Source organism: Sulfitobacter sp. 1A15106 (assembly GCF_043556995.1).
Taxonomy (GTDB): domain Bacteria; phylum Pseudomonadota; class Alphaproteobacteria; order Rhodobacterales; family Rhodobacteraceae; genus Sulfitobacter; species Sulfitobacter faviae.
Genome location: NZ_JBIFFM010000011.1, coordinates 1 through 55,380 on the forward strand (window position 1 = coordinate 1; position 55,380 = coordinate 55,380).

General features: G+C 63.5%; 53 protein-coding genes, 1 tRNA gene and 1 riboswitch (1 of these 55 only partly in view). Of the genes, 25 read left to right on the forward strand and 29 right to left on the reverse strand.

Annotation, left to right across the window (positions count from 1 at the left end; translation table 11 throughout):
* The first annotated feature begins 284 nt into the window (after positions 1-284).
* Positions 285-361 (forward strand) — tRNA-Met (locus tag ACGYKA_RS16090).
* A gap of 214 nt (positions 362-575) precedes the next feature.
* On the opposite strand, the gene ACGYKA_RS16095 is transcribed toward ACGYKA_RS16090, so the two are convergent.
* From ACGYKA_RS16095 to ACGYKA_RS16115, 5 genes are all read right to left on the reverse strand, one after another.
* On the reverse strand, positions 576-1,628 hold the full coding sequence (locus tag ACGYKA_RS16095) for a FecCD family ABC transporter permease (protein ID WP_394413867.1): 1,053 nt from the start codon (positions 1,626-1,628) through the stop codon (positions 576-578).
* A 6-nt stretch (positions 1,629-1,634) separates the two neighbouring features.
* On the reverse strand, positions 1,635-2,570 hold the full coding sequence (locus ACGYKA_RS16100) for an ABC transporter substrate-binding protein (protein ID WP_394413864.1): 936 nt from the start codon (positions 2,568-2,570) through the stop codon (positions 1,635-1,637).
* Positions 2,571-2,584: 14 nt separating this feature from the next.
* Positions 2,585-3,367 (reverse strand): ABC transporter ATP-binding protein, encoded by a 783-nt coding sequence (locus tag ACGYKA_RS16105; protein WP_394413861.1) that lies wholly within the window; start codon positions 3,365-3,367, stop codon positions 2,585-2,587.
* Positions 3,364-3,771 carry a DUF1636 family protein gene (locus ACGYKA_RS16110; RefSeq protein WP_394418343.1) on the reverse strand — a complete coding sequence of 136 codons (408 nt, stop codon included), beginning with the start codon at positions 3,769-3,771 and terminating at the stop codon, positions 3,364-3,366. The genes ACGYKA_RS16105 and ACGYKA_RS16110 overlap by 4 nt, the downstream gene beginning before the upstream one ends.
* Before the next feature lie 119 nt (positions 3,772-3,890).
* Positions 3,891-4,106, reverse strand: a riboswitch (cobalamin riboswitch).
* A 25-nt stretch (positions 4,107-4,131) separates the two neighbouring features.
* Positions 4,132-5,211: a CobW family GTP-binding protein gene (locus tag ACGYKA_RS16115; protein ID WP_394413856.1), complete on the reverse strand. Its 1,080-nt coding sequence runs from the start codon at positions 5,209-5,211 to the stop codon at positions 4,132-4,134.
* A 355-nt stretch (positions 5,212-5,566) separates the two neighbouring features.
* Between ACGYKA_RS16115 and urtA the strand changes: the two genes are divergently transcribed.
* From urtA to aspS, 6 genes are all read left to right on the forward strand, one after another.
* Complete coding sequence (gene urtA / locus ACGYKA_RS16120; protein WP_394413853.1) at positions 5,567-6,853, forward strand: urea ABC transporter substrate-binding protein; 1,287 nt, start codon at positions 5,567-5,569, stop codon at positions 6,851-6,853.
* Between the two features lie 76 nt (positions 6,854-6,929).
* Complete coding sequence (gene urtB / locus ACGYKA_RS16125) at positions 6,930-8,858, forward strand: urea ABC transporter permease subunit UrtB (RefSeq protein ID WP_394413850.1); 1,929 nt, start codon at positions 6,930-6,932, stop codon at positions 8,856-8,858.
* Between the two features lie 3 nt (positions 8,859-8,861).
* Positions 8,862-10,043 (forward strand): urea ABC transporter permease subunit UrtC, encoded by a 1,182-nt coding sequence (urtC, locus tag ACGYKA_RS16130; protein WP_394413848.1) that lies wholly within the window; start codon positions 8,862-8,864, stop codon positions 10,041-10,043.
* Positions 10,040-10,795 carry an urea ABC transporter ATP-binding protein UrtD gene (urtD, locus tag ACGYKA_RS16135; RefSeq protein WP_394413845.1) on the forward strand — a complete coding sequence of 252 codons (756 nt, stop codon included), beginning with the start codon at positions 10,040-10,042 and terminating at the stop codon, positions 10,793-10,795. The genes urtC and urtD overlap by 4 nt, the downstream gene beginning before the upstream one ends.
* Positions 10,782-11,477, forward strand: a complete 696-nt coding sequence (urtE, locus tag ACGYKA_RS16140) for an urea ABC transporter ATP-binding subunit UrtE (RefSeq protein ID WP_271692372.1) — start codon at positions 10,782-10,784, stop codon at positions 11,475-11,477. The genes urtD and urtE overlap by 14 nt, the downstream gene beginning before the upstream one ends.
* A gap of 158 nt (positions 11,478-11,635) precedes the next feature.
* A complete protein-coding gene (gene aspS / locus ACGYKA_RS16145; RefSeq protein ID WP_271692371.1) occupies positions 11,636-13,411 on the forward strand; it encodes an aspartate--tRNA ligase in 1,776 nt (591 codons plus the stop codon).
* Positions 13,412-13,440: 29 nt separating this feature from the next.
* Here the strand turns inward: aspS and ACGYKA_RS16150 are convergent, their stop codons facing one another.
* From ACGYKA_RS16150 to ACGYKA_RS16165, 4 genes are all read right to left on the reverse strand, one after another.
* Positions 13,441-14,172 carry a BglII/BstYI family type II restriction endonuclease gene (locus ACGYKA_RS16150; protein ID WP_348540731.1) on the reverse strand — a complete coding sequence of 244 codons (732 nt, stop codon included), beginning with the start codon at positions 14,170-14,172 and terminating at the stop codon, positions 13,441-13,443.
* On the reverse strand, positions 14,156-14,788 hold the full coding sequence (locus ACGYKA_RS16155; RefSeq protein ID WP_067261508.1) for an MT-A70 family methyltransferase: 633 nt from the start codon (positions 14,786-14,788) through the stop codon (positions 14,156-14,158). Before ACGYKA_RS16155 ends, ACGYKA_RS16150 begins: the two co-directional genes overlap by 17 nt.
* Before the next feature lie 112 nt (positions 14,789-14,900).
* Positions 14,901-15,377, reverse strand: coding sequence for a hemerythrin domain-containing protein (locus ACGYKA_RS16160; RefSeq protein ID WP_067261510.1), 477 nt, complete (start codon positions 15,375-15,377; stop codon positions 14,901-14,903).
* Positions 15,378-15,435: 58 nt separating this feature from the next.
* The gene (locus ACGYKA_RS16165; RefSeq protein ID WP_394418339.1) at positions 15,436-15,609 is read right to left on the reverse strand and encodes a hypothetical protein; all 174 of its coding nucleotides are present in this window, start codon (positions 15,607-15,609) and stop codon (positions 15,436-15,438) included.
* A gap of 149 nt (positions 15,610-15,758) precedes the next feature.
* Between ACGYKA_RS16165 and ACGYKA_RS16170 the strand changes: the two genes are divergently transcribed.
* A complete protein-coding gene (locus ACGYKA_RS16170) occupies positions 15,759-16,481 on the forward strand; it encodes a GNAT family N-acetyltransferase (RefSeq protein WP_394413839.1) in 723 nt (240 codons plus the stop codon).
* A 9-nt stretch (positions 16,482-16,490) separates the two neighbouring features.
* Here the strand turns inward: ACGYKA_RS16170 and ACGYKA_RS16175 are convergent, their stop codons facing one another.
* Positions 16,491-17,210: a response regulator gene (locus ACGYKA_RS16175; protein WP_394413876.1), complete on the reverse strand. Its 720-nt coding sequence runs from the start codon at positions 17,208-17,210 to the stop codon at positions 16,491-16,493.
* Positions 17,211-17,336: 126 nt separating this feature from the next.
* Between ACGYKA_RS16175 and mce the strand changes: the two genes are divergently transcribed.
* Positions 17,337-17,741, forward strand: a complete 405-nt coding sequence (gene mce / locus ACGYKA_RS16180) for a methylmalonyl-CoA epimerase (RefSeq protein ID WP_067261515.1) — start codon at positions 17,337-17,339, stop codon at positions 17,739-17,741.
* Between the two features lie 2 nt (positions 17,742-17,743).
* Positions 17,744-18,037 carry a DUF1467 family protein gene (locus ACGYKA_RS16185; protein ID WP_067261517.1) on the forward strand — a complete coding sequence of 98 codons (294 nt, stop codon included), beginning with the start codon at positions 17,744-17,746 and terminating at the stop codon, positions 18,035-18,037.
* Here the strand turns inward: ACGYKA_RS16185 and ACGYKA_RS16190 are convergent.
* From ACGYKA_RS16190 to trpS, 4 genes are all read right to left on the reverse strand, one after another.
* On the reverse strand, positions 17,970-18,704 hold the full coding sequence (locus ACGYKA_RS16190) for an EI24 domain-containing protein (RefSeq protein WP_394413836.1): 735 nt from the start codon (positions 18,702-18,704) through the stop codon (positions 17,970-17,972). The two genes, ACGYKA_RS16185 and ACGYKA_RS16190, sit on opposite strands and share 68 nt — an antisense overlap.
* On the reverse strand, positions 18,695-19,267 hold the full coding sequence (locus tag ACGYKA_RS16195; RefSeq protein ID WP_394413833.1) for a nitroreductase family protein: 573 nt from the start codon (positions 19,265-19,267) through the stop codon (positions 18,695-18,697). Before ACGYKA_RS16195 ends, ACGYKA_RS16190 begins: the two co-directional genes overlap by 10 nt.
* A gap of 9 nt (positions 19,268-19,276) precedes the next feature.
* Positions 19,277-20,383, reverse strand: coding sequence for a class II histone deacetylase (locus tag ACGYKA_RS16200; protein ID WP_394413830.1), 1,107 nt, complete (start codon positions 20,381-20,383; stop codon positions 19,277-19,279).
* Between the two features lie 208 nt (positions 20,384-20,591).
* The gene (gene trpS / locus ACGYKA_RS16205) at positions 20,592-21,608 is read right to left on the reverse strand and encodes a tryptophan--tRNA ligase (protein WP_394413827.1); all 1,017 of its coding nucleotides are present in this window, start codon (positions 21,606-21,608) and stop codon (positions 20,592-20,594) included.
* A 75-nt stretch (positions 21,609-21,683) separates the two neighbouring features.
* On the opposite strand from trpS, the gene ACGYKA_RS16210 reads away from it, so the two are divergent.
* Positions 21,684-22,370 (forward strand): rhomboid family intramembrane serine protease, encoded by a 687-nt coding sequence (locus tag ACGYKA_RS16210; RefSeq protein ID WP_209217008.1) that lies wholly within the window; start codon positions 21,684-21,686, stop codon positions 22,368-22,370.
* Here the strand turns inward: ACGYKA_RS16210 and murJ are convergent.
* The 4 genes from murJ to ACGYKA_RS16230 form a co-directional block, all read right to left on the reverse strand.
* The gene (murJ, locus tag ACGYKA_RS16215) at positions 22,367-23,908 is read right to left on the reverse strand and encodes a murein biosynthesis integral membrane protein MurJ (protein ID WP_394413824.1); all 1,542 of its coding nucleotides are present in this window, start codon (positions 23,906-23,908) and stop codon (positions 22,367-22,369) included. The genes ACGYKA_RS16210 and murJ overlap by 4 nt on opposite strands.
* 109 nt (positions 23,909-24,017) lie before the next feature.
* Positions 24,018-24,569: a CHAP domain-containing protein gene (locus ACGYKA_RS16220; protein ID WP_271688937.1), complete on the reverse strand. Its 552-nt coding sequence runs from the start codon at positions 24,567-24,569 to the stop codon at positions 24,018-24,020.
* A gap of 124 nt (positions 24,570-24,693) precedes the next feature.
* Positions 24,694-27,474 (reverse strand): [protein-PII] uridylyltransferase, encoded by a 2,781-nt coding sequence (locus ACGYKA_RS16225; protein WP_394413821.1) that lies wholly within the window; start codon positions 27,472-27,474, stop codon positions 24,694-24,696.
* A 1-nt stretch (position 27,475) separates the two neighbouring features.
* A complete protein-coding gene (locus ACGYKA_RS16230; protein ID WP_394413818.1) occupies positions 27,476-28,657 on the reverse strand; it encodes a penicillin-binding protein activator in 1,182 nt (393 codons plus the stop codon).
* An 87-nt stretch (positions 28,658-28,744) separates the two neighbouring features.
* Here ACGYKA_RS16230 and rsmI point away from each other — a divergent pair, with 87 nt between their 5' ends.
* From rsmI to ACGYKA_RS16250, 4 genes are all read left to right on the forward strand, one after another.
* Positions 28,745-29,602, forward strand: coding sequence for a 16S rRNA (cytidine(1402)-2'-O)-methyltransferase (gene rsmI, locus ACGYKA_RS16235; RefSeq protein WP_394413815.1), 858 nt, complete (start codon positions 28,745-28,747; stop codon positions 29,600-29,602).
* Positions 29,603-29,624: 22 nt separating this feature from the next.
* The gene (locus tag ACGYKA_RS16240) at positions 29,625-30,023 is read left to right on the forward strand and encodes a YraN family protein (protein WP_394418344.1); all 399 of its coding nucleotides are present in this window, start codon (positions 29,625-29,627) and stop codon (positions 30,021-30,023) included.
* A gap of 105 nt (positions 30,024-30,128) precedes the next feature.
* On the forward strand, positions 30,129-31,064 hold the full coding sequence (gene gshB, locus ACGYKA_RS16245; RefSeq protein ID WP_394413809.1) for a glutathione synthase: 936 nt from the start codon (positions 30,129-30,131) through the stop codon (positions 31,062-31,064).
* The gene (locus ACGYKA_RS16250) at positions 31,061-31,978 is read left to right on the forward strand and encodes an alpha/beta hydrolase (protein ID WP_394413806.1); all 918 of its coding nucleotides are present in this window, start codon (positions 31,061-31,063) and stop codon (positions 31,976-31,978) included. The genes gshB and ACGYKA_RS16250 overlap by 4 nt, the downstream gene beginning before the upstream one ends.
* On the opposite strand, the gene ACGYKA_RS16255 is transcribed toward ACGYKA_RS16250, so the two are convergent.
* The 3 genes from ACGYKA_RS16255 to cobU form a co-directional block, all read right to left on the reverse strand.
* The gene (locus ACGYKA_RS16255) at positions 31,941-33,458 is read right to left on the reverse strand and encodes a YifB family Mg chelatase-like AAA ATPase (RefSeq protein ID WP_394413803.1); all 1,518 of its coding nucleotides are present in this window, start codon (positions 33,456-33,458) and stop codon (positions 31,941-31,943) included. The two genes, ACGYKA_RS16250 and ACGYKA_RS16255, sit on opposite strands and share 38 nt — an antisense overlap.
* Positions 33,459-33,530: 72 nt before the next feature.
* A complete protein-coding gene (locus ACGYKA_RS16260) occupies positions 33,531-34,112 on the reverse strand; it encodes a histidine phosphatase family protein (protein ID WP_271688944.1) in 582 nt (193 codons plus the stop codon).
* Positions 34,109-34,630 (reverse strand): bifunctional adenosylcobinamide kinase/adenosylcobinamide-phosphate guanylyltransferase, encoded by a 522-nt coding sequence (gene cobU / locus ACGYKA_RS16265; protein ID WP_271688945.1) that lies wholly within the window; start codon positions 34,628-34,630, stop codon positions 34,109-34,111. The genes ACGYKA_RS16260 and cobU overlap by 4 nt, the downstream gene beginning before the upstream one ends.
* A gap of 98 nt (positions 34,631-34,728) precedes the next feature.
* On the opposite strand from cobU, the gene ACGYKA_RS16270 reads away from it, so the two are divergent.
* The 5 genes from ACGYKA_RS16270 to ACGYKA_RS16290 all read left to right on the forward strand — a co-directional run bounded on the left by ACGYKA_RS16270 (position 34,729) and on the right by ACGYKA_RS16290 (position 40,442).
* Positions 34,729-35,607: an RNA polymerase factor sigma-32 gene (locus ACGYKA_RS16270; RefSeq protein WP_394413800.1), complete on the forward strand. Its 879-nt coding sequence runs from the start codon at positions 34,729-34,731 to the stop codon at positions 35,605-35,607.
* An 81-nt stretch (positions 35,608-35,688) separates the two neighbouring features.
* Positions 35,689-36,882, forward strand: a complete 1,194-nt coding sequence (gene coaBC, locus ACGYKA_RS16275; protein ID WP_271688946.1) for a bifunctional phosphopantothenoylcysteine decarboxylase/phosphopantothenate--cysteine ligase CoaBC — start codon at positions 35,689-35,691, stop codon at positions 36,880-36,882.
* A gap of 9 nt (positions 36,883-36,891) precedes the next feature.
* Complete coding sequence (gene dut, locus ACGYKA_RS16280) at positions 36,892-37,344, forward strand: dUTP diphosphatase (RefSeq protein ID WP_271688947.1); 453 nt, start codon at positions 36,892-36,894, stop codon at positions 37,342-37,344.
* The gene (locus tag ACGYKA_RS16285) at positions 37,344-38,381 is read left to right on the forward strand and encodes a HesA/MoeB/ThiF family protein (RefSeq protein ID WP_394413797.1); all 1,038 of its coding nucleotides are present in this window, start codon (positions 37,344-37,346) and stop codon (positions 38,379-38,381) included. Before dut ends, ACGYKA_RS16285 begins: the two co-directional genes overlap by 1 nt.
* 48 nt (positions 38,382-38,429) lie before the next feature.
* Positions 38,430-40,442, forward strand: coding sequence for a M3 family metallopeptidase (locus tag ACGYKA_RS16290; RefSeq protein WP_394413794.1), 2,013 nt, complete (start codon positions 38,430-38,432; stop codon positions 40,440-40,442).
* A gap of 19 nt (positions 40,443-40,461) precedes the next feature.
* Here the strand turns inward: ACGYKA_RS16290 and ACGYKA_RS16295 are convergent, their stop codons facing one another.
* The 6 genes from ACGYKA_RS16295 to ACGYKA_RS16320 all read right to left on the reverse strand — a co-directional run bounded on the left by ACGYKA_RS16295 (position 40,462) and on the right by ACGYKA_RS16320 (position 47,061).
* Complete coding sequence (locus tag ACGYKA_RS16295; protein WP_394413791.1) at positions 40,462-41,400, reverse strand: 2-hydroxyacid dehydrogenase; 939 nt, start codon at positions 41,398-41,400, stop codon at positions 40,462-40,464.
* 3 nt (positions 41,401-41,403) lie between these two features.
* Complete coding sequence (gene rodA, locus ACGYKA_RS16300; RefSeq protein WP_394413788.1) at positions 41,404-42,543, reverse strand: rod shape-determining protein RodA; 1,140 nt, start codon at positions 42,541-42,543, stop codon at positions 41,404-41,406.
* Positions 42,540-44,489: a penicillin-binding protein 2 gene (gene mrdA / locus ACGYKA_RS16305; protein ID WP_067265293.1), complete on the reverse strand. Its 1,950-nt coding sequence runs from the start codon at positions 44,487-44,489 to the stop codon at positions 42,540-42,542. Before mrdA ends, rodA begins: the two co-directional genes overlap by 4 nt.
* 15 nt (positions 44,490-44,504) lie before the next feature.
* On the reverse strand, positions 44,505-45,044 hold the full coding sequence (locus tag ACGYKA_RS16310; protein ID WP_067265291.1) for a rod shape-determining protein MreD: 540 nt from the start codon (positions 45,042-45,044) through the stop codon (positions 44,505-44,507).
* On the reverse strand, positions 45,041-45,943 hold the full coding sequence (gene mreC / locus ACGYKA_RS16315) for a rod shape-determining protein MreC (RefSeq protein WP_394413785.1): 903 nt from the start codon (positions 45,941-45,943) through the stop codon (positions 45,041-45,043). The genes ACGYKA_RS16310 and mreC overlap by 4 nt, the downstream gene beginning before the upstream one ends.
* Before the next feature lie 71 nt (positions 45,944-46,014).
* Complete coding sequence (locus tag ACGYKA_RS16320) at positions 46,015-47,061, reverse strand: rod shape-determining protein (protein ID WP_040700660.1); 1,047 nt, start codon at positions 47,059-47,061, stop codon at positions 46,015-46,017.
* A gap of 189 nt (positions 47,062-47,250) precedes the next feature.
* On the opposite strand from ACGYKA_RS16320, the gene ACGYKA_RS16325 reads away from it, so the two are divergent.
* Positions 47,251-47,832 carry a VOC family protein gene (locus ACGYKA_RS16325; protein ID WP_394413782.1) on the forward strand — a complete coding sequence of 194 codons (582 nt, stop codon included), beginning with the start codon at positions 47,251-47,253 and terminating at the stop codon, positions 47,830-47,832.
* Positions 47,833-48,054: 222 nt separating this feature from the next.
* Here ACGYKA_RS16325 and ACGYKA_RS16330 read toward each other — a convergent pair whose 3' ends face one another.
* A complete protein-coding gene (locus tag ACGYKA_RS16330) occupies positions 48,055-49,623 on the reverse strand; it encodes a 2-isopropylmalate synthase (RefSeq protein ID WP_394413779.1) in 1,569 nt (522 codons plus the stop codon).
* A gap of 296 nt (positions 49,624-49,919) precedes the next feature.
* Here ACGYKA_RS16330 and ACGYKA_RS16335 point away from each other — a divergent pair, with 296 nt between their 5' ends.
* Positions 49,920-50,588 carry an SDR family NAD(P)-dependent oxidoreductase gene (locus tag ACGYKA_RS16335; RefSeq protein ID WP_394413776.1) on the forward strand — a complete coding sequence of 223 codons (669 nt, stop codon included), beginning with the start codon at positions 49,920-49,922 and terminating at the stop codon, positions 50,586-50,588.
* Positions 50,582-52,111: a cryptochrome/photolyase family protein gene (locus ACGYKA_RS16340; protein ID WP_394413773.1), complete on the forward strand. Its 1,530-nt coding sequence runs from the start codon at positions 50,582-50,584 to the stop codon at positions 52,109-52,111. Before ACGYKA_RS16335 ends, ACGYKA_RS16340 begins: the two co-directional genes overlap by 7 nt.
* On the opposite strand, the gene ACGYKA_RS16345 is transcribed toward ACGYKA_RS16340, so the two are convergent.
* Positions 52,108-53,538 (reverse strand): nitrilase-related carbon-nitrogen hydrolase, encoded by a 1,431-nt coding sequence (locus tag ACGYKA_RS16345; protein ID WP_394413770.1) that lies wholly within the window; start codon positions 53,536-53,538, stop codon positions 52,108-52,110. The genes ACGYKA_RS16340 and ACGYKA_RS16345 overlap by 4 nt on opposite strands.
* A gap of 205 nt (positions 53,539-53,743) precedes the next feature.
* On the opposite strand from ACGYKA_RS16345, the gene ACGYKA_RS16350 reads away from it, so the two are divergent.
* Both ACGYKA_RS16350 and gltX read left to right on the forward strand, forming a co-directional pair.
* A complete protein-coding gene (locus tag ACGYKA_RS16350; RefSeq protein ID WP_394413767.1) occupies positions 53,744-55,288 on the forward strand; it encodes an MORN repeat-containing protein in 1,545 nt (514 codons plus the stop codon).
* A gap of 65 nt (positions 55,289-55,353) precedes the next feature.
* Positions 55,354-55,380 carry the beginning of a glutamate--tRNA ligase gene (gltX, locus tag ACGYKA_RS16355; protein WP_394413764.1) on the forward strand. The gene runs 1,311 nt beyond the window's last position, so the window shows 27 of its 1,338 coding nt (coding positions 1-27); the start codon lies at positions 55,354-55,356; the stop codon falls past the right edge of the window.

Sequence of the window (55,380 nt, forward strand, 5' to 3'; positions counted from 1 at the left end):
GCCGTAGCGCCGATGGTACTGCGTCTTAAGACGTGGGAGAGTAGGTCATCGCCAAACCTAATAAGTTCCTAGACTACTGTATCTCTCGACGATGATCAGTATAACAAAACCGCCGCAGCTCAATGCTGCGGCGGTTTTGCGTTGGAGGGGGAGCTTTCCAGCGGCCATCGAACTTTGGCGGCGCGAACGGTAAGCGCGCCAGAGAAAATCTCAAGAAAAATTACCTTTTTCTGTTCGAATGCGCTTGCAGCTCCCGCACTATAAGTCTAAACGAAGGGCATTGGCGCGGGATGGAGCAGCCCGGTAGCTCGTCAGGCTCATAACCTGAAGGTCGTAGGTTCAAATCCTACTCCCGCAACCAATATTAGCGCAGTATCGCTTTCAGAAAGACCCGCCCTCGCCGGCGGGTCTTTCTGCATTTGGGGGGATGTCCCCTTGCTCTACCGCTGTTCAAATTCGTGTTCCGCCAGCTTTGCGAAGAAGACTATTTGCGTCGGTAGAAGGGAAGAGAGTTTAGCACAGGGGCGGGTCAGCGGTTCAGCGCCCGGTTGGAGCGTCTCTCATAGTAATGCGCCTCACCGCATCTGCCGCCGCAACAACCAAACGAAAAACACGCCGCCGATCAGTCCCGTAACGATGCCGATGGGCATATCGTCGGGGGCCATGATGGTTCTGGCCACGATGTCCGCCCATAAGAGGAACACGGCGCCGCATAGGGCTGAGATAGGGAGCAGGCGGCGGTAGTCGCCCCCGACCATGAGGCGCACGATATGGGGGATCATCAGGCCGACGAAGCCGATCACCCCTGAGAAAGCGACCATGACCCCCGTGATCAGGGCGCCGATGACGAAGATCGTGAGCCGGAAACGCGCCACGGGGATGCCGAGGGTGGTGGCGGTTTCATCGCCGACGGTCATGGCGTTCAAGTGGCCTGACCTGAGCCAGAGATAGGCGCCGCAGCCCAGCAGGATCACGGCGGGGTAGATAAGCCGATCCCATCCCGCCAAGCCGAGGCCGCCGAGCATCCAGAACACCACCGTATGTGTGGCCCGCGGATCGCCAAGGAAGATCAGCACATTGGCGGCGGACATCACGATGAAGGACACGGCGACGCCGGCCAAGACCAGCCGGTCGGCGCTGGTGGCGGCCGCGAATTGCGTGACGGCAAGAACGATCAGTATCGCCCCGAGCGACCCGAGGAAGGCGAACAGGGGGACGGTCAGCCCTCCGAGGAACAGCCCCGTGTGCAGCAGGGCCAGAATGGCGCCGAATGCGCCGCCTGCCGAGATGCCAAGCAAATGTGGGTCCGCCAGAGGGTTGCGGGTGACGGCCTGAAGGCTGGCGCCGACGATCGCCAATCCCGCTCCGACGAGACAGGCGAGGATGGCCCTTGGCAGGCGGATGCTCCAGACGATTGCCTCCCGCCCGGCGGACCAGTCCACGGCCACGGCGCCGGGGGCGGCCTTGTTGGCCAAGATGCCCCAGACGGTTTCGACGGGGACCACGACGGCCCCCACGCTCACCGCAATCGACAGCGATGCCAGAAGGATCGCGATGCCGAACAGACAAGTGATCCACACCCCCCTCGTGGGTTTCCAAGGCGCTATCGATCGCGGTTTAAACGTCATGAATGCTCACTGCCCCCGAAACGCGGTGGCGAGGGTTTTGACCGCTTCAATGTTGCGCGGGCCGGGCGTGGCCTCGACATATTCCAGCACGACGAAACGGTCGTTCCGCACGGCGTCGATGTCCGCGAAGGCGGGGTTCTCCATTATGAAAGAGCGCTTTTGAGCGGCGGTGACTTCGCCGTAGTTGACGATCACGATGACTTCGGGATCGCGCGCGACCACGGCCTCCCACCCGACGGTGGCCCAGCTTTTCTCAAGGTCGTTCATGATGTTCGTGCCGCCTGCGGCCTCGATCAAGGCGTTTGGCATGGCATAGGCCCCGGCGGTGAAGGGCACATCTTCGCCGCTGTCATAGACAAAGACCCGGGGGGCGGCCTCAAGCGGCGGCAGCGCCGTGAGGAATGCGTCGAGTTCAGCTTGGTAGCCTTCGATCAAACTTTCCGCGCGATCCGAGACGTCGAAGATCGTGCCGAGATTGCGCATGTCGTTATACATATCCTCCATCGAGGATGGGGCTTTTTGACCGATATGGATGCAGCTTTCGGTGAGTTCATAGACTTGAATGCCGAAGGGGGCGAGCGTTTCTGGCGTCACCTCGCCGCCGACCTTCATGCCGTAGTTCCAACCGGCAAAGAAGAAGTCTGCATCCGCCCCGATCAGCACCTCCCGCGAGGGGTATTTCGACGACAGTTCCGGCAGCGCTGCGACACCTGCGGTCATCTCTTGGTCCAGTTTGTTCCAGCCCGAGATGCCGGTATAGCCCACCATGCGGTCTGCGAGGCCGAGCACCAGCATCATCTCAAGCAGGTTCACGTCATTGGCGACCGCGGCTTGGGGTGGGTGATCGAAGGTGACTTCGCGGTCGCAGCTTTGCACGGTGGTCTGGGCGAAGGCCGATCCGGCGATCATCAGGGCGGCGAGGGTGGTGAGAGTAAGTTTCATAAGAGTTTTCCGTTTCAATCTGGAAGGGCAAAAGAGAAATGCGCCGCGCCGCTGGGGGTGAGCCGCTCGCGCTGCGCGTCGACGCGAAATGTTCTTGAGACGAGATCATCGGTCAGAACCGTATTTGGCGGGCCGAAGCCCTGCGGATAGCCGTCTTTCAGCACCAGCACCTCGTCACAGATGCCATCGGCCATATTGAGATCATGAAGCGAGACGACGATGGTCATGTTCAATCCGCGGATCAGGGACACGATTTCAAGCTGGTGGCGTATATCGAGGTGGTTGGTCGGCTCATCCAGGACCAAGACCTGCGGCTCCTGCGCCAAGGCGCGGGCGACCATGACGCGCTGCCTTTCCCCGCCCGAAAGGGTGCCGACATCGCGGTGGGCGAGGGGGTGCAGGCTGAGCCGGTCCAAGACGCGGTCGATGATCTGCTCGTCCTTGCGGCTGGATGACGAAAACGCCGCGCGATGAGGCGTGCGGCCAAGGCGGACGATCTCCGAGACCGTCAGCCCAAAGGACGGCGTCTGTTCTTGCAAGACGGCGGCGATGCGCCGCGCGGCGGCACGGGCGGAGAGGGACCAGATATCCTGCCCGCCTACATGGATCGACCCCGTCTGGGGCGGTTGAAAACGGTAGAGCAGACGCAAGAGGGTGGATTTGCCCGCGCCATTCGGCCCCAACACGCCCAAAACGCCACCCGCAGCGACGTTAAAGGACGTAGGATGCAGAACCGGCTGGCCCGATTTTCCCGGCGCCCAGCTCACATCCTTTACCGCAAGATCGGCAGCCCTCATGAGACGCGCAGGTGGCTGGGTTTCAGCTCGATCATGGCCGCAGGCACCCGCGCAAGGGTGGATTTGCGCAGTTTGCCGGGGCGGTCCAGCGAAGAGCACCAGCCGTCATTCAGTGTGGCATAGTGCTGGGCGAAGGCCACAAGGTCGTCGATGTCTTCGTCAGGGTCGATGTCGCCAAAGAGGTAGGTCGCCTTTGCGCTGGCGTGATAGGCCACCGTGCAGGGGCGATCGCAGCCCGCCATACAGGCCACGCCCGCGATCTCGAAACCCTCAGGGATCGCCGCGCCGGCTGCCGCGATTGCGGCGCTCAGCTTCTGGATCAGGTCAAAGCCCGGGCGGCAATCCGTGCCTTTGTGTTTGCATGAGGTGCAAACCGTAATCCTGTGGTTTTGATGCGTATCCATGTCGCCCTCCGCGAACGCGCGGGGGATCGAGCAGCCATGTTCTACAGCAGGGGAGTTTCCCTGTCGCCATCATGTTCTCCTAACCAGACACCCCGTCTGGGTTGAGTTGCAATTACGGCCCTCTCGGCGCCGGTGATGGCAGGTCTCCTGACTCACGGATCGACGCTCGCCCGAACCTTCCCAAGCCTTAAGCTCAGTGGTTTTTGCCGGGGTCACTCACCGCTCACAGTTGCGGGGGCAGTTACGGTTTCGGCGCGCGCTGCTTGCCTTACCGTATTCCCTTTTCATCCCAGACGCCGCTGCGGCGGCTGGAAACCATCGCCATAATCTGTGGCCGAAGAGCCATGCCGGGTCAAGCTGCTATCCCGCCTGTCGCTCCGGGCCATCGCGCCGGGCGCGCAGCATATCGAGGCTCCGGTTCAGTTCGGGGTTGGTCATGTCGCGGGCGATGACGACGATGCGGGACTGCTGATCGTCCTTTGGCCAGTCGCGCAGGGGGACGGGCGGATCGAAAAGATGCTGCACGCCGTGAAAGACAAAGGGGGTGGGGACGTCTTCCAGATGCACAATGCCTTTAACCCGCAAAAGATCGGACCCGCGCAGCCTGACCAGCGTGTCGAGCCAAAGGTCGAAAGCCTCGGCCGGGATCGGTGCGTCTAGAACGATGGAGGCCGACCCGATCCGTGCATCATGTTGGTGGGTTTGCATCATGGGCGCGGATGCCGAGGGCGAGGCGAAGCCCGAGAGGTTGTCAAGCGGATCGGACTTTTCGACGGGCGTGAGCCATTCCATAACGTTGCTCGCATCAACCGCCCGCCGCATACCGCTGAGCCCCCAGAGCGATGCAACCGGGATAAGCCCGCGTTCGGCCTTGATGATGCGCGCCGTTTGATTGAGGTCGCGCAGCCTGCCTTCAAAGGCGGCAAGCGCTTGCTGGGTCACCAAGTCGGATTTGCTGAGCACCAGCAGATCGGCCATCGCCACCTGCGAGACGGCTTCGAACTGCTGATCCAGCGTGTCCGGCCCATTCGCGGCATCGACGACCGTCACAACCCCGTCCACGCGGAATTTGCGGGCCAGATAGGGATCGGCCAAAAAGGTCTGGAGAATGGGGCCGGGATCGGCCAGCCCCGTTGTCTCGATCACGACGCGGTCGAATTGCACGCGCCACGTCTGCCTGCGGCGCTTGAGGTCTTGCAGCGTCCGCGACAGATCCCCCCTGATCGAGCAACACAGACAGCCCGATTGCATGAGAATGACCTCTTCGTCGGCGGTTTCGATCAGGTCGTGGTCAAGCCCGGCCTGACCGAATTCATTCACGACGACTGCGATTTTGGGGGCCTCTTCGCTTGCGACGATGTGATTGAGCAGCGTGGTTTTCCCTGCGCCGAGGAAGCCGGTCAGCAGGGTGACGGGGATACGTTTGTCGGTGGCGGGCATGGTTTGCGGGCTCTGCTATGGATTGTGTCGGTAACGTTATAACATCACAATATGGGGCGCAACCCGTAAGCCAATGCCCCGCCTTTGCCAAATCCATGCGCTCAGCGCCCAAAATTTGGCAGGTCCACCTCAAATTGCCCAATCAAAGGGCGTTGTTGCTGCGCTGCAGAAAGCGACCTTGGGTTAGGGCTTGTTGCAACGCGCCCTGAAATTGAGGCTGCAGGGGCCTCGCTATGGGGCGGCGCCAAGGGAGTTGTCCGGCAAGGGGGGCATCCGCGCGCGATAACAATAAACGCTGTGTGGAAGAGGCATCATCGCGTCTTTGCTCTTCCGCACACCAAACGGGGATACCGTCATGAAATTTTCCACCAAACGCACAGTCACGGCGACCGCTGCCCTTCTGCTCGCAGGATCAGCCGCCGCTGCGGCCTGCGACGATCCGATCAAGGTTGGCGTGCTGCACTCCCTCTCGGGGACGATGGCCATTTCTGAGACGACATTGAAAGACACGATGGAGCTTTTGATTGCGCAGCAGAACGCCGCGGGCGGCTTGCTGGGATGTGAGATCGAAGCGGTCGTCGTCGACCCGGCTTCCGACTGGCCGCTGTTCGCCGAAAAGGCGCGAGAGCTTCTCACCGTCTCCGAGGTGGATGTCATCTTTGGCTCTTGGACCTCGGTCTCGCGCAAATCCGCACTGCCCGTTCTGGAAGAGCTGAACGGCCTGATGTTCTACCCGGTCCAGTATGAGGGCGAGGAAAGCTCGCGCAATGTGTTCTACACCGGTGCGGCCCCGAACCAGCAGGCGATTCCGGCCACCGATTATTTCCTTGAGGAACTGGGCGTCGAGAAATTTGCGCTGCTGGGCACTGACTATGTGTATCCCAGAACCACCAACAACATTCTTGAGCAATATCTGCTGGATAAGGGCATCCCCGAAGAGAACATCTTCGTCAACTACACGCCTTTCGGCCATTCTGACTGGTCCACGATCGTATCGGATGTGGTCGAATTGGGCGCGGATGGCTCGCAGGTGGGCGTGATCTCAACCATCAATGGCGATGCGAATATCGGCTTTTATAAAGAACTGGCCGCGGCGGGCATCTCTGCCGATGACATTCCGGTCGTCGCCTTCTCGGTCGGAGAAGAAGAGCTTTCGGGCCTCGATACCGCTGACCTCGTGGGGCACCTCGCGGCTTGGAACTACTTCCAATCGGCTGAATCTGAGCAGAATGACGAATGGGTCGCTGCCTGGAAAGAGGCGATGGGCGAAGACCGGGTGACCAATGACCCGATGGAGGCGCATTACATCGGTTTCAACATGTGGGTGAACGCGGTCACCGAAGCAGGCACCACGGATGTGGATGCTGTGCGTGCGGCGATGTATGGGCAGGAATTCCCGAACCTCACCGGCGGGACGGCTGTCATGCTGCCCAATCACCACCTCGCCAAGCCTGTGTTGATCGGTGAAATCACCGAAGACGGCCAATTCGACATCATCAGCCAGACCGAAGAAGTGCCGGGCGATGCATGGACGGATTTCCTGCCTGAATCGGCGGTTCTGGTCTCCGATTGGAAAGACCTCGAATGCGGCATGTACAACAAAGAGACCGGGACCTGCGTTCAGTTGACTTCGAACTACTGAACCCAAGCGCCGGGCGCGTCCTCAGCCGTGCCCGGCATCCGTTTTGACCATTCCCTCACCGAAAGCCCCATACCTCATGGTTCGAATGCTGCTCAGCTTGATGTGCTTGCTGGCCTCTGTCGGTTTTGCACCCGCTCAGGACCTCCAGTCCCTTTTGCAGACCCACGAAGCAGAGGTGGTCAAACCCTCGCGTAAATCGGTCGGTGTCCTATTGGACGATCTGGTGGCCTCGGACTTGCCGCAGGTGCCAGTCTTTCTGGAGCAATGGGCCGAGCGGAACGTCTGGCAAGAAGATACCTCGGGCCTGTTCTACTTTGGGGCCGAGGCGGATGATACACTCGCGCTGCGCGACATAGATACGGGCGAGGAGGCCACCGCGCCCTCGGATGGGTTCAGCCAACTGCGCCCCAATGGTGGCGTGCGGCGGGTCATCGGCACGGCCTTGGTGCAGTTTCAACTGTCCGATCCCGATCCTGCGCGCCGCCGCGCCGCGCTTGAAAGCATTGCACGCCGCAGCGATGCCAGCCAGCTTGGCCCGCTCCTGGCCTCCCTCGACGGGGAGGATGACCCCGCCCTGCGCGCCCGCAAGGAGCAATTGGCCAATTTCCTGACCGCGCGCTTTGGGCAGGCGGTTGATGAGCGCATCCGCGCGATTGAAAGCCTGTCCTCCGACACCTCACTCGAAGCGCGGGCGGTGCTGAGCCAGATCCTTTCGGCCAAGACCGGCGTGGCCGAACAGCAGCCCGAGGGGAACATCGCCCGCATTCTTGATCCCACGGCAGCACCCTCGGCAAGCTATGAGGCGCTGGTGGAGGCAGGGCTCGCCCCAGCAACCGTGCCACAAGGCGAGATACGGGCGGCGCTGGAAGCCAATATCGTCGATGGCCGGGTGGGCGGCGTTCCTCTGGCGCAGTTGGACGACCCGGCGCGGCGTTTGGATGCCTATCGCGCGCTTGCCGAGGCGGGCCGCGTGCCGCCTCTGGTGACGCAGGATGATATCGACACCGCTTTGCAGAACGCTGTCTTTTATGAGCGTTACGCAGAGGATGACGCCGCGATCACCGACGCGGCCCGCGCCACGCTCGACGCGGTCGAAACGCGGGTCGGCTGGGCGCAGACGTTGGATTTGACACTCGACGGTCTTTCGCTGGCTTCGATCTATTTCCTCGCCGCGATTGGGCTCGCGATCACCTTTGGGCAGATGGGGGTCATCAACATGGCCCATGGCGAGTTTATCATGATGGGCGCCTATACGGGCTATGTGGTGCAGATCGTCATCCCCGATTACACTGTATCGCTTCTGATCGCGCTGCCGCTGGCATTCGCCGTCACCTTTGGCGCGGGCGTCGCGATGGAGCGGCTGGTGATCCGGCATCTCTATCACCGTCCGCTTGAGACCCTTTTGGCGACCTTCGGCATCTCGATCGCTTTGCAGCAGATTGCCAAGAACATCTTTGGCACGCAGGCCCGCCCGCTGACATCGCCCGAATGGCTGCGCGGGGCGCTGGTGATTTCGGATGTGGTTCAGATCAGTTTCATCCGCATCGCCATTTTCGTGCTGGCGCTGATCTTTCTGTTCTTGCTGCTGTATATCCTCAAGCGCACGCGCCTTGGCTTGGAGGTGCGCGCGGTGACGCAAAACCCCGGCATGGCGGCCTCGATGGGGATCAACCCGGATCGCATCAACATGATGACCTTCGGACTGGGCTCCGGCATCGCCGGGGTCGCGGGCGTCGGCATCGGGCTTTATGCGCAGGTCACCTCTGAGATGGGCACGAATTACATCGTGCAAAGCTTCATGACTGTCGTGGTGGGCGGTGTCGGATCGGTCTTCGGCACGCTGGCGGGCGCGGGGCTGATCGGCTTCCTGCAAAAGGGGATTGAGTGGTTGAACCCCTCCAATACGCTGGCGGCCCAGACCTATATGATCCTTTTCATCATCCTGTTCATTCAATTCCGGCCCAAGGGCATTGTCGCCCCCAAAGGCCGGGCAGCGGCGGATTGAGCCATGACCCAGACGCACAGCCAACGCAGTTCCTTCATCGGGCGCAATCCTTCGGTTCTCTACTTCCTCGCCGCGCTGGGCCTGTTCACGGCCCTTGTCACGGTGATGTCCGAAGCGGTGGGCACCGGGCTTGTCTCGACCTCTTTCGTCAAGACACTGGGCAAGACCCTTTGCCTGTGCCTTGTGGCCATCGCGATGGATGTGGTCTGGGGGTATTGCGGTATCCTCAGCCTTGGGCATTTCGCCTTTTTCGGGATCGGGGGCTACGCCATCGGGATGTGGCTCATGTATGCACGCACCGAGATCATTGTGGCCGACAGCCTCGCCGGTCAGACAATCCCGCCCACGCCGCAGGAGATATCGGACGCCATCGGAAACCAGATTTTCGGGGTTGTCGGCTCATCCGACTTTCCGCTGATCTGGGCCTTTGCGGACAGCCTGTGGATTCAATTGGCCTTCGTCGTGCTGATCCCCGGCGCGCTGGCGCTGGTCTTTGGCTGGCTTGCCTTCCGCAGCCGCGTCAATGGGGTCTACCTGTCGATCCTAACCCAAGCCATGACGCTGGCGCTGGCGCTTTACCTCTTCCAGAACGACAGCGGGCTGCGGGGCAACAACGGCCTGTCGGGGCTGCAAAACATCCCCGGTTTCGCCGACAGCGGGCAAGACGTGGTCTCAATCGTCTTCTTCCTCGCCTCCGCCTTGGCCCTCGCATTGGGCTACCTGTTCTTCGCTTGGACCACCGACAGCAAGCTGGGCAATATCATTCAAGCCATCCGCGACGATGAATCGCGCGTTCGTTTCCTCGGCTATCATGTTGAGAGCTATAAGCTCTTCGTCTTTACCATCACTGCCATTGTCGCAGGCATCGCGGGCGCGCTCTATTACCCGCAGGCGGGCATCATCAACCCGGCTGAGATCGCGCCCATCGCCTCGATCTATCTGGCGGTCTGGGTCGCCATTGGCGGGCGAGGGCGGCTTTACGGGGCGGTCATCGGGGCGGCGGTGGTCTCGCTCCTGTCCAGTTGGTTCACGGGGGGCGGCGCGCCCAGCATAGATCTGGGGGTCTATACGATCCATTGGGTCGACTGGTGGCTGGTGCTGCTTGGCCTGAGCTTTGTACTTATCACGCTGTTTGCGCCCAAGGGCATCGGCGGCCTCTTTGACAAACTGGTGCGCAAGTCATGACTTCTCTTTTGGAAATGTCCGGAATTTCGAAATCCTTTGACGGATTTCAGGCGATCAAGAACCTCAGCCTCCAGATCGGGGAGCCGGAATTGCGGGCCGTCATTGGCCCCAATGGGGCGGGCAAAACCACCTTCATGGATATCATCACCGGCAAGACGAAGCCGGATGAGGGCTATATTCGTTTCGGCGAAGACAGCCGCTCGCTCATCGGTCTGTCGGAAAGCCAGATCGCCATGCTGGGGATCGGGCGCAAGTTTCAAAAGCCGACGGTTTTTGAGGCGCAAACCGTGCGCGAAAACCTCGCCATGGCGTTGAAGAACCCGCGCGGCACCTTCTCGGTCCTGTTCCACCGCAAGACCTCGGAAGGGGCGGCGCGGCTTGAACAGATCGCCGATGAGATCAACCTGACCGCCCATCTCTCCCGCCCCGCCGGAGAGCTCAGCCACGGGCAGAAACAGTGGTTGGAGATCGGGATGCTGCTTGCGCAATCGCCGCGCCTGCTGCTGGTGGATGAGCCCGCCGCGGGCATGACCGCGCATGAGCGCGAGCACACCACCGACATCCTGAGAAAGGCGGCCGAGACTCGCGCTGTTATCGTGGTGGAGCATGATATGGAGTTCGTGCGGCGGCTGAACTGCAAGGTGACCGTGCTGCACGAAGGATCGGTGCTCGCCGAAGGGTCACTGGATCATGTGACCAACAATCAAACCGTTATTGACGTTTATTTGGGGCGCACCGATGCTGGAGATTGAGAACCTGAGCCTGAAATACGGGCAATCCCAGATCCTCCATGACATCACCTTGAACGCGCCCGTGGGGCAGGTGACCTGCGTGACCGGCACGAATGGGGTCGGCAAGACCAGCCTGCTCAAAGCCATCGCCGGGCGGCATCCTTTCTCAGACGGGGCGATCAGGCTTAATGGCGTGGAATTGCAACCGGGGCGTGCGGCACTCTCGGCCAAGGCGGGCGTCGGATATGTGCCGCAGGGGCGTGAGATTTTTCCGCTGATGACCGTGCAAGAGAACCTTGAGACGGGCTTTGCCTGCCTGCCCAAGTCCGAGCGCAGGATCCCGGATGATATCTTTGATCTGTTCCCCGTGCTCGCTGAGATGAAGACCCGGCGCGGGGGGGACCTGTCTGGCGGTCAACAACAGCAGCTTTCCATTGCCCGCGCGCTCATCGCGCGGCCCAGCGTGCTGCTGTTGGACGAACCCACCGAGGGGATTCAGCCCAATATTATCCAGATGATTGGCCGCACCATCCGGCTTCTGCGCGATCGGGGGGAGTTGGCCATCGTGCTGGTCGAGCAGAACTTCGATTTTGCCTATAACAACGCGGATCATTTCCACGTCATGCAGCGCGGCCAGATCACCCAATCGATCCCAAAGGCAGAAGCGAAAAGAGAGCAGCTTTTGGATGCGCTTGCACTCTAGCTGACCCCTCAAAGCGGGATCGCGCAGGACTCCGGCTGGGGGTCTAGGCGCGGAAACCTCCTATTATTGTGGGGGCGCGTGGCAGCAAAGTCTTGACTTCCCGACCGTCAAACGGTGTACCTGCGCGAAACCAGAAATAGCCCTAGGAAGGGACCATCATGCACGCCTATCGCAGCCATACCTGTGCCGATCTGAGCCTTGAGAACAAGGGTGACAATGTGCGCCTGTCCGGCTGGGTGCACCGGGTGCGGGACCACGGCGGTGTGCTGTTTCTGGACCTGCGCGACCATTATGGCATCACGCAGGTGATCTGCGACCCCGACAGCCCGGCCTTCGCCGAGATGGAAAAGGTCCGCGCGGAGTGGTGTGTGCGCATCGACGGCACCGTGAAGGCGCGCGACGAGAGCCTTGTGAACCCCAAGTTGCCCACGGGTGAGATCGAAGTCTACGCGCGCGATATTGAAATCTTGGGTTCTGCCGCTGAACTGCCGCTTCAGGTCTTCGGCGATCAGGAATACCCCGAGGAGACACGTCTGCGCTATCGCTACCTCGACCTGCGCCGGGAGAAGATGCAAAAGAACATGGCGCTGCGCTCTGACGTGGTGGCCTCGATCCGCAAGCGCATGTGGGATCAGAACTTCCGCGAGTTCCAGACGCCGATCATCACCGCCTCCTCCCCCGAGGGCGCGCGCGACTTCCTCGTGCCGTCGCGTCTGCATCCGGGCAAGTTCTACGCCCTGCCGCAGGCGCCGCAGCAGTTCAAACAGCTGCTCATGGTCTCGGGCTTTGACAAATACTTCCAGATCGCGCCCTGCTTCCGCGACGAAGACCCGCGCGCCGACCGCTCGCCCACCGATTTTTACCAGCTCGACATGGAGATGTCCTTTGTCACGCAGCAGGACGTCTTCGACACGATCCAGCCGGTGATCGCAGGCATCTTCGAAGAGTTCGGCGGCGGCAAGAAGGTCGACGAGACTTGGGAGCAGATTTCCTATAAGGATGCCGCGCTGTGGTATGGCTCCGACAAGCCCGACCTGCGCAATCCGATCAAGATGCAGGTGGTGAGCGAGCACTTCCGCGATTCCGGCTTCGCGATCTTTGCCAAGCTGCTTGAGCAAGAGGGCACCGAAATCCGCGCCATTCCCGCGCCCACAGGCGGCAGCCGAAAGTTCTGCGACCGCATGAACGCCTTCGCGCAGAAAGAAGGGTTGCCCGGCATGGGCTATATCTTCTGGCGCGATCAGGGCAACGGAATGGAGGCGGCAGGCCCGCTGGCCAAGAACATCGGGCCCGAGCGCACCGAAGCGATCCGCCAGCAGTTGGGTCTGGGCGTCGGCGATGCGGCCTTCTTCCTCGGCGGCAAGCCGAAGAGCTTCGAGGCCGTCGCAGGCCGCGCGCGTAACGTCATCGGCGAGGAGCTGAACCTCACCGACAAGGAGCGTTTCGCCTTTGCATGGATCGTGGATTTTCCGATTTACGAGCGCGACGAAGAGACCGGCAAGATCGACTTCGAGCACAACCCCTTCTCCATGCCCCAAGGCGGGATGGAAGCGCTGGAGGGCGATCCGCTCAAGGTGCTGGGCTATCAATATGACCTCGCCTGCAACGGCTACGAACTGGTTTCGGGCGCGATCCGGAACCACAAACCCGAGATCATGTTCAAAGCCTTTGAGATCGCGGGCTACGGCGAAGACGAGGTGCGCAAGCGCTTTGGCGGCATGGTCAACGCCTTCCAATACGGCGCGCCGCCCCACGGTGGCTGTGCTGCGGGCATCGACCGTATCGTCATGCTGCTGGCCGAAGAGCAGAACATCCGCGAAGTCATCCTCTTCCCGATGAACCAACGCGCCGAAGACCTGATGATGAACGCCCCCTCCGAGCCCAGCAGCGATCAGCTGATGGAGCTGGGTCTGCGGGTCATCCCGCAGGAGTGACCCTGTCTGAATGAAACGTCGCCCCCGGCTTAACCGGGGGTGATATTGCCCGGTAGGATGCCCAGCACCAGAACCGGGCAGCCGCCACTACGACCGGCGGCGATGCGGCTGATCAGCTTGTGGGTGCCGGTGGTGCTGGCCCCGAATTTCGCGCTGACGGTCTTGTCGGTCTCATTGCCGAATTTGTCCAAGCAATTGCCGAGCGATTTGAAAAAGTCGTTCGACAGTTCGCGCGTGACAATGACGCCCACGTCGATCACCCCCGCTTCGAAAAAGCTGCGAAAGGCGTAAAGGTCGCGGTCATAGGTCTGGTCCTTGCTGTTCCACTCATAGTCGAACGCTACCCGGCCACGCCAGAAATCGACCATATGATTGTGGATGAAGTCTTCGCGGATGATGCGGTCGACTTCGGGCGCGCTGTCGCCCTTGCCCGCGGTGAGTTGCACCAGCAGGTCGGCCTTGATGCGCACCTCTTCGTGGAAATTCTCGGCTGCCGCATATTGCGCGAAACGGGTGGTGGCCGACATCCGGTTGCCGCCCGGCGCGCGGATTTCATTGCGGCTGATGGTGAATTGGCGCAGCACCCGGATGATCGCGGCCAATTCCTCGGGCGCGCGTTGTTGCAGCACGGCGGCGGCGCTGCGGTAGCTGGTGACGGAATAGCGGTCGCGCAGATCGACGGGCAGCAGGTCTTCGACAAGCCTTTCGTCGTCGAAAACCGCGTCGTCGATGCGCCGCGCCAGATTACTCAGCCGCGACACTGGAATTGTAGCTGTAGGTCTTCCAATCGGGCTTGTAATCCGCCTCGGCCTGATTGCCCCAAACGGTCCAACCCTCGCGCACGCCACGCCCGAAGAGTTCGAGGTAGGGGCCCCAAGAGCAGCTTTCGATCAGGTCATATTGCTCATCCGGCTTGCGCGAATGCTCGCGCTTGCGGGTTTGCAGCATGTTCACCTGCCGCCTCCCGGCGTCGAGCGTGCGCACATTCTTACCACGCACGCCGAACAGCAAAATCTCGGTCACATTGCGGAAGTAAAACCCCACGCCACGCCCATCACTGCCGCCATCCTTTCGGATTTTGTGCCAAATGATGTTGGATTTATACTCAAACCCCCAAGCCTTGAGCACCTGCAACCCTTCGGGCAGGAGCGCATTTGGCACCCACATGTAGCAATGCGCGCGGTCTTCGAGGTGATCGGCCACGGGCAGGGCGCAGATATCCTCAACCGTCATCGTGGGATAACGGGCCAAGCGCTTATGCTCGGGCGCGACCTTTCCGGTGCGGTTGGTAAAGCGCCACGGCGGGTCCGCCATGACGCATCCAAACCGGTCTTTGCCCAGAAAGTCGCGTAGGTCTTGTGATGGATTATCGCTCATATCCAATATATTGCGTTCCCTCGGGCTTTCTTGCAACCGCAACCTGCCCGGCGGGGCTGGATATCCACAAGAACGTTAAGGGAACACATTTAGCAGGGAAGAGCGGCTTGGGTCAATCCTCAAGGCTGTCTTCGCGCTTTTCCTCGATGAGTTTGGCTTCCTTTTCCTTACGCTTCAGGAACTTGTCGCCGAAGGCGTCGTTCTGTTCCTCACCGATGACCTTCTTGGCGCGGGTGAAAAGCTCGTCTTCTTCCTCGTCCATGTGATGTTCGTAATCATGCTTGAGTTGCTTGAAACGAGTCAGCCAAGCCGAGGATGACATGTCGGTTTCGCGCAGTTCCTCCATGATATCGTCAAGCTGCTGGTGTTCATGCACCGAATGGCGCGCGTGATCTTGGCCCCATGTCTCCGACATCAGCGTGGAATAAAAGGTCTCCTCCTCTGCAGCGGCGTGGGATTTCACGTCATGGTAAAAACGGTCCCAAGCTTTGCGGCGCTCGGCGCTGTCGCCTTCGGTGTCGGCAATGGTGTTCAACAGGGCGCGGTGTTCATCATGATCTTCTTTGATCGCGTCATAGATGGAGGGCATGGGAAAATCCTTTGGTGTTACCTGTGGCTAACGCCGCAGCCACCGGCAGGTTCCCGCCTTAGAAGACCGTGCCCTGCGCCGCTTGGCTGGCAACCTCTTGAAACAGCCGGCCGGCCTGCGCGTGAAATGCGGCCAAGGCGACGACCACCAGCCCAAGCGCATTCGCGCCCATAACGATCCAGTCGACCGGCTTTGCGGCTGTCGCGCTGTCTTTGGCGTGCTGCTGGCTCATCTCACCCTCCCGGGCCTTTGCGGTTGCGACGATGCTGAAGGCTGATTGTGGCATCAATGTGTAGCTTGGAGGCCGAGACTGGGGTCTGATGCGATTATTTCAAGTTTATTCAGCTTGGCGGCTCGAAAACGCCGGTGCATAACTTTTCCATGAACAGTAAATCTGACCCGCGCCCCGTTGGGCCCCTTGTTGAGAATTGGTCCGAGCCGCCGCGCCCGGCGGGTGAGGTGCTCACCGGCCGTCATGTAGTGTTGGAACCGCTGTCGGCCGAGAAACACGCGGCGCTGCTCTATCCCGCCTATCTGGGGGAGGATCACGTTTGGGATTATCTCCCCAACGGGCCATTCTCGTCGGCGGCGCAGTACCACCGTTGGGTGCGCGACAATGCGGGAAAGGCCGATCCCTATTTCATGGCGGTGAAAGACCGCGCGCGGGACCAATGGCTGGGCGTGGCGAGCTTCCTGCGGATCAAGCCCGAGGCGGGCAGCATCGAAGTGGGCCATATCAACTTGAGCCCCGCGCTTCAGCGCACCCCGGCAGCGACCGAGGCGATATTCCTGATGATGCAATGGGCCTTCGAGACGGGCTATCGCAGGTTCGAGTGGAAATGCGACGCGCTCAACCGTCCGTCGCGCCGCGCGGCGCAGCGTCTGGGGCTGAGTTATGAGGGCGTCTTTCGGCAGGCGACCATCGTCAAAGGGCGCAACCGCGACACGGCTTGGTTCGCCGCGATCGACGCGGAATGGCCCGCGCTGAAAGAGGCGTTCGAGGTTTGGCTTGCCCCCGGTAACTTCGACGGGCAGGGGCAGCAGAAAGAGCGGCTTGGCGATCTGACCCGCCTTGTCCGGGTGGCCGGGGATCCGACGCTTTAACCCGTCAGGCTAGATCGCCAGCTTTTCGGCAAGGCGGTGCTGGATCATCCCGGTGATGGCTGCGGTCTCTGGCCCCGCGGGTTGGCCCAGGGCGCGTTTATGGGCCAAGGCGCGGGCGGCTTCTTCCAAACGTTGATCATTGGCCGAACGGGCCACCCCGCACAAGAATTGCGCGACGTAATCCAGCGTGTGATTGTCGGGCGCGTCCCCCAGCACGTCAGCGATATGGGCGATGTCATCTTGGAAACCGATCCGGTCGGGGGTGACATTATCATCCGGCAGGATGCGTGGCCCCCGGGGGCGGCGGTCGTCGGACAGTGCGGCGAGGATGGCTTGCTGAAAGGAGGACAGCGAGGTGATCGGCTTGGACAGGAACCCATCCACCCCCGCCGCGCGGGCGTCAGGCTCCATATGGCTGTCGCCGGAAATGGCGATGATCGCCTCGACCCGCGGTGTGCTTTGCATAAGTTCGGCAATCAGGTCCAACCCGCTGCCATCGGGCAGGCCAAGGTCGACCAGCGCCACGCTGGGGCGGTAGACCTGCAAATGCCGCCGGGCCGAGCGCAGGCAGTCTGCCCGTCTGATCCGCGCGCCCGAGCGCAGGCAGAGCAGGCGCATCGCCTCACAGGCGAAACGGCTGTCTTCCACCACCAGAACGGTAAGGCCCAGCAATGGCCGCTCCGCCGTGGGGGTGAGGGTCGGTCTTTCAAAGGGGTCGGTATCGTCCATCATCGCCTCCAACAACAACTGCAGCGCCATCGTTACGCCGCGTTGGCTAATGACGCGTTAACGTGACGCATTGTTGTTTACCGGGGCGGCGGGCATAAAGCTGGCAAATCACGAGGAGCATTCAGGATGATCGGACGTCTTAACCATGTGGCCATCGCGGTGCCGGATCTCGAAGCGGCGGCGGATCAGTATCGCCACGCGCTTGGTGCCAAGGTCGGCGCGCCGCAGGCCGAACCGGATCACGGGGTGACCGTGATCTTTATCGAACTGCCGAACACCAAGATCGAATTGCTGCACCCCTTGGGCGAAGACAGCCCGATCAACGGCTTTCTGGAAAAGAACCCCGCAGGCGGCATCCACCACATCTGCTATGAGGTCGAGGACATCCTCGCCGCGCGGGACCACCTGAAATCCACCGGCGCGCGGGTCTTGGGCTCAGGCGAGCCGAAGATCGGGGCGCATGGCAAGCCGGTATTGTTCCTGCACCCCAAGGATTTCAACGGCGCGCTCGTCGAGCTTGAGGAGGTCTGATCATGGGGATCGTTTCGGGGCTCGTCCTCTTTGCCGTCATCTGGTCGATGACATTCCTGATCGCCCTGCCGATCCGGGTGCAAACCCAAGGCGACGCGGGCGAGGTGGTGCCGGGCACCCATGCAGGCGCGCCCGAGCAGCATCATCTGGGCCGCAAGGCGCTGTGGACCACGCTGGTTGCCGCGATCATCTGGGCGATCAGCGCGACGATCATCCTGTCGGGCTGGATCAGCGTGGCGGATATCGAAGGCTGGCTGCATCCGAATGCGGCACCAACGCATGGTACAGGTGGGTAAAGGTCGCCGCGCCTAGGATCGGGATCAGCAGGTTCAGCAGCGGCACCGAAAGCGGCACCGCCATCAGCACCCCGGCCATCCAGATCGTGCCCGCATGGCGGCGGCGCAGACGCTTGGTCTCGTCTCGCCCGTGGCGGCGCAGCGCGGCAAGGGTGAAATACTCCCGCCCCAGCAGAAACCCGTTCAGCCCCCAGAAAATGAATAGCGCCGCTGGGGCGAAGAGCAGGTAAAGCACCAGCGCCAGCAGGTTCGCCCCCACCAGCACGCCCATGAAATTGACCGTATCGCGGATGGCGTCGCCCATGCTGACTTGGTTCGCGGGGGGCAGATGGGGGTAGTGCACCTCTTCCACCGCATCGGCCACCTCATCGAGAAACATCGAGGTGATCGCCGAGGCCACGGGCACCATCAAAAAGACCGAGAGCACCATGAGCAGGATCAGCGCGCTCCAGCTCAGCAGATCGTCGAGCCAGTTGACCTCGCCCAGCACGGGCAGCCATGCGTCCTCGGGGGTCACCCAGTCCACCAGATAGGCAAAGCCCGCCGTGGCCGCGATCAACAGCGCCAGCGACAGGCCTACGCCCAGTAGTACCACCTTGCGAAAGCGCGCATCGCCCAATTGGCCAAGCGCGCGGGTGAATGACCTGAGGATCGCGCTTACAGCCATGTGGTGATCCCGTCGATGTCCGGGCGCGGACGCTCCGGCGGGGCGGTGGTTTCGGTGCCGATGTGAATGATGCCCGCGATGCGCTCATGCGGGGCGAGGGCCAAGCCCTCTTCCATAAAGCCCCGGTCATGGGCGGGCCAACCGCTCAGCCAATTGGCGCCCCAGCCTGCGGCGAGGGCGGCATTCAGAAGCGCAAGGCAAACCGCCCCGGCGGAATAGGTCTGCTCCAGCGGCGGGATCTTGGGAGAGGGTTTTTGCACCTCGATCACCGCCACGGCGAGGTTGCCCTGATCGAACTGCCCGCGCCCTTTGGTGATGTCCTCGGCCCCAAGGCCAAGCGCCGCGCCGCGTGTCTCGACCACCTCGGCCAAACGCGCCATCGCGGCACGGTCGATGACCACGAAACGCCAAGGCTCCAACTTGCCATGATCCGGCGTGCGCGCAGCGGCGGTCAGAAGCGGGCGCAGGGCCTCGGCATCGGGCACCGGCAGGCCCAGCGTCTTGGCCGGGCGCGAGCGGCGGTTTTGCAAAAAGGCGAGGGCGGAAGGATCAGCTACGGGCATCGGGGTCTCTTACAGGTCCAGTTGCTGCGCCATATCGTCAATCGACTGGCGGAGGAAGGTATCAAAGGCGGGCGAGGGTTGGCGCGCATTCAGCGACCGCGCCATCGGGTCCGGCGCGTCAATCTCGCTGCCGCTCAGTGCGGCGATCGTGGCATGGCCGCAGAAGGGGACATAGGCCTCCGAATAGCCGCCCTCATGCAACAGCACCAGCTTGCCGTCGCAAAGCCGCTCGGCGGTGCTGCGGATGCGTTTGGTCATCTCGGCAAAGGTTTCGGCGGTGGCCTGCATTCGCCCCAGCGGGTCGATGATCGCCGCGTCATAGCCGCAGGCGACGATGATCATGTCGGGGGCGAAAGCCTCGATCGCTGGGATCACCACGCGGTCCATCGCATGAAGATAGGCGGTATGGCCCGAGCCTGCGTGCATCGGCAGGTTGATGTTATAGCCTTCGCCCGTCCCGCGTCCGCGCTCCGTCAGGCCGCCGGTGTCGATGGGGTAATTCCCCTCTTGGTGGAGCGAGATGGTCAGCACGTCATCGCGGTCATAATAGATCGCCTCAGTCCCATTGCCGTGGTGCACGTCCCAATCCAGTACGACGACGCGCTTTGCCAGCCCCTTGGCCTGCGCGGCCTCAATGGCGATGGCGATATTGGCGAGAAGGCAGAAACCGTTGGGCAGGTCCGGCATGCAGTGGTGCCCCGGCGGGCGGCTGAGGGCATAGGCATTCTGAAGCTCGCCCCGCGCCACGGCATCGACGGCGGCGATGGACAGCCCGGCAGAGAGCGCGGCCAGTTCATAGCCGCCACGGGCGAAGGGCACCGCATGGCCCAGCTCACCACCCCCCGCATCCGAGAGGCGTTTGAAGTCATCAAGATAGGTTTCGAGATGCACCCGCGCCAAGGCCTCACGGCTGGCGGGGGCAGCGCTGCGGGTGTCGAGTTCGGCGAAGAGCCCGGTCACCTCCATCAGGTTCTTCATCCGGCGCTTGGTCTCGGGGTTTTCCGGCAGGCCCCCGGCGGCGAGGGGCTGCACCAGCCCGCCCACCGGCATGGTAAAGACGTAGTTGCCCCCTGCGTGCCAAAAGCAGCGTTCGTCCCAGAAAAAACCTGTGGTCATCTTGTGCTCCCCTTCATCCTTGCCTGGAAGGTGGCGTAGGGCGGCGGGATTGTCCATGGCGCGGGGGGCTCACGCGGGCGGTGGCGCGTGAGGTGGGTGCGGGATTTGGTATTTGGGAAAGGATGAAGGGGAAGGGGGCGCTTTGGGTGGAAAGCGGGGGGCTTGGGGTGGCCCTAGCGCCTTTGGGGGGCGCTAGGGTTTTTGGTGGTTAGCCGACCATGCCGACGATCTCATAGGTGCGTTTGAGGATCGGGGCGGTGATCTCGCGCGCTTGTTCCGCGCCGCGGGCGAGGATGCGGTCGATCTCGGCCGGGTCGGCCATCAGGCGCTGCATTTCGGCGGTGATCGGGCCCATTCTGGAGACGGCCAGTTCCGCCAGCGCAGGCTTGAAGGTGCCGAATTGCTGGCCGCCGACTTCCGCCAGCACCTGATCGACGGATTGGTCGCTGAGGGCGGCGTAGATGTTCACGAGGTTGCGCGCCTCGGGGCGGTCCTTCAGGCCCTCAGCTTCGGACGGGAGGGCGTCGGGGTCGGTTTTCGCCTTGCGGAACTTCTTGGCGATCGTGTCGGCATCGTCGGTCAGGTTGATGCGGCTCGCGGGCGAGGGGTCGGACTTTGACATCTTCTTGGACCCGTCGCGTAGGGACATGACGCGGGTGGCCGCGCCTTCGATCACCGGTTCGGTGAGCGGGAAGAAGTCGACGCCGTAGTCGTGGTTGAACTTCGCGGCGATGTCGCGGGTGAGCTCAAGGTGCTGTTTCTGGTCCTCGCCCACCGGCACATGGGTGGCGTGGTAAATCAGGATGTCGGCGGCCATCAGCGCGGGATAGGCAAAGAGGCCCAGCGAGGCGGCCTCGGCGTTCTTGCCGGCCTTGTCCTTCCACTGGGTCATGCGGCCCATCCAGCCCATGCGCGCGACGCAGTTGAAGACCCAAGCCAGTTGCGCGTGCTCAGGCACTTGGCTTTGGTTAATCAGGATGGATTTTTCAGGGTCGATGCCCGAGGCGATGAAGCCGGCGCAGAGCTCGCGGGTGCTTTTCTTCAGGTCCGTCGGGTCTTGCCAGACCGTGATCGCGTGCAGGTCCACCATGCAGTAGATCGATTGCACGCCTTTTTCCTGCGCATCGGCGAAACGTTTCAGCGCGCCCAGATAGTTGCCCAGATGCAGGTCGCCCGAGGGCTGAATGCCGGAAAACACGCGCGGGGTGAATTGGGTCTCTGACATCTGGAGGCACCTCTGGGCTGGAAAGTCTTGCGCGGCAGGCTTACTTCTGGCCGCGAACCCCGTCAAGGAGCGCCCATGCAAGACCCAGACCTCCAGCCCCCCGTGAACCCGCTGCCGCCCGCGGTTGTCATTCTGTTTCTGGCCATTGCCGGGGTCGAGGTGGTGCTCTCTTTGGCCGAGGCCGGGCTGGTGGGCGGCCCCGCTGCCGTAGGCTGGCGGCTGGCGCTGGTGCGCGACTTCGGCTTCTCGGGGCTGATTTTTGACGCGATGATTGGCGCAGGCCAGTACCCGATCGAACATATCTGGCGGGTGGTGACTTACCCCTTCATCCATCTGGGCTTTACCCATGCGATCTTTGCCGTGGTGCTGCTTTTGGCCTTGGGCAAGATGGTGGCCGAGGCGATGGGGCAATTGGCGTTTGTGGTGATCTTCGTGCTGTCGGGGATCGGCGGGGCGCTGGTTTACGGGGCGCTGTTGAACGATCCGGTTTGGCTCGCCGGGGCCTATCCCAATGTTTACGGATTGATCGGTGGATATAGTTTCGTGATGTGGCGGCGGTTGCTGGGCTCGGGCGGGCCGCAGTATCAGGCCTTTACGCTGATCGCGCTTCTGATGGGGTTGCAGCTGTTCTGGGGAATCTTTTTCGAGACTGGTTTCCTCTGGGTGGCGGAACTGGCCGGGTTCATCTGTGGTTTCGGGCTGAGCTTTCTGGTCGCGCCCGGGGAATGGGCGCGACTGCGGGCGCGGTTGCAGCAGCGTTAACCGCGCCGCATTGCCGATTTGAACTCCGACAGGCGGAATGCGCCGATCAGCTGGCCGACACCGAAGTAGCTGAGTGCCGCGATGATAAGCAACAGCACTAATGCCAGCCCGCGCCACCACGGCAGGCCAAGCATCGGTTGCAGCGCAGCATTGCCCAGCCAGAGCGCGCCGCCCATGGCGACAGAGGCGATGAGGATGCGCCAGATGCGTTTGTGAAACCGCGCGTCGAATTTAACGGCGTCGCCAAAGCGCCGTGCGCCGATGGCGAGGCAGGCAAACATCGCCCAGCCCGCGAGCGTCGTGGCGACCGCCGGGGCGATCCAGCCGATGAAGGGGGCAAGGCCGATGGCGAGCGCTGCGTTCACCACCATGGCGATCACAGCGAAATGGAAGGGGCGGCGGGTGTCTTCGCGCGCGAAATAGACCGGTTGCAGGATTTTTTGCAGCACGAAGGAAGGCAGGCCGAGGCCGTAAACCATTACCGCCGTGGCAATCGCGGCGGTGTCATCGACGCCCGAGGCGCCGCGTTCGAACAGCACGGTGACCAGCGCGAAGGGGATCACGATCAGCGCGACCGACGAGGGGATCGTCAGCGCCAGCGAAATCTCGGCGGCGCGGCTGAGCGCGGTTTGCGCGCCTGCGTCGTCTCCGGCCCGCAGGCGGCGCGACAGGTCGGGCAGCAGCACGATGCCCACGGCGATGCCCACCACGCCCAAGGGAAGTTGATAGAGCCGGTCGGCGGCAAAGAGCCATGAGACGGCCTTGTCATATTGGCTGGCCACCAATTGCCCGACCACAAGGTTGATCTGCATCACGCCCGAGGCCAGCGCGGCGGGCAGGGCGATGACGATCATCGCGCGCATGTCGGGGGTCCAGCGCGGGCGGGAGGGGCGCAGCGGGAAACCCGCTTGGGCCGCGGCGCGCCATGTCAGCGCCAGCTGTGCCACACCGGCGACGGGGATCGACCAGATCAGCCAAAGCGCCACTTCGCCCCCGGTGAGGGCGGCAAAGGTCATGGCGGCGATGACGAAGATGTTCAAGAGCACCGGTGCTGCGGCGGCCACGGCAAAGCGCCCAGTGGCGTTGAGGATGCCCGAGAACAGCGCCGACAGCGACATGCAGAGGATATAGGGAAAAGCGATGCGGCCAAAGGCGACCGTCATGTCAAAGCGCGGGTCTCCGACGAAACCTTCGGCGGTCAGCCAGACCAAGCCGGGCATGAAGATCATGCCCAAAGCGGTCAGCGCCAGCACCACCAGCGACAAGCCGTTGAAGGCATCGCGGGCGAATGTCCCGGCGCCTTCCTCGCCCTCCAGCTTTTTGGCGAACATCGGCACGAAGGCCGCGTTGAACGCGCCCTCGGCAAAGAAGCGGCGGAACATATTGGGTAGGCGAAAGGCGGCGACGAAAGCGTCCATGACAGGGCCGGGCCCGATGAGCGACAGCAGCAGCACTTCGCGCAGGAAGCCAAGCACGCGGCTCAGCAGGGTCCAGACCCCGACAGTGAAAAAGCCGGACATAAGACGGATAGGTTTCATCGGAGGAGCCTTAAATTGCGCTGCGGTGATCCCTAGCGCGGGCGGTCACCCGGTGCAATCGCGGTGAGCGGCAGGAAATGCCCCGCCACCCGCTGGGGCAAGGCGGCGCTTATCCCCCCGTGGGGTAGATGAACCCATTGATCGGATAGGTGCTGCCAAAGGCGCCCGGCTGGCTTTCCAAGCGCACGGCGGACCAGTCGTTGTCGTCGGAGACGTCGATCACCGCCATTTTCAGCGAAACCTCGTTGCGCTTCCAATTGGCGTGATCCACCCGGATTTCGCGGGGTGAGACGATGTCGGAAACCACAGCGATATGGCCCATCGGCATGGAGCGGGTGGCGCTGAAGGCCATCACAGCACCGACGACAGGGGCATCGCCGCGCGGGTAAAGCCCCTTGGCCTTGCCCCACCATGTCTCCGCATTGCCGCGAATCTGGATGCCGCTGACATTGCGGGCGAAGGGCACGCACCAAACGCGCTGGCCCTTGGCGCGCATGTCTTTGGCGGTCTGGACGGCCATGAAATGCCGCTGGGGATCGATGCCGCCGAAATCATAGGTCTGCGGGAGGTCAGGCGCTTTGGCGCAGGCTGCCGTGAGAAGAAGTGTGGCGCAAAGGGCCATCAGGCCCCGGTTCGGCAGTGCGGCGCGTGTCACGCTCATATGTCCCTCATTAATGGAATCCCGTCTCAGCGGCGGGTTGCAGGGATTTTGAGGATCTGTTGCGCAAAGCAAAGCGACCAAAGAGCGGGTGGCGAAAACCCGCCGATGAGGCGGAGGCGGGGGGTTAGCCCTCCGCCCGCTGGACCCCTGCGGCAATCGCTTCGCGCAGGCGTTTCTCCAAGGTGCGCTGCTTGGCCTCGGTATAGTATTTCAGGCCGAACATATCCTTGACGTAGAAGGTATCGACCACCTGTTCGCCATAGGTCGCGATCACCGCATTGGCGATATAGACGTTGGAGGCCGCCAAGGTGCGCGTCAGATCATAGAGCAGACCGGGCCGGTCCCGGGTGTCGACCTCGATGATCGTGTAGATTTCCGAGCCTTCGTTGTCGAAGGTGATATGCGTGGGCACCTTGAAGGCGCGTTCGCGTTTCTTGACCTTGTCGCGGGATTTCAGCGCGTCGCGGGCAACGATCTCGCCGCGCAGGGTCTTGAGGATCATCTCGCGCAGCCGCGGCAGGCGGCTGGCCTCATAGGGTTGATCCTCGCTGTCCTGAATCCAGAAAGCGTCAGTTACGAAACCATCCTTCGTGGTGTAGCTGCGCGCATCCACCACATTGGCGCCGACCAGCGCCAGCGCGCCTGCAAGCCGGGCAAAGATGCCGGGGTGATCGGCCATGACGAAACAGGCCCGCGTCGCACCGCGGTCTTCGTCGGGGTGCAGATCAATGCGAATATCATCATTGCCGATGTCGCGCAGCAGTTCCGCAAAGGCGACATGGGCGGTGACATGCAGACCCTGCCAATAGGGCGGATAGTGGCGGGCCGTCTCGCGTTGCAGGTGTTTGCGCGGCCAATCGGAGAGCGCGGCGCGCAGGGCTTTCTTGGCCTCCGCGCCTCGGTTTTCGCGGTTGAGGTCTTCGAGCCCGGTTTCCAGCGCCCGCTCGGTCTGGCGATAGAGCGCGCGGATCAGCACCGCTTTCCAATTGTTCCATGTGTTCGGCCCGACGCCACGAATGTCGCAGACCGTCAGCACGCAAAGCAGGTCGAGCCGTTTGACCGTCTGCACCGCCTTGGCAAAATCGCGCACTGTGCGCGGATCGGCGATGTCGCGTTTCTGCGCCATGTCGGACATCAGCAGGTGATAGCGCACCAGCCATTCCACCGTGTCGACCTCATCGCGTTTCAGCCCCAACCGCGGGCCAATGCGCCGTGCCAGTTTCGCGCCGATGATGGAATGGTCCTCGGGCCGCCCCTTGCCGATGTCATGCAGCAGCAGCGCGACATAGAGCACCTTGCGGTTCACACCGCGTTTCAGGATCGAGGAGGCGACGGGCAGTTCCTCTTCCAACTCGCCTTTTTCGATCCGGGCGAGGTTGGCGATGCATTGGATGGTATGTTCGTCCACAGTGTAGGAGTGATACATGTTGAACTGCATCATCGCCACGATCGGCTCGAACTCGGGGATGAAGGCGCCCAAGACGCCCAATTCATTCATCCGCCGCAGGGAGCGTTCGGGATTGCCGTGTTTCAGCAGCAGATCAAGGAAGATGCGGCGCGCCTCGGGCGTGCGACGCATGTCATCGTCGATCAGCGCGAGGTTGGCCTTGATTAGCCGCATCGCATCGGGGTGGATCAACATGCCTGTGCGCAGCGCTTCTTCGAAGATGCGCAACAGGTTCAGCTTGTCTTGTAGAAACTCTTCGTCGTCCTTCACCGCGATGCGGTTGTGGACCACCTGAAACCCGTCGCGGATTTTCGGGCGGCGGCGGAAGATGCGTTCCAGCAGCGGTTCGGCCTTCATATGGGACGCTTCGAGCCCGCTGACGAAGATGCGTGTCAGATCCCCCACCGCGGTGGCATGGCGGAAATAGGCCTGCATGAAGATCTCGACGCCCCGCCGGCCCCCGATGTCCTGATAGCCCATCGCTTGGGCGACCTGCACCTGCATGTCGAAGGTCAGCTGTTCCGTCGCGCGCCCGGCAATCAGGTGGAGGTGCCCCCGCACGGCCCAGAGAAAGGCCTCGGCCTCGCGGAAGGTGTCGTATTCATCGGCGCGGAAAACGCCGAGATCGACCAGATCCGCGACCCGGTCGACGTCATGGATGAACTTGGCGATCCAGAACAGCGAATGCAGATCGCGCAGCCCGCCTTTGCCTTCCTTGACGTTTGGCTCGACCATATAGCGCTCACCCTGTTTCAGGTGGCGGTTGTCGCGCTCTTCCAGTTTCGCTTCGATGAAATCCTTTCCCGCGCCTGAGAAAAGTTCGTTCTTGAGCCTTTCGGAAAGCTCTTGCGCAAGGGTCACATCGCCGTCGATGAAACGGTTTTCCAGCAGGGCGGTCTGAATGGTGAAATCATCCGCTCCTAGCCGCAGGCAGTCTTCGATGGTGCGGGTGGCGTGGCCGACCTTCAGCTTCAAATCCCACAGGATATAGAGCATCGATTCGATCACGCTCTCCGACCAGGCGGTGGCCTTGTAGGGGATGAGGAACAGCAGATCGACATCGGAAAAGGGCGCCATCTCTCCCCGGCCATAGCCGCCGACGCCAATCATGGCGAGCCGTTCACCCTCGGTCGGGTTCGGGTTGGGGTGCAGCACCTGCGTGGCGATCTGCAAGACGCAGCGCAGCAGCTGGTCGGTGAGATAGGTGTAGGAAGAGGTCATCGCCCGCGCGTCGAAGGGCGATTCAGCAAAGCCTGCCGCAATGGCCTTGCGGCCCGCCTGCTGGGCTTCTTGGATCAGGGGGACGATCTCGGCCCTGAGGGCTGCGCCCTCCAGCGTGCTGTCGCGCTGGGCGAGGGCCTGCCAGATGGCCGTGTCGTCAAAGATTTGCTCGGGCGCGCAAATCAGGCGCGGGTGTCGACGCGCGCCTGATGTTGTTGTCGGTTTCGCGAGGTCCAATTCAGAAACCAGCCCCGCCAAAGCCGCGCGGTGCCGGGTCGAGCACGACGACGCGGTTGTCGCGGATCGTGGCCACGGCCAAGGCGCGTTCGTTGGTGCCGTCGCGGCGCAGGCGGAAGATGCCGCTGGCGCCTTGGAAACCCGCCCCTTGGGTCAATGCGGCCCCGGAAAGCGCGTTGGATTTGCCGCCCTTCACCAAGGAGCCGATTGCCGCGATCCCGTCAAAGGCCAGCCCGGCCAGAGGGTGCGGATCACTGCCATAGGCCGCGGTGTAACGGTTCGAGAAGGCACCGCTCGCCGCCCTGTCGGGCAGGGCAAACCAGCCGCCCTGAACGCCGGGCAGTTCCAGCGTTTGGGCGGGGATGTCCCAACGGGTCAGACCGACATATTGTGTGGTCGCCGATTGGATGCCGGCCTCGGGCAGAAGCTGCGCGAAAAGCGGCAGAGCACTGGCCGAGGAGGTGGTGAGGAAGAGCGCATTGGCGCCGCTGCCTTCGATGGTTGCTTTGACGCGCGGCACGGCGGCCACGACCGACTCTTGGCTCAGCGCGTAATCGACGGTGCCTGCCAGCGTCGCGCCATTGGCGCTGATCGCCTGAATGATTGCGTCACGGCCCAACTGTCCGGCAAGGTCCTGACCATGCAGCACGACCATTTTGTCTTTGCCGTTGCGCTTTGCAAAGCTCACCAACCGGTTGGCGGTATTGGCAAAGGTCGGCCCAAGCACGAAGACATTGCCGCCCGCGATGGTCGGGTTGTTCGAGAAGGAGATCACGTTGACCCCGGAGGAGGCCACGGCCACCCCAGCCGCATTGGCCGCTTCGCCGTAAACCGGGCCAAGGATGATCTTGGCCCCTTCATTCACCGCCTGCGCAGCGACGGATGCGGCTGTGCTGGCATTGCCTGCGGTGCCATAAACGCGCAGGTCGATCTGGACGCCATCCAGATCGCGCATCGCAAGACGCGCGGCGTTTTCGAGGTTCTTGGCCAGCAACTCATCACCGGCCGTGCCGCCCCGCGGAACCAAGAGCGCCACGGGGACGGGGGCCGCAGGGTCAATGCGCGGGCCGCCGGAATTGGCGCCGCCCGTGGCGACAGGCTGACAGGCCGCCAGCAGGACCGCGAAGAGCGGCAGCAAGAGCAGGTGCATCTTCTTGCGGATGGCGCGGAAACAGGCAATCATTTGTATTCACTCCCCGGTGGTGGCAAGACGACGATGGTCGCCGGAACATGGCCGCGATCATAGTGACTGCGAAAGGCGGGTCCAGCGTTGAAATTTGACAAGACAGAGCTAGCCCCGGGACTTTATTTCGTGGGCGTCCCCATCGGCACCGCGCGCGATATCACGCTGCGCGCGCTCGACACGCTGGCCTCGGCGGATCTGCTGGCGGCAGAGGACACGCGCAGCCTGCGGCGGCTGATGGAAATTCATGGGGTGCCGCTTGATGGACGCAAGGTGCTGGCGCTGCACGATCACAGCGGCACATCGGTGCAAGAGCGGCTGATCGCGGCCATCCGCGAGGGCAAATCGGTCGCCTATGCGTCGGAGGCGGGCATGCCGCTGATCGCCGATCCGGGGTTTGAATTAAGCCGCGCCGCAGCCGAAGCGGGCGTGATGCAGACCTGCGCGCCGGGACCATCGGCCGTGCTGACCGCGCTGGCCTTGGGCGCCCTGCCGACGGATGCATTTTTCTTTGCGGGTTTCCTGCCCAATAGTAAATCGGCACGCATCGCGGCGCTGGAAAAGCTGCGCGACGTGCCGGGAACACTGGTGTTCTACGAATCACCCAAACGGCTCGGCGCCATGCTGCGCGATGCGGCAACCGCACTGGGCGCGGGGCGTAAAGCGGCAATGTGCCGGGAGTTGACCAAGAAATTCGAAGAGATTCAGCGGGGTACCCTCGAAAACCTCGCCGAGCTTTATCAAGTGAAGGCGCCAAAAGGCGAAGTGGTCGTGCTGATTGATCGCAGCCGTTCAGACTCTGTTAATCACCTTGACCTAGAAACAGATTTGCAACGGGCGCTTACAGATATGTCGATGCGTGACGCTGTCGATTTGGTGGCGCAGGCCCATGGCCTGCCACGGCGGCAGGTCTATCAAGCGGCATTGGCGCTCGGCAAAGGTTAGAACGCGGATCGGAGCGATGAAAATGGCGCAGGGCAATACGGGGATACGAACTGCGGCCAAACGCCAACGGGGGCGCATGGCCTATCACGCTGGGATCGCCGCCGAGAACCGGATCGCGCAAGACTATGAAAGGCGCGGTTTTGCCATCGTGCGCCGCCGTTGGCGCGGCCGCGCTGGTGAAATTGATTTGATCCTGCGCGATGGGGCTGCCTTGATCTTTGTCGAGGTGAAACAAAGCCGTAGTTTCGCACGGGCCGCCGAAAGCCTTTCCGCCCGACAGATGCAGCGCATCTACCGCTCCGCCGAGGAATTTCTTGCCGGCGAACCTGCAGGAAGCTTGACCGAGGTGCGCTTTGACGTGGCGCTTGTCGATGGGCAGGGGGCCACCGAAATCATCGAAAACGCCTTTGGCCACGGCTGACCCATTGCGCATAGGCCCCTGCTGCGCCATCTAAGAAGCGATCCCAGAAGCCTGCACCGTCGGTCCGGGTCGGATCACGACAAAGGTAAGCAGCGGGGGACGCCGATGAAAATCGCCTTTCAAATGGACCCGATCGGGGACGTGAACATCAATGCCGACAGCAGCTTTCGGCTGGCCGAAGAGGCGCAGGCGCGGGGGCATGAGCTGTTCTTCTACACGCCCGATCATCTGGCGTACCAAGAGGGGCGGATCACCGCGCGGGGCTATGACTTTACCGTGCAGCGCGTGCAGGGCGATCATGCCCGGTTCGGAGAAGAGCGCGAGGTCGATTTGGCGGATTTCGACGTGGTCTGGCTGCGCCAAGACCCGCCTTTCGACATGCATTACATCACCTCGACCCACCTGCTGGACCGGCTGAAAGAAACCACATTGGTGGTCAACGATCCCTTTTGGGTCCGCAATTACCCCGAGAAACTTCTGGTTCTCGACTTTTCGGATCTGACGCCGCCCACCACGATTGCGCGCGACCTTTCGACCATCAAAGCCTTCAAGGCGAAGCATGGCGATGTGATCCTGAAACCGCTTTACGGCAATGGCGGTGCCGGTGTGTTCCGGCTGGACGCCAATGATCGCAACCTCACCTCCCTGCATGAATTGTTCACTGGCTTCTCGCGTGAGCCGCTCATCGTTCAGAAATTCCTGCCTGCCGTGTCCAAGGGTGACAAGCGCGTCATTCTTGTGGACGGGGAGCCGGTGGGCGCGATCAACCGCGTCCCGGCGGAGGGCGAGACGCGGTCGAACATGCATGTCGGCGGGCGGCCTGAGAAGGTCGGGCTGACCGAGCGCGATCTGGAGATCTGTGCGGCCATCGGGCCATTGCTCAAGGAAAAGGGCCAAATCTTTGTCGGGATCGATGTGATCGGCGATTATCTGACCGAGATCAACGTGACCTCTCCCACCGGCATTCAAGAGCTGGAACGGTTCGATGGCGAGAATGTCGCCGGAAAAATCTGGGAGGCGATTGAGGCTAAGCGCGGGTGAGCCTGCGCCAGCATCTTCTGAACCGCTGCCTGCGTCTGACAGAGAAACCTTTGCTGGCCCATGCAAACCCGCAATTCCTGCGGGCCACGATGGAGATGCAGGCGCGGCTTTTTTTCAAGGGGCCGCGCGAGGTGCATGCGGAATGGCGTGATTTGCCGGGGGCGGGATCGGCGCTTTGGCTTACGCCGCCGCAGGCCTCCCAAGGGCGTGTGATCCTCTACGTCCATGGCGGCGGGTTCGTGTTTGGCAGCCCGGAGACGCACCGGGCGATGGTCGCGCGCCTTTCCCTGCTGACTGGCGCGCGGGCGGTGCTGCCGCGCTATGCGCGCGTGCCGGAAGCGGCCTTTCCCAAACCTGCGCACGACATCCGCGCGGCGTGGTATGCGCTGCGCCAGATGGGCTTCGCCGCGGGGGACATCGTGGTTGGCGGCGACAGCGCGGGCGGCGCGCTGGTTTTCGATCTTCTGGCGCAGCTCTGCCGCGAGGGGGCGGCGCTGCCTGCTGGCGCCTTTGGGCTTTCCCCCTTGTTGGACCTGACGTTTTCAGGCCCAAGTTTCACGCAGAATGCCGAAAGCGACGTGTTGTTGCCCGCCGCCCGCGCGACGGAAATGGCGCGGCTCTATCTTCAGGGGCAGGATGCGGAGAGCCCCCGGGCGAGTCCCATTCTTGCGGATTTCAACGGCGCACCGCCCGTCTGGCTCACCGTAAGTGACAGCGAAATCCTGCGTGATGACAGCCGCCGATTGGCGGCCCGTCTGCGCGAAGCGGGCGTGTCGGCCATTTTGCAGGAGGTCCATGACCTGCCGCATGTCTGGCCGCTGTTTCAGAACCACCTGCCCGAGGCGCGGCAGAGCCTCGCGGCCCTCGCCGATTGGATCAATGCCCTGCCGCCGGATCGGGCAGGCGAAAGCTGATCGCCTCGGCCATATGGGGGCGGCGGACCTCGGGTTCCCCCGCAAGGTCGGCGATGGTGCGCGCGACACGCATGACCCGGTGATACCCACGCGCTGACAAGGAAAACCGTTCTGCTGCGCGCAGGAGCAGCGTGCGTGCTTCGGCATCCGGGCTGACGACGGTTTCGAGCAGGTCACCCGCCGCATCGGCATTGGCCGAAATCCCGTCATGCGGCGCGTAGCGCGTGGATTGAAGCGCCCGCGCGGCGGCGACCCTTGCCGCGACCTCGGCCGAGGTCTCGCCGTTGGCGGGCAGGTTGAGGTCGCTGTAGCTGACGGGCGGCACGTCGACGCGTAGGTCGAACCGGTCCATCAGCGGGCCGGAGATACGCCCGAGATAGTCTTCGCCGCAGGCCGGGACACGGGCGCAGGCGCGGGCCGGGTCGGGCAGGTAGCCGCATTTGCAGGGGTTCGCCGCCGCGACGAGCATGAAGCGGCAAGGGTATTTCACATGGGCATTGGCCCGCGCGATCATGACCTCGCCAGTCTCGATCGGTTGGCGCAGGGTTTCGAGGACCGTGCGGTTGAACTCGGGGAACTCATCCATGAACAACACGCCGTTATGGGCCAGAGATGCCTCCCCCGGTCGCGCCTGCCGACCGCCGCCGATGATGGCGGCCATTGAGGCCGTGTGATGCGGCTCACGAAAAGGGCGGCTGCGGGAAATGCCGCCCTCATCCAGCAGCCCGGCGAGGGAGTGGATCATTGAGGTCTCCAGCGCCTCGGATGCCGTCAGCGGCGGCAGGATGCCGGGCAGCCGCGCGGCCAGCATGGATTTCCCCGACCCCGGCGTGCCGACCAGCATCAGGTGATGCCGCCCGGCGGCAGCGATTTCCAACGCGCGTTTGGCGCGTTCTTGGCCCTTAACCTCGCGCAGGTCGCGGCCCGCCAATGCGAGGGGCACTTCGCCCGGCTCGGCGGGGGCGATCGGTACTTGCCCGGTATAGTGGCGCACCACGTCGCCCAGATTGGCGGCGGCGATGATCTGTGTCTTGCCCACCCACGCGGCCTCCGCCCCCGACCCCGCGGGGCAGAGCAGGCTTCGGTCCTCGGCGGCGGCGGCCATGGCGGCGGGCAGGGCGCCGACCACGGGCATCAGCGTCCCGTCGAGCGAAAGCTCCCCCAAGGCCACTACATTCTGGGTAATGTCATCCGGCAGGATATCCAGCGCCGAGAGCAGCGCCAGCGCGATGGGCAGGTCGAAATGGCTGCCTTCCTTGGGCAGGTCGGCGGGGGAGAGATTGACGGTGATGCGTTTGGACGGCAGCGCGATGGCCAAGGCGCTGAGCGCCGTGCGCACCCGGTCGCGGGCTTCCGAGACGGCCTTGTCCGCCAGTCCGACGATCGAAAAGCCTGGCAGCCCGGCGGTGACCGCGCATTGCACCTCGACGATGCGGGCGTCGACCCCTTGAAATGCGACCGTATAGGCCCGCGACACCATTACCCCTGCTCCGTCTTGCTATGGTTAATCGGTAGGCAAAACGGGTTTAGGAATGGTTAACGGCGCTGTGGCTCAGGGCGTATGATTGATCCCTTCAACCCGCCATTGGCCGTTGTCGTGGGACAGATGCGTCACCGAAAGGTTGTCGATCTTATGGGCCATCGCCTCCAGCGGGCCGCCGCCTTGGGCCTGCTGCACCTGCGTGAGGATCACGCCGAAATGGGCCACGGCGATCACATGGGCATTGGGGCGGGCCGCGTTGATCCGTGCCACAACTCGGTCGACGCGCGCCTTGGTCTGGTTCCAGCTTTCGCCCTCGGGGGCCATGACATCGCCGGGGGTCTCCCAATAGGCGCGGCTGAGGTCCGGGTCACGCGCGGCGACTTCGGAGAAATGCAGCCCGTCCCAAGCGCCGAAATGCAGCTCTCGCAGCCCATGCTCATGGGGCAGGCGGCGGCGGGCGGGCTGGGCCAGCGCATCCGCCGTATGCACAGCGCGGATCAGGTCCGAGGAGACGAGCAGCGCCTCATCCGGCAGGTGCAGGTTCAACCGTGCCAGTCGGGGCGCATCGGAAAGGTCCGCCGGGACATCGCGCCAGCCGACGAAGTTCTTCTCATGGGTCGGGCCGTGGCGCACCCAGTGCCAAATGGTCATGGCATCTCCCCTTTCAACAGTTGCGGCAGGCCGACGACGACCTGCACCACCGTCTCGGCCTCGGCGGCCAAGGCGATGTTGAGCCGCCCCTGCGCCTCGCGGAATTGGCGGGCCATGGCGTTTTCGGGCACGATGCCTTGGCCGACCTCATTCGAGACCACGACCCAATGCGCGGCGCAGCCCCGCAGGGCCTGCAAAAGCTGCGCCTGCGCGGCCTCCAGATCGCTGCCTTCCATCAGGTGATTGCTCAGCCACATGGTCGCGCAGTCGATCAGCACGATTTCGCCGGCGGGCAGTTTCGCCAGCGGTTCGGTCAGATCTAGCGGGCATTCGACGGTGCGCCACCCCGCATCGCGCCTTGCTTGATGCTTGTTCACGCGTTCTTGAACTTCGTCATCCCAGATGCGACCAGTGGCGAGGTAAGTCTTTGACATGCCGATGGAATTTACGAGGGCCTCTGCCCATTCCGACTTGCCCGAGGCCGCCCCGCCTAGGGCAAAGGTAGTTCTAGGCAACATCTTCTCACCAAATATTTGAACCAAATGGCATGTCTCTGCGTATCTCCACCAAAGGCCCATCACAAGGTGCGCCGCGCATTTCTCAAGGGGGATACCAAATGTCATTGCAAACCGCTCGCGAATTTTCACTCACCCGCACCGCAATGAAGGCCGAATTGCTCGATGCCGAGACGGAGTTGGAATTGGCCTATGCGTGGCGCGATCACCGGGATGAGGCCGCGTTGCACCGTTTGATCACCGCCTACATGCGTCTGGCGATCTCGATGGCGGGCAAGTTCAAGCGCTACGGCGCGCCGCTGAACGATCTGATCCAAGAGGCCGGTCTGGGCCTGATGAAAGCCGCCGACAAATTCGACCCCGACCGCGGCGTGCGTTTCTCGACCTATGCGGTTTGGTGGATCAAGGCGAGCATTCAAGACCATGTGATGCGCAATTGGTCGATGGTGCGGACAGGGTCGACCTCCTCTCAGAAATCGTTGTTTTTCAACATGCGACGCGTGCAGGCCCGTTTGGAGCGTGAGGCCACGGCCATGGGCGAGACGTTGGATAAGCACCAGCTGCGCCAGATGATTTCGACCGAAATCGGCGTGCCGCTGCATGATGTCGAGATGATGGAAGGCCGTCTGTCAGGGTCGGACTATTCGCTGAACGCCACGCAGAGCGCTGAGGATGAGGGCCGCGAGTGGATCGAAGCACTGGCTGACGAAAGCGCGCAGGCGGCGGAGCGTGTCGAGGAAGAGCATGACACGGCGCAGCTGCGGAACTGGTTGCTGGCGGCAATGCAGGGTCTGTCCGAGCGTGAGCAATTCATCGTGCGCGAACGCAAACTGCGGGATCCTGCGCGTACTCTGGAAAGCCTCGGCGATGAGCTTAGCCTCAGCAAAGAGCGGGTCCGCCAGCTTGAAGCCGCGGCCTTTGGCAAGATGCGCAAGTCCCTCGAGATGCAATCGCGTGAGGTCTTTGCCTTTCTGGCCTGACCCCATATCGCGATGCCCGCCAGGGCTGGCAGATTTCGCCGCCCCGGATTAAGGTCTCCCTAATGCAAACGGGGGGCCTTTATGCTGTCGGGCAAACATATTCTGCTGATCATCGGCGGCGGCATTGCCGCCTATAAATCCCTCGATCTGATCCGGCGTCTGCGCGAACGCGGCGCCAAGGTCACACCGGTCCTGACCCGCGCGGGCGAAGAGTTTGTCACCCCGCTTTCCGTATCTGCCTTGACCGGGGTGAAGGTCTTTCGCGATCTTTTCGACCTCGGTGATGAGGCCGAGATGGGGCATATCCAGCTCAGCCGCGCGGCGGACCTTTTGGTGGTTGCCCCCGCCACGGCAGACCTGATGGCCAAGATGGCGCAGGGGGCGGCGAATGATTTGGCCTCAACCTTGCTTTTGGCCACCGATACGCCGGTGCTGCTGGCACCTGCGATGAACGTGCGGATGTGGCAGCACCCCGCGACGCAGCGCAACATCGCTACTCTGCGCGGCGATGGCATCACAATGGTCGGGCCGAATGACGGTGACATGGCCTGCGGCGAATACGGGCCGGGACGGATGGCCGAACCGCTTGAGATTGTCGCGGCAGTCGAGGCGCGGCTTGGGCAGGGGCCGCTTGCGGGCAAGCGCATCCTCGTCACCTCCGGCCCCACGCATGAGCCGATCGACCCGGTGCGCTATATCGCCAACCGCTCCTCGGGCGCGCAGGGCACGGCGATCGCGCGGGCGCTGGCGGATCTGGGGGCTGAGGTCGTTTTTGTAACCGGCCCCGCCGAAGTCGTCCCGCCCGAAGGCGTCGAGGTGGTGCCGGTGCAAACGGCGCAAGAGATGATGCAGGCGGTAGAGGCCGCACTGCCCGCGGATGCCGCTGTCTTTGCCGCCGCGGTGGCCGATTGGCACGTGCAGGGGGCAGGGGACCGTAAGCTGAAGAAATCGAAAGACGGGCTGCCCAGCCTGACTTTCGCGGAAAACCCCGACATCCTGAAAACCGTCAGCCAGCGCGGCGAAGGTCGCCCACCGCTCGTCGTAGGCTTCGCCGCCGAGACCGACGACGTGCTGGCCCATGCCACCGCGAAACGGGAGCGCAAGGGCTGTGACTGGATCGTCGCCAATGACGTCTCCCCCGCCACCGGCATCATGGGCGGGCGCGAGAATGCCGTGACACTGATCACCGAGACCGGGGCCGAGGATTGGCCGCGCATGGGCAAAGATGCCGTGGCCGCCCGTCTGGCCGAACGTATCGCCGCGGCACTTGCCTGAGGGGGCGCTATGACCACGATCAAACTCTGCTGGGCCGATGGCGCGGACCGCAGCCTGCCACTGCCCGCCTATGAAAGCGCCGGGGCGGCGGGGGCGGACCTGCGGGCCAATCTGCCCGGCGGCACGGTCACCTTGGCCCCCGGCGCCCGGGCGCTGATCTCCACCGGGTTGCAGATGGCGATCCCGCAGGGGTTCGAGGTGCAGATCCGCCCGCGCTCGGGTCTCGCGCTGAAGCATGGGATCACCCTGATCAACAGCCCCGGCACCATCGACAGCGATTATCGCGGCGTCGTGGGGGTGATCATGGGCAATATGGGGGCGGAGGCCTTCACCGTCGAACATGGCATGCGCATCGCCCAGATGGTCGTGGCCCCGGTGGGGCAGGCGGGCTTCGATCTGGCCGAGCGCCTTGATGAGACCCCGCGCGGCGCGGGCGGGTTCGGCTCGACGGGGGCGCGGTGATGCTGGCTGTTTTGATTATCGCGGCGGCGCTTTGGTTCGGCGGCGGCTTCCTCGGCCTGCCGCGCGGGCTGCGCGCGGGGCTGATCGGGCTGATGTATCTGGCGTTGGTCGCGCTGCATCTGCTGTTTCCGGCCACCCACCCGCTGCGGCTCGCCACCGGCGGCAGTGCCGCGCCTTGGCTGCTCTTGGGCGGTTTCATCGTGCTGGTGCTGCTCTACCGGCAGGGGCTGGCGACCCTGCGCGCGCGCGCCACGCCGGACGCGCCGACTGAAGACCCCACCTCGGGCCGTTTTTCGGAGAGTGAGTTGAACCGCTACGCCCGGCACATCGTGCTGCGTGAGGTCGGCGGCCCCGGGCAGAAGGCGCTGAAAAACGCAAAGGTGCTGGTGATCGGCGCGGGCGGTCTCGGCGCGCCCGTATTGCAATATCTCGCCGCGGCGGGCGTCGGCACCATCGGGGTGATCGACGATGACGCGGTCGAGAACGCGAACCTGCAACGGCAGGTGATCCACAAGGACGCCGCCATCGGCACGCCCAAGGTCTTTTCCGCGCAGGCCGAAATGCTGGCGCAGAACCCCCATGTCACCGTGCGCCCCTACCACCGCCGGCTGACCGACGAGATCGCCGAGGAACTGGTGGCCGACTATGACCTCGTGCTCGACGGGACCGACAATTTCGACACCCGCTACCGGGTGAACGCGGCCTGCGTCGCGACGGCCACGCCGCTCATCTCGGGGGCGCTCAGCCAGTGGGAAGGGCAGCTCAGCATCTTCGATCCCGCCCGCGGCGCGCCCTGTTATCGCTGCATCTTCCCCGAAGCGCCGGCGGCGGGGCTTGCGCCCTCCTGCGCCGAGGCCGGGGTGATCGGGCCACTGCCCGGCGTGATCGGCACGATGATGGCGCTGGAGGCCGTGAAGCTCATCACCGGGGCAGGCAGCGTGCTGCGCGGCGAGATGATGATCTACGACGGGCTTTATGGCGAGACCCGCAAGATCGGCCTCAAACGCCGCGCGGGTTGCGAAACCTGCGGCGGGTGATTGCAAGTCACCCCGGCGCGCCCCATCTTGGGCGCAAAGGAGACCTGCATGACCAACCCGCTTCTGACCGAATGGGAGACCCCCTTCGGCATCGCCCCCTTTGACCGCATTTCCGACGATGATTTCGCCCCCGCTTTGGAGGAGGCGCTCTCCGCCCACCGGGCCGAGATCGACGCCATTGCCGAGAACCCCGAGGCCCCCAGCTTCGCCAATACCATCGAGGCGCTGGAAGCCTCGGGCGAGGCGCTCGACAAGGTTTTGAGCGTCTTCTTCACCGTGGCGGGTGCCGACAGCAACCCGGCGCGCGAGGCGTTGCAGCGCGACTTCTCCCCCAAGCTCGCCGCGCATCAATCGGCGATCTCGGGCAACACGAAACTCTTCGCCCGCATCAATGCCGTCTGGGAGGCGCGCGACAGTCTCGACCTCAGCGAGGAACAGGCCCGCGTGCTGATGCTGACGCACCGTGGCTTCGTCCGCTCAGGCGCCGCGCTGACGGGGTCGGAGGCCGAGCGCATGAAGGAGATCAAGGCGCGGCTGGCTGTGCTGGGCACGCAGTTTACCCAGAACCTGCTGGCGGATGAGCGCGACTGGTTCATGCCGCTGTCCGAGGACGATCTGACCGGCCTGCCGGATTTCGTGATCGATGCCGCCCGGGCCGCGGGCGAAGAAAAGGGCGCGCGAGGCCCGGTGGTCACGCTGTCGCGCTCGCTCATCACGCCCTTCCTGCAATTTTCGGACCGCCGCGACCTGCGCGAGAAGGCGTTCCGCGCGTGGGAAGCCCGCGGTGCGAACGGCGGCGAGACCGACAACCGCGAGATCGCGGCCGAGACGCTCGCGCTGCGCAAAGAGCGCGCAGCACTTCTGGGCTACGACAACTTCGCCGCCTACAAGTTGGAAACCGAGATGGCCAAGACGCCCGCCGCCGTGCGTGACTTGCTGATGTCGGTCTGGAAACCGGCCAAAGCGCAGGCCGACGCTGATGCCGAGGTGCTCACCGCGCTGATGCGCGAGGACGGCGTGAACGGGGCGCTGGAGCCTTGGGACTGGCGCTACTACGCCGAGAAGCGGCGCGCGGCGGAGCATGATCTCGATGAGGCGGCGCTGAAACCCTATTTCCAGCTCGACCGGATGATCGACGCGGCTTTCGACTGCGCCAACCGGCTGTTCGGGCTGGAGTTCGCAGCCCTCGACGTGCCGCTCTACCACCCCGATTGCCGGGCGTGGGAAGTGACGCGGAACGGCCAGCATGTGGCGGTCTTCATCGGCGATTATTTCGCACGCGGCTCGAAGCGTTCGGGCGCGTGGTGCTCGGCGATGCGCGCGCAGGCGAAGTTCCCGCGCGAACAGGCCCCCGTGGTGATCAACGTCTGCAATTTCGCCGAGGGCGATCCAGCGCTACTGTCCTACGACGACGCGCGCACGCTGTTCCACGAGTTCGGCCATGCGCTGCACCAGATGCTCTCGGATGTGACCTATGAAAGCGTCAGCGGCACCTCGGTGGCGCGCGACTTCGTGGAATTGCCGAGCCAGCTCTTTGAGCACTGGCTGGACCAGCCCGAGGTGCTGCAGAAATTCGCCACCCATGCGCGGACGGGCGAGGCGATGCCGCGCGAGATGCTCGACAAGGTGCTGGCCGCCGCGACCTTCGACATGGGCTTTCAGACGGTGGAATATATCGCCTCCGCCCTTGTCGATTTGGAGTTCCACGACGGCGAACCACCTGCCGATCCGATGGCGAAACAGGCCGAGGTGCTCCGCAGCATCGGCATGCCGCAGGCGATCCGGATGCGCCACGCCACCCCGCAGTTCGCGCATGTTTTCTCGGGCGATGGCTATTCCAGCGCCTATTACAGCTACATGTGGTCCGAGGTGATGGACGCCGACGCCTTCGCGGCCTTCGAGGAAGCGGGCGGAGCTTTTGATGCGGAACGTGCCGAGGCGCTGGAGGAACACATCCTCTCGACCGGCGGCAGCCGTGATCCGGCGGAGCTTTACACCGCCTTCCGGGGGCGTCTGCCGGGGGTCGAGGCGCTGCTCAAGGGGCGCGGGCTGGCGGCCTGAGCCTTGCCGGGGCCGGGGGTCAATACCCCCGGTCGCGGTCTACCAGATGCAGCAGGGGCTCGCCGGCCTCGCTGCGGCGGATGTTCTCTGCGATGACTTCCGAGGCCGTGTCGTTGCGCGTGGCCGCCGCGATATGCGGGGTCACGGTGACCTTCGGATGCGCCCAATAGGGGTGATCCTCGGGCAGCGGCTCCACCCGGAAGACATCCAGCGTGGCATGGGCGATCTGTCCGCTGTCGAGCGCTGCCAAGAGCGCATCGTCGTCGATCAGCGGCCCGCGACCGGGGTTGATGATAAAGGCTCCTTCGGGCATCTGCGCCAGCGTCTCGGCATTCAGCACGTTCTGCGTGGCCGGCGTGTCGGGCATCAGGAGCACGGCGATCTCGGCACGCCTGAGCGCCTCCGAAAGGCCTTCGTCGCCGTGTAGGCAACGCACGCCGTCGATCTGCTTTTCGCTGCGCGACCAACCGGTCACGTCAAAGCCCAGACCCACGAGCGCCTCGGCCACCGCTTGGCCGAGCGCCCCGATGCCCAGCACCGCAACGCTGCGCTCGCGCGCCAGCGGCGGCGTGCGCGGCTCCCATTTGGCATCCTTGCGCAGAATGTCGGTATCCATCCCCAGATGGTGGCGCAGCACGTGGCCGGTACACCATTCCACCATGCCGTGGGTCAAGCCGAAGTCGACCATCCGCGCCAGCGGGATCTTGAGGGTCTCGTTGCCGGTGATCGCCTCCACCCCGGCCCAGAGGTTCAGCACCGCCTTGGCGCGGGTGTAGGGGGTGAAGTCCTGCAAATCGCTGTTGGGGGCGTAGACGATATAGTCGACCTCCTCGGGCGGCAGGTCGGTGGCCAGCGTGAAATCCTGCCCCGGCAGTGCCTTGCGCAGCGCTTCGTTCAAAGGCTGTTCGTAGCCGTCCCAGCGTTCGGCTTTGGCGGCAAAGAGAATGTTGATCGTCATGAATTACCTCGGTCTATGAACATGCGCCGATTGCACCAAGCCGAAGGCCAGCAGCAGCACCAGCATGGCCGAGCCACCATAGCTCACCATCGGCAGGGGCACGCCGACCACGGGGGCCAGCCCCATGACCATCGACATATTAACGGCGAAAAAGAGAAAGAAGTTAAGCGCGATGCCAAGGGTCAGCAGGCTTGAGAACCGGTCCTTGTTCTTCACCGCCGAGGCCACGCAGAAAAGGATGATCAGCGCGTAAAGCCCCAGAAGGGAGACGCCGCCGACGAAACCGAATTCTTCGGCCAATGTGGTGAAGATGAAGTCGGTGTGTTTCTCGGGCAGGAAGTTCAGCCGCGATTGGGTGCCCTGCATATAGCCGCGCCCCGACCAGCCGCCCGAGCCAAGCGCGATCTTGGACTGGGTGATGTGATAGCCCGCGCCAAGCGGGTCTTGGCTGGGGTCGAGGAAGGTGTCGATGCGGCGGTATTGGTAGTCTTTCAGCAATTGCCACGGTGTCCCGCGCGATTGGAAAACGGCGGTGACCAGCCCGATGGCGGCGGTGATGACGGCGGCGAAATAGGCCCAGTGCACGCCCGCAAGGAACATCAGCCCGCCCCCGGCGGTCAGCAACAGGATCGAGGTGCCAAGGTCGGGCTGTTTCAGCACCAGTGCGGTGGGGATCACGATGATCAGAATGGGCAGCAGCACCCAAAAGGGGCGGGACACCTTCTTGACCGGCAGCCAGTCGTAATAGGCGGCCAAAAACAGGACCAGCGTGATTTTCATCAGTTCCGACGGTTGTAGCCGCATGAAGCCGATGTCGATCCACCGCTGCGCGCCCATGCCGACAGAGCCGAAGAGTTCGACCGCGACCAGCAGCACCAAGGTCGCCCCATAGGCCACGCCCGACAGGTTGCGCCAAAGCCAGATCGGCACCATCGCCACGGTGAACATGATCGCCATGCCCATGGCGAAACGCTTCATCTGCGGTTCGGCCCAAGGGGAGAATGACCCGCCCGCGACCGAATAGAGCATCAGAAAGCCGACGCCCGCGACACTGGTCAGCAGGATCGCCAGCGGCCAGTTCATAAAGAGGATCTTGCGCAGCCCTGTGGGGACGGATTTGACCGTATGCTCAAGATAGCTCATGCCTGATCCTCCCCCTCCAGATTGGCGGTGGTCTCGGGCGTGGTGTTGCGCAGTTCCTCTTGCTGGGTGGCGATGCGGCCCCGGTCGGACTTGGGGTAGGCTTCGAGTGGCGGCTCGCCGCCCGCCATGGCCTGCAACATCACGTCGCGCGCAATCGGGGCCGCGGCTGTCGAGCCGCCGCCGCCGTGTTCCACCAGCACGCAGGCTGCGTATTTCGGTTTGTCATAGGGCGCAAAGCAGACAAAGAGCGCGTGGTCGCGGCGTTCCCACGGCAGATCGGCGTTGCTGGTCACGCCGCGGGCACGTTCGGCGGCGGTGATGTTGCGCACCTGACTGGTGCCGGTCTTGCCTGCCATGCGCATCGTGTCATCGATGATCCGGCTGCGGTAGCCGGTGCCGCGGCGGTCGTTCACCACGTCGTACATCGCCTTGCGCAATTGGCGCAGGTTGTTTTCGTTCAGCCCCATCGGTTCGCCCGCGCCGCTGGGTTGCTCTACCCCGTCGATGGATTTGATCAGCCGCGGCGTCACCGCGCGGCCCGTGGCGATCCGCGCGCTCATCACCGCCAGTTGCAGCGGGGAGGAGAGGGTGAAACCCTGCCCGATAGAGGCGTTGACCGTGTCGCCCACGACCCAATCCTCACCCCGGGCCGAGCGTTTCCACTGTTTCGTGGGCGCCAGCCCGCCCGCGACCGAGGACAGCGCAAGATCATGTTTGATCCCAAGGCCAAAGCGGTTCGCCATGGCGGTGATTTTCTCGATCCCGACCTTCACGGCCAGATCGTAGTAATAGACATCGCAGGATTGTTTCAGCGAATGTTGCAGATCGACCCAGCCGTGGCCCGCGCGTTTCCAGCAGTGGAACCGCCGCCCCGCGACTTCCAGATGGCCGGGGCAATAGACCGTCTCATCGGGGGTGACGATGCCCTCTTCGATGGCGGCAAGTGCCACGATCATTTTGAAGGTCGAGCCGGGCGGGTAGGTGCCCTGTATGGGTTTGTTCACCAAGGGGCGGTATTTGGAATTGAGCAGCGGGTTGTAATCCGCCGAAGAGATGCCGCCGATAAAGAGGTTCGGGTCGTAGCTGGGCGAGGATGCAAGCGCGGCCAGATCGCCATTCTCGCAGTCGATGATGACCACGGCGGCGCTTTCCTCGCCCAGACGGGCCTGCACATAGCGTTGCAGATTGGCGTCCACGGTCAGTTGCAGATCGGCCCCGGCCTGCCCTTCGCGCCGCTCCAGCTCGCGCATCACGCGCCCCGTGGCGTTCACCTCCACATGTTTGGTGCCCGCCGCACCGCGCAGCAGGTTCTCGGCGCGGGCTTCGACGTTGATCTTGCCGATTTGAAAGCGCGGGATGCGCAGCACCTGATCGGGGTTTTCCAGCGCGTCGAGGTCCGCTTGGCTCACCCGGCCTACGCGGCCCACCACATGGGCGAAATCCGCACCGCGCGGGTAGACGCGGGTCAGGCCCACTTCGGGCGTGACGCCGGGCAGGGCGGGGGCGTTGACGCTGACCTTGCTCACGACTTCCCAACTCACGTCATCGACGATGGTGACGGGCAGGAATGGGGCAGAGCGCGACATTTCGGTCATGGCGCGTTCGCGGGTCTCCTCGTCGATCTCGATGACTTGGGCGAGCCGCTCCATCACCGCCTCCACGTCGCCCGCATCTTCGCGGACCATGACGATCCGGTAGGAGGGCACGTTATCGGCAAGCTGTATGCCGTTGCGGTCAAAAATCTCACCCCGGGCGGGGGGGATCAGGCGGATGTTGATGCGGTTCTCTTCGGCCAGCAGGCGGAACTGGTCGGCCTGATCGACCTGTAGATAGCGCATGCGCGCGGCCAGCCCGCCCATGAACAGCAGCTGCGCCCCGCCCAAAAGGGCGGCGCGACGCGTCAGGCGCGTGTGGGTTGCATCATTGTCGGCGCGGCTCCGTCTCATCTCATCGCTCCCCGATCACACCCGTTTGCCAAGCGCATCCAGATCGCCCGGCGCGGTCTTGCGCACGCCCATGATACCATGGGTCACCGCCACGATCAGCGGATAAGCGAGCGTCGTCAGTGCCAATTCCGTGAGGTTCAGCGTCAGCGAAGGCGTCGGCACCAGCGCAAGGCTTAGCAGAATCCGGTTGGCAAAGATCACCATGGTCAAGATCACCGCCACGGTCAGCCATTCGGCGGCAAAGCTCGCATCTCGCAGATGCCGCCCGCGCGATTTAAGGTTCTCGACCCCGATCAGGGCCAGTACCGCCCAAAGGCCGGGTGGGCGTTGCAGCAACAGGTCCGCCAGCAGAAAGACCAGCGCCAGAAAAAGCGAGGGCACGTATTCGGGCCGTCTAAGCCCCCAAGCGCAGGCAAAGCCCAGCAGCAGGTCCGGCCCGGCCCAAGCCCGCGGGGTCGTCTCAAGCGGGAGGAGGTGGAAGAACAGGATCACCAGCGCCAGCGCGACAAAGCTCAGGCGCATGACCCAAAGGCGGCTGCGCGACAGATCGGTCATGGCTGCACCCCGACCGGCGCTGCCGGATCGGCCAAGGGGCCGTCGGAGGTGATGACATGGGCGGTGTCCGGCACGGTTTCATTGCCGTGATGGCGCAGCACGCGCAGGAATTCCAACCGCTCGTAATCCGCCGCCAGCCGCACGCGCAGCCGCCCGCCCGGATCGGCGGCGACCTGACCGATCAGGATGCCCGCCGGGAACACGCCGCCATCGCCCGAGCTGATCACCCGGTCACCGGGGCGGACCAGCTCGCGGTTCTCGATGAAGTCGAGCGGTGGAGCCGCGCTGTTGTCGCCCGCCACGATGGCCCGCTGGCCAGAGGGCTGGATCGTCGCGGGAATGCGGCTTGAGGCATCGGTCAGCAGGATCACACGCGCGGTGTTTTTGCCCACACCGGCGATGCGGCCCACAAGGCCGATGCCGTCCATCGTGGCCCAGCCCTCGACCAGCCCGTCGCGCGCGCCGACGTTCAGCAGCACCGATTGGCGATAGGGCGAGCCGCTGTCGGCCAGCACCGTGCCGGTGATGAAGGTTAGCCGCGGGTCGAGCCGCACGTTGTTGAGGTCCAGAAGCCGGGCGTTCTCTTGCTCAAGCTGAAGCGCCGCCTCTTTCCACGCCTGCATCTGCCGCAGTTCCGAGCGCAGCTCGCGGTTCTGTTCGCTCAGGCGCTGGTAGCTTTTGAAGTCGCGCAGCAGGTTGATGGTGCCGGTGACCGGGGCCATGGCCCAGTCGAGGTTGGGCACGAAACGATCCGTCACCTGCGCGCGAAAGCGTTCAACGCGGGGGCTGTCGATGCGCCAAAGCAGGAATATGCCGGTCAGCGCCAACACCAACACGACCAGCAGCAGCCGCCGCAGCGGGCCGGTGAAATCGCTGGAACTGGAACGGTCCTTGGCCATCTGTGCCGAAACTCCCACCCGGTCAGGCGGGGCGTCTTCGCCGCGTGCCGGGTCTGGCTAACTTGCCAGTGTTAACTGTCGTAGTCGATCGCGTGGCGCAGCTGTTTCTCGTATTCCAGCGCTTTGCCGGTGCCGAGGGCCACACAGTTCAGCGGCTCATCCGCGACCGAGATCGCGAGGCCCGTCTGCTCGCGCAGCGCCAGATCGAGGTCGCCCAAAAGCGCGCCGCCGCCCGTGAGCATCACGCCGCGGTCAACGATGTCGGCGGCCAGGTCGGGCGGGGTGGTCTCCAGCGCGGTCATCACCGCCTCGCAGATCTGCTGCACTGGCTCGGCCAGCGCCTCGGCGATCTGGGCTTGGGTCACTTCGATCTCTTTCGGCACGCCGTTCAACAGGTCGCGGCCGCGGATCTGCATCGAGGTGCCGCGCCCGTCGTCGGGCATCCGCGCCGTGCCGATGGAGGTCTTAACCCGTTCGGCCGTGGTCTCCCCGATCAACAAGTTCTGCTGGCGGCGCAGGTAGCTAATGATGCCCTCGTCCATCCGGTCACCGCCGACGCGGACCGAGCGGGCATAAACGATGTCGCCCAGCGACAGCACAGCCACTTCGGTGGTACCGCCGCCGATGTCGACGACCATGTTGCCGGTTGGGTCGGTGATCGGCATGCCCGCGCCGATGGCCGCGGCGATGGGCTCGGCGATTAGCCCGGCGCGGCGCGCGCCTGCCGAGAGCACCGACTGGCGGATCGCGCGTTTCTCAACCGGGGTGGCGCCATGGGGGACGCAGACGATGATCTTGGGCTTCGAGAAGGTCGAGCGCTTGTGCACCTTGCGAATGAAGTGCTTGATCATCTCTTCGGCGGTGTCGAAATCCGCGATGACCCCTTCGCGCATCGGGCGGATCGCCTCGATGCTGCCCGGGGTGCGGCCCAGCATGAGTTTCGCATCCTCACCCACGGCGAGCACTTTCTTGACGCCGTCCTTGACGTGATAGGCCACAACCGAAGGTTCGCTCAGCACGATGCCCTTGCCCTTGACGTAAACCAGCGTGTTCGCGGTGCCGAGGTCGATCGCCATATCAGAGGAGAACAGGCCGCGGAATTGATCGAGGATGGACATAGAGTAGCGGAGCCTTGCAACTATTCGGACAGGCCCGCCTGCATGGGTCCACGCGCGGGCTATTGGCTCTTATAGGGCGCACGGGGTCAGGGTGAAAGGGGCAAGACCGCAAAGGTGGCGCGATATTGCCGCCGCGCTATCATAGAGCGGAATATTTAGGGCGCAGCACAGGCAGAGGACGGCGATACCATGCAGAAGATACAGACACTTGGGGTGCATCACATCACCCTCACCGGGGCGGACCGGCAAAGCTCGATCGACTTTTGGGAGGGGGTGTTGGGGATGCCTTTCATCTTTGACCAGCCCAATCTGGATGATCCGGACGAGGGGCATTTGTATTTCGATCCCGGCGATGGTCGGCTGATCACGATCTTCACCAATGAGAACCGCAAGCGGGTGCACAACCGCACGCCGATGGACCCGGGCTGCGTGCATCATCTGGCTTTCAAGGTGGACCGCGCGATGTTCGATCAGGTGCCCGCGCGGTTGGATGCGCGGGGCATCGGGCATTCCGGCGTGAAGGACCGCGGCTTCATGCATTCGATCTATTTCAAGGATCCGCTGGGGCTGTTGATCGAACTGGCTTGCTACACGTTCATCCCACCGCGCGGGTCGAGCCATGCCGAGGTGATGCTGGAGGCCCACAAGCTGCGCGTGGCGGCGGGGGATGATCATATCCAGCGCCAGCATCTTGCGGATGCGGTGGTGAAGATCGTAGAGCGGGGGCAGGCGTCGCTGAGTGACGATCGCGGGGCGAAGAATCCGTATTGAAGTTGCCACCGGGCCCGGGATCAAGCCGCAGGCGCCGGGCCATCGCCTGACCGCCCGGACGGGGGGGCGATTTAGTGAGGCTGGGTATGCCATTTTGAGGGTGCGCCATGGCAGATCAAGAAAGTGGTATGAACTAAGGTTCGGTTCGCCACCCCGCGGGTAGGCGATGCCCTACTTCCATACTGTATACGTAAAAAGGCGGGGTCACCCCCGCCCTATAATTCAACTCACATCTTTATAATTAATCTCGCGCTTGTCCGTGCCGCCCTTCTCGCGCCGCACCAGCAGGCGGTTGAGCGCGTGGATATAGGCCCGGACGCTCGCCACCACGGTATCGGTATCCGCCGACTGGCCGGTCACGATGCGGCCCTCTTCCTCCATCCGCACGGAAACCGTCGCCTGCGCGTCGGTGCCCTCGGTCACCGCATGCACCTGATAAAGCTGCAACCGCGCGGAATGTGGCACCAGCGCCTTGATGCAGTTGAACGCCGCATCGACGGGGCCGTCGCCGGTCTGGTTGGTGGTCTGCTCCGCGCCGTCGATCTCAAGCACCATATCGGCGGTCTGTGGGCCATCGGTGCCGCAAACGACCTTGAGCGATTTCAGGCGAATGCGGTCTTCCTCGGGGTCCGTCGCGGTCCGCATCAGCGCGATGAGGTCGTCTTCGTAGATTTCCTTCTTGCGGTCGGCCAATTCCTTGAACCGCACGAAGACATCCTTGAGCTGGTTGTCGCCCAGTTCAAACCCGAGGTCTTCCAGCTTGGACCGCAGCGCGGCGCGGCCCGAATGCTTGCCCATGACGATGTTGGTCTCGGTCAGACCCACGTCCTCGGGGCGCATGATCTCGAAGGTCTCGGCGTTCTTCAGCATGCCGTCTTGGTGGATGCCGCTTTCGTGCGCGAAGGCGTTCTTGCCGACAATGGCCTTGTTGAATTGCACGGCAAAGCCTGAGACGGCGGCGACACGGCGCGAGATGTTCATGATCTTGCGGCTGTCGATGCGGGTCTCATAGGGCATGATGTCATTGCGCACCTTGAGCGCCATGACGACCTCTTCCAGCGCGGTATTGCCCGCGCGTTCGCCCAAGCCATTGATGGTGCATTCGATCTGCCGCGCGCCAGCCTCGACGGCAGCGAGGCTGTTGGCCGTCGCCATGCCAAGGTCGTTGTGGCAATGGGTGGCAAAGACGATCTCATCCGCGCCGGGCACGTTCTCCAGAAGCTTCGCGATCAGATCGGCACTCTCGCGCGGAGCGGTGTAGCCCACGGTGTCGGGGATGTTGATGGTGGTGGCGCCCGCCTTGATGGCGATCTCCACAACCCGGTAGAGATAATCAAGCTCGGTCCGCGTGGCATCCATCGGCGACCACTGCACGTTGTCGCAGAGATTGCGGGCATGGCTCACCGTCTCATGGATGCGGTCGGCCATCTCGTCCTTGGTGAGGTTCGGAATGGCGCGGTGCAGGGGCGAGGTGCCGATGAACGTGTGAATGCGCGGCTGGGCTGCGTGTTTCACCGCTTCCCAGCAACGGTCGATATCGCCCAGTTGCGCCCGGGCAAGGCCGCAGATCACGGAATTCTGGCTCTGCCGCGCGATCTCGGACACCGCTTTGAAGTCGCCCTCTGAGGCGATGGGAAAGCCGGCCTCGATGATGTCGACGCCCATCTCGTCCAAGAGCGAGGCGATCTCAAGCTTCTCGGCATGGGTCATCGTCGCCCCGGGGGATTGTTCGCCATCCCGCAAGGTGGTGTCAAAGATCAGCACACGGTCCTGTTTCGTCATATCTGTCATCCTGGGTTCTTTCTTTGCTGGTATCCTTGGCGCGCAACACATCCCTCTGAGCGGGCGCGCCGAAGGGCACGCTCAGAGGCGGATTAGGTGCAGCAAGTTGGCGCGCAGCAGGCCCGCGCAGTTGCGCGGCAGGGTCGGGATATGGACTGCCTGTGTCATGGGAGTAGTTATACGCCCGTCTTTTCAAATGAAAAGGGGGTGTTGCGGCTTTTGTTTGCCCCTGCGTCAGCGCCGCCTATCTGCCTATAAGCAAGGGAGATCAGGATGCAGCGACAAGCGATACCATGGGCGGCGTCATGAGCGCGAGCGTGTTGGTGATCGGCGTCAGCGGCGGGATCGGCGCGGCGCTAAGTGCGGCTCTGCACGCGCGCGGGGATGCAGTGACGCCACTGTCCCGCGCAGCCGACGGGCTGGACCTGACGGATGAGGCATCGGTCAATGCGGCGCTTGAGCGGCTGAGCGGCCCTTTCGACGCGGTGATCGTCGCCACCGGCGCTTTGGAGATCGACGGGGCCGCGCCAGAGAAATCGCTGCGCGCCGTTACGCAAAAAGCGATGCTGGATCAATTCGCGTTGAACGCCGTTGGTCCGGCGCTGGTGCTGCGCCACGCGGCCCGGCTTTTGCCCCGCGACAGGCGGGCGGTTTTCGCCGTGCTCTCGGCGCGGGTCGGCTCCATCGGGGACAACCGTCTGGGCGGGTGGATCAGCTATCGCAGCGCCAAGGCGGCGGTGAACCAGATCGTGCATACCGCCGCGATCGAGCTGACGCGCTCCCATCCGCAGAGCATCTGCGTCGCGCTGCACCCCGGCACGGTCGAGACGCCCTTTACCGAGAAATACCTTGGCCGGCATCCCGCAGTCCCACCGGATGAGGCGGCGGGCAATCTGCTGCGGGTGATCGACGGGCTGACCCCGGAGGAGAGCGGCGGGTTCTTTGACTGGGCCGGAAAGGCGGTGCCGTGGTGAGCCGTTTGATCTTGGTCTTGGGCGATCAACTCTCGCTGAACCTGTCGTCCCTGCGCGCGGCGGATAAGGCGCGCGATGTGGTGGTCATGGCCGAAGTGGCGCAGGAGGCGGAATATGTCCGCCACCACCCTAAGAAGATCGCGCTGGTCTTTGCCGCGATGCGCAAGTTCGCGGGTGCGTTGGAGAAAGACGGCTGGACGCTGCGCTACACCCCCTTGGACGATCCCGAGAATGCGGGCTCAATCGTGGGCGAATTGCTCCGCCGTGCGGAAGAGGCGGGCGCGGGTGAGGTGATCGTGACCGAGCCGGGGGAGTGGCGTCTGATCAACAAGCTAACCCACGCGCCGATCCCCACCCGGCTTTTGCCGGACGACCGTTTCATCGCCAGCCGCAAACGGTTTGAGGATTGGGCCGAGGGGCGCAAGGCGCTCAGGATGGAGTATTTCTATCGCGAGATGCGCCGCGAGACGGGGTTGTTGATGGAGGGCGATGACCCCGCAGGCGGAAAGTGGAATTTCGACCACGACAACCGCAAGCCACCGAAAGAAGGGTTGGATATTCCTGATCCGCTGACCTTCGCCCCCGATGCCGAGGTAGAGGCGGTGCTGGGGCTGGTGGCGGCGCGCTATGGCGATAACTTCGGCGATCTGCACCCCTTTGACTTTGCCACGACGCGCGCGGAAGCCTTGCAGGTGCTGGTGCATTTTATTGCTCACGCCCTGCCGCGTTTTGGCGACTATCAGGACGCGATGCTAGAGGGGCAGCCCTATCTCTTTCATGCGCTGATCTCACCCTATCTCAACCTCGGGCTGCTGGACCCGTTGGAGGTCTGCCGCGCCGCCGAGGAAGCGTGGCAGGCGGGAGACGTGCCGATCAACGCCGCCGAAGGGTTCATCCGCCAGATTCTCGGTTGGCGGGAATATGTGCGCGGCATCTATTTCCTCGAAGGGCCGGACTATGTGGAGCGCAACGTGCTGCGCCACGACCGGGATTTGCCCGGCTTCTACTGGGGGGCCGATACGCAAATGAATTGCCTGCGGCAGGCGATTGGCCAGACCCAGAAACACGCCTATGCCCACCATATCCAACGGCTGATGGTGACAGGCAATTTCGCCCTGCTGGCCGGGGTCGACCCGCATCAGGTGCATGAGTGGTATTTGGAGGTCTACGCCGACGCCTATGAATGGGTCGAAGCGCCCAACACGGTGGGCATGAGCCAATTCGCCGATGGCGGGGTGATCGCCTCAAAGCCCTATGTCTCATCCGGGGCCTATATCAACCGCATGTCGGATTACTGCAAAGGGTGCAGCTATAGCGTCAGCACCAAGGCGGGGCCGAAGGCCTGCCCCTTCAATCTGCTCTACTGGCATTTCCTCGACCGCCACCGCGAGCGATTTCAGGGCAATATGCGGATGAAGAACATCTATGCCACTTGGGATCGTATGGACGCCGACCGGCGCGAGGCGGTTCTGCGCGATGCGGATAAATGGTTGCAGCGGTTGGACGCGGGCGAGACGGTCTAGGCCGTCGCTGCTTTCAAACGCGGGCCGGGAACGGCTGGCCCGTTGCGCGCCTTCGTCGCCGCGATCCGCCCTGCAAGCCTCTGCGCGCTCTGCGGCGCATGGCCCGCTGCCACGCAGTCATCAACGTTGCCGCCGTCTTCCAGCAGGATGTGCAGGATGGCGTCCTCTGCGCGGGCCTCTTCCGTGTCGGGGGTCGGGCTGGGCGCCGGTCCCTGCATCCATGCCCGCACCGTTTTGCTGCGCCAGTCGCATAGCGCTTGCACCTCGGTTTGGTAAAGGTCTTTGACCGGGTTGAAATCCCCTGACACAGCCACAGTCCCCATGGCGGCGGCGGATTTGTTCTGTGCGGTGAGCAGCATCTCCCCCGCGTCGTCGGCCATGGCGCGCAGCATCAGGCCGCGCAGGGGAGGGGTGAGCGTCTCGGCGCTGACTTCTGCCCCGAGTGCAGCCAGTTCATCCCGCAGCGCGGCGTGCAGATTGTCCGACAGCGGCACGTCAATCTGGCGGACATTCTCGGCCCCCAAGGCATCCCGCGCAATCGCCGCCGCGAGCGCGGTATCGTTCCCCTCGGCCTGTTCGATCAGCACTTTGGAAGCGCCGGTTTTCGCAACATAGTTCCGCAGCCCCAGGACCAAGGCGCGGTAGTCCCGTTCCAGCACCTCCGGCTGCGGCGCGAAGGCGCTTTCCACGATCCGCCAGCCCTTTGGCCCGCGCTCTAGATCGACATGGGCAAACGCTGTGTCGAAGGCGGGCATCTGCAATGCCAGCTTGCCGCCGGGGTTCAGCGCGAATGTGGCGCCATCGAAAACCGTCTCACCCTCGCCGCCGGTCATGTTGAGGTGGATCACCGGCAGTTCCGTCTCGATCACCCGCGCGACCATGTGGTTGAGGCGCCGCTCCATCGCGCCGCGCAAATGGGGCGCGGCATGGGGGATCAGCAGCAGTTCGGCCCCCGTCTCGGCCTGCGTTTCGGCCACGTCGCCCGTCTCACCATCCGCGCCGATGGGAGAGCCGATGCGCAGCCCCGCCACCGCATAGGGGCCGCTGATCGGCGCGGGATCGAAGGCCGCGCGCGGGCGGGGCGCGTGTTGCAGCACCCTGTGCGCGATCTTTCCGCCTTGCAGGATGAGGTATGCGTTGTGGAGCTTGCCCGCCGCGACCCACGGCGCGCCAAGTGCCAAGGCGGGGCCATCGGCGCAATGCGCGGCCAGCGCTTCAAGTTGCGCCAAGACATCGCGCTGAAAGGCGGGGCTTTGCGACAGCCCTTGCGCGTCATGCCCGGTCAGGAAGAGTTCGGGCAGGGCGACCATCTGCGCGCCTGCATCGCGCCCGGCCTGCCATGCGTCGCGGGCCAATGCCGCGTTGCCGGTCAGATCACCGGCGGTGGGGTTCAACTGCCCGAGGGTGAGGCGGAAACGGTCTGACATGGCAAGGCTCCGGGCTGGCTGGCATCGGGTGGGTCTAGCAGATCGGACCGGGGGCGAAACCCCCGGGCGCAGAGCTGACCCGCAGCACCGGGTGCGCGGGATCCGCCCAAACCGGCGTGCCCCTCTTGTAAACACGTTGCCTCTGCCCTCTATCACCCGTAACCTCGGGCCAAATGCCACTTAACGAGATCGGGAATTTCCGCCCATGTTGCACCGCAGCCTGCCCCTCTGTCTGATCGCCCTTCTGGCCACGCCGCTTGCGGCGCAGGACGGGCAGGTGCTGACCAAGGAATATGACGACGGCGGCATCTATGAGGGCACCTTTCAAGGCGGTCTTCAGCATGGCACCGGCACCTATAAGCTGCCCAATGGCTATGAATATTCCGGCGAATGGGTCGAGGGGGAGATCAAGGGCGAGGGCGTCGCACGTTTCCCCAACGGATCGGTCTATGAGGGCAATTTCGCCAAGGGCAAGCCTGACGGTTTGGGCAAGATCACCTTTGCCGATGGCGGCACCTATGAGGGCGAATGGGAAGCGGGCGCGATCATGGGGCAGGGCGTGGCAATCTACGCCAATGGCGTGCGCTATGAGGGCGAGTTCCGCAACGCCAAACACCACGGCAAGGGCGTGATGCAAAGCCCCGGTGGCTATGAATACAAGGGCGATTGGGTCGATGGCGTCAAACAGGGCGTCGGCACGATCACCTACCCCGATGGGGCGGTCTATGAAGGTGAGATCGAAGCCGGCAAACGCAGCGGCGAAGGCACGCTGACCATGCCGGACGGGCTGGTCTATGTGGGCAAGTGGAAAGACGGCCAGATCGACGGCACCGGCACGCTGACCCAACCCAATGGCGATGTCTACGAAGGCACGCTGGTCGCGGGGCGGCGTGAGGGCAAGGGCAAGGTCACCTATGAAAACGGTGACACCTATGAGGGCGACTTCAAGGATGACCGCCGCGATGGGCAGGGCACCTTCACCGGCACCGATGGCTATGTCTATACCGGTTCTTGGGTGGCGGGGCAGATCGAAGGCGAGGGGCAGGTGACCTACCCCGACGGGTCGGTCTATGTCGGCACCTTCCGCAATGATCTGGCCGATGGCACGGGTAAGATCACCTATCCCGATGGCTCCACCTATGAAGGCGAATGGGTCGCCGGGGTGATCGAGGGCGAGGGCATCGCCACCTATACCAACGGCGTGGTCTATGAGGGCGCGTTCAAGGACGCCCGCAACCACGGCCAAGGCGTGATGACCTATGCCGACGGCTACCGTTATGAGGGCGGCTGGCAAGACGGCCAGCGCCATGGGCAGGGCAAAGCGACCTATCCCGATGGCACCGTTTACGAGGGGGCCTTTAGGAACGGCCAGCGCCACGGTCAGGGCAAGATCACCATGGCCAGCGGTTTCGTCTATGAGGGCGAGTGGACCGAGGGTGAGATCGAAGGGCAGGGTGTTGCGACCTATGCCAATGGCGATGTCTATGAGGGCACCTTCAAAGCGGGCAAGCGGCAGGGTAGCGGCACCATGCGCTATGCCAGCGGCGAGGAAGCCTCGGGCGAATGGGAGAACGGCGCGCTGAGTGATGAGGCCGCCGGGGCCGAAACCTCGGAGGCGGCGGAGGCGGCTTCGGAAGAGGCTGACGGTGGGGAAGCGGCCACCGAAACACCCGCGCCCGAAGACAGCACCGACGCGGATACGTCAGAGGCTACGCCCGCTCAGACCGGCACCGCAGCAGACGGGGGCTGACCCCCGCCTTTGCTGGACAACGCCCGCGCCCTGTGGCAAGCCCGCGCGCAACAGGAGTACGCCAGATGTCCAACCCCACAATCACCCGTTTC

Excerpts from the sequence above, each read along its gene's own strand:
- ACGYKA_RS16285 (WP_394413797.1), top strand. The coding sequence starts at position 37,344 with ATGCTGGCTGTTTTGATTATCGCGGCGGCGCTTTGGTTCGGCGGCGGC.
- mreC (WP_394413785.1), bottom strand. The coding sequence starts at position 45,943 with ATGGCCAAGGACCGTTCCAGTTCCAGCGATTTCACCGGCCCGCTGCGG.
- ACGYKA_RS16200 (WP_394413830.1), bottom strand. The coding sequence starts at position 20,383 with ATGACCACAGGTTTTTTCTGGGACGAACGCTGCTTTTGGCACGCAGGG.
- ACGYKA_RS16335 (WP_394413776.1), top strand. The coding sequence starts at position 49,920 with ATGAGCGCGAGCGTGTTGGTGATCGGCGTCAGCGGCGGGATCGGCGCG.
- urtE (WP_271692372.1), top strand. The coding sequence starts at position 10,782 with ATGCTGGAGATTGAGAACCTGAGCCTGAAATACGGGCAATCCCAGATC.
- ACGYKA_RS16185 (WP_067261517.1), top strand. The coding sequence starts at position 17,744 with ATGGGGATCGTTTCGGGGCTCGTCCTCTTTGCCGTCATCTGGTCGATG.
- ACGYKA_RS16115 (WP_394413856.1), bottom strand. The coding sequence starts at position 5,211 with ATGCCCGCCACCGACAAACGTATCCCCGTCACCCTGCTGACCGGCTTC.
- ACGYKA_RS16155 (WP_067261508.1), bottom strand. The coding sequence starts at position 14,788 with ATGAGCGATAATCCATCACAAGACCTACGCGACTTTCTGGGCAAAGAC.
- ACGYKA_RS16160 (WP_067261510.1), bottom strand. The coding sequence starts at position 15,377 with ATGCCCTCCATCTATGACGCGATCAAAGAAGATCATGATGAACACCGC.
- ACGYKA_RS16255 (WP_394413803.1), bottom strand. The coding sequence starts at position 33,458 with ATGGTGTCGCGGGCCTATACGGTCGCATTTCAAGGGGTCGACGCCCGC.
- ACGYKA_RS16330 (WP_394413779.1), bottom strand. The coding sequence starts at position 49,623 with ATGACAGATATGACGAAACAGGACCGTGTGCTGATCTTTGACACCACC.
- ACGYKA_RS16210 (WP_209217008.1), top strand. The coding sequence starts at position 21,684 with ATGCAAGACCCAGACCTCCAGCCCCCCGTGAACCCGCTGCCGCCCGCG.
- urtB (WP_394413850.1), top strand. The coding sequence starts at position 6,930 with ATGGTTCGAATGCTGCTCAGCTTGATGTGCTTGCTGGCCTCTGTCGGT.
- ACGYKA_RS16295 (WP_394413791.1), bottom strand. The coding sequence starts at position 41,400 with ATGACGATCAACATTCTCTTTGCCGCCAAAGCCGAACGCTGGGACGGC.
- mrdA (WP_067265293.1), bottom strand. The coding sequence starts at position 44,489 with ATGAGACGGAGCCGCGCCGACAATGATGCAACCCACACGCGCCTGACG.
- gshB (WP_394413809.1), top strand. The coding sequence starts at position 30,129 with ATGAAAATCGCCTTTCAAATGGACCCGATCGGGGACGTGAACATCAAT.
- ACGYKA_RS16195 (WP_394413833.1), bottom strand. The coding sequence starts at position 19,267 with ATGCCCGTAGCTGATCCTTCCGCCCTCGCCTTTTTGCAAAACCGCCGC.
- ACGYKA_RS16175 (WP_394413876.1), bottom strand. The coding sequence starts at position 17,210 with ATGGACGATACCGACCCCTTTGAAAGACCGACCCTCACCCCCACGGCG.
- mce (WP_067261515.1), top strand. The coding sequence starts at position 17,337 with ATGATCGGACGTCTTAACCATGTGGCCATCGCGGTGCCGGATCTCGAA.
- ACGYKA_RS16260 (WP_271688944.1), bottom strand. The coding sequence starts at position 34,112 with ATGACCATTTGGCACTGGGTGCGCCACGGCCCGACCCATGAGAAGAAC.
- urtA (WP_394413853.1), top strand. The coding sequence starts at position 5,567 with ATGAAATTTTCCACCAAACGCACAGTCACGGCGACCGCTGCCCTTCTG.
- ACGYKA_RS16095 (WP_394413867.1), bottom strand. The coding sequence starts at position 1,628 with ATGACGTTTAAACCGCGATCGATAGCGCCTTGGAAACCCACGAGGGGG.
- ACGYKA_RS16100 (WP_394413864.1), bottom strand. The coding sequence starts at position 2,570 with ATGAAACTTACTCTCACCACCCTCGCCGCCCTGATGATCGCCGGATCG.
- ACGYKA_RS16165 (WP_394418339.1), bottom strand. The coding sequence starts at position 15,609 with ATGAGCCAGCAGCACGCCAAAGACAGCGCGACAGCCGCAAAGCCGGTC.
- ACGYKA_RS16270 (WP_394413800.1), top strand. The coding sequence starts at position 34,729 with ATGTCATTGCAAACCGCTCGCGAATTTTCACTCACCCGCACCGCAATG.
- ACGYKA_RS16320 (WP_040700660.1), bottom strand. The coding sequence starts at position 47,061 with ATGTCCATCCTCGATCAATTCCGCGGCCTGTTCTCCTCTGATATGGCG.
- ACGYKA_RS16345 (WP_394413770.1), bottom strand. The coding sequence starts at position 53,538 with ATGTCAGACCGTTTCCGCCTCACCCTCGGGCAGTTGAACCCCACCGCC.
- ACGYKA_RS16230 (WP_394413818.1), bottom strand. The coding sequence starts at position 28,657 with ATGATTGCCTGTTTCCGCGCCATCCGCAAGAAGATGCACCTGCTCTTG.
- ACGYKA_RS16110 (WP_394418343.1), bottom strand. The coding sequence starts at position 3,771 with ATGGATACGCATCAAAACCACAGGATTACGGTTTGCACCTCATGCAAA.
- ACGYKA_RS16190 (WP_394413836.1), bottom strand. The coding sequence starts at position 18,704 with ATGGCTGTAAGCGCGATCCTCAGGTCATTCACCCGCGCGCTTGGCCAA.
- rodA (WP_394413788.1), bottom strand. The coding sequence starts at position 42,543 with ATGAGCTATCTTGAGCATACGGTCAAATCCGTCCCCACAGGGCTGCGC.
- ACGYKA_RS16220 (WP_271688937.1), bottom strand. The coding sequence starts at position 24,569 with ATGAGCGTGACACGCGCCGCACTGCCGAACCGGGGCCTGATGGCCCTT.
- ACGYKA_RS16105 (WP_394413861.1), bottom strand. The coding sequence starts at position 3,367 with ATGAGGGCTGCCGATCTTGCGGTAAAGGATGTGAGCTGGGCGCCGGGA.
- cobU (WP_271688945.1), bottom strand. The coding sequence starts at position 34,630 with ATGTTGCCTAGAACTACCTTTGCCCTAGGCGGGGCGGCCTCGGGCAAG.
- ACGYKA_RS16290 (WP_394413794.1), top strand. The coding sequence starts at position 38,430 with ATGACCAACCCGCTTCTGACCGAATGGGAGACCCCCTTCGGCATCGCC.
- urtD (WP_394413845.1), top strand. The coding sequence starts at position 10,040 with ATGACTTCTCTTTTGGAAATGTCCGGAATTTCGAAATCCTTTGACGGA.
- ACGYKA_RS16310 (WP_067265291.1), bottom strand. The coding sequence starts at position 45,044 with ATGACCGATCTGTCGCGCAGCCGCCTTTGGGTCATGCGCCTGAGCTTT.
- coaBC (WP_271688946.1), top strand. The coding sequence starts at position 35,689 with ATGCTGTCGGGCAAACATATTCTGCTGATCATCGGCGGCGGCATTGCC.
- aspS (WP_271692371.1), top strand. The coding sequence starts at position 11,636 with ATGCACGCCTATCGCAGCCATACCTGTGCCGATCTGAGCCTTGAGAAC.
- murJ (WP_394413824.1), bottom strand. The coding sequence starts at position 23,908 with ATGAAACCTATCCGTCTTATGTCCGGCTTTTTCACTGTCGGGGTCTGG.
- dut (WP_271688947.1), top strand. The coding sequence starts at position 36,892 with ATGACCACGATCAAACTCTGCTGGGCCGATGGCGCGGACCGCAGCCTG.
- ACGYKA_RS16240 (WP_394418344.1), top strand. The coding sequence starts at position 29,625 with ATGGCGCAGGGCAATACGGGGATACGAACTGCGGCCAAACGCCAACGG.
- trpS (WP_394413827.1), bottom strand. The coding sequence starts at position 21,608 with ATGTCAGAGACCCAATTCACCCCGCGCGTGTTTTCCGGCATTCAGCCC.
- urtC (WP_394413848.1), top strand. The coding sequence starts at position 8,862 with ATGACCCAGACGCACAGCCAACGCAGTTCCTTCATCGGGCGCAATCCT.
- ACGYKA_RS16170 (WP_394413839.1), top strand. The coding sequence starts at position 15,759 with ATGAACAGTAAATCTGACCCGCGCCCCGTTGGGCCCCTTGTTGAGAAT.
- ACGYKA_RS16325 (WP_394413782.1), top strand. The coding sequence starts at position 47,251 with ATGCAGAAGATACAGACACTTGGGGTGCATCACATCACCCTCACCGGG.
- ACGYKA_RS16350 (WP_394413767.1), top strand. The coding sequence starts at position 53,744 with ATGTTGCACCGCAGCCTGCCCCTCTGTCTGATCGCCCTTCTGGCCACG.